This is a genomic window from Agromyces aerolatus (assembly GCF_031432255.1).
In the GTDB taxonomy this organism is placed as follows: domain Bacteria; phylum Actinomycetota; class Actinomycetes; order Actinomycetales; family Microbacteriaceae; genus Agromyces.
In genome coordinates, this window is sequence record NZ_JAVKGQ010000001.1 from 238,476 (window position 1) to 294,901 (window position 56,426).

Sequence of the window (56,426 nt, forward strand, 5' to 3'; positions counted from 1 at the left end):
CAGGCGCACTCGGCGCGTCTGCACCCGGACCCGACGGAGCATCCGTGCTCGGCGAACTCGGCGCACTCGGCGCGTCTGCACCAGGCGCACTCGGCGCGTCTGCACCCGGACCCGACGGAGCATCCGTGCTCGGCGAGCTCGGCGCACTCGGCGCCTCAGCACTCGGCGAGCTCGGCGCACTCGGCGCATCCCCACCCGGGGACGACGGGACCTCGACCGACGGAGCCGACGGAGCCGACGGCGCGTCCGTGCCCGACGGGATCTCGGGCGCGCTCGGTGCGTCACCCGGGGCGTCGAGCGTGACCGCGCTGCTGTCGGGGCTCGACGGGAGGTCGACCGACCCGCCGCCGTCGCCTGCCGACGATCCGCCGGCGTCGCCCGCTCCCGGCGTGGGGGCGTCGTTGGACACGTCGACCGCGCCGCCGCCGCCGGACTGGCTGGATCCGCCGCCGCCCGCACCCGGCGTCGGTGCGTCGTTGGCGACGGTGACGCCCGAGCCCGGGCCGGCGCCGTTGGCCGCGTTCGCGCCCGTGCCCGATGCGCCGGGAATGCCGCTCACGTCGGGCCGCGCTCCGGACCCGCCGGGGCCGCCGGCGCCACCGGGACCGCCCGCGCCCGACGGGCTGCCCGCACCGCCGCCGGGGCGTCCGGCGAGTGCACCGCCGAGCAGCGCCCCCGCGGCCATCGAGCTCAGCGGACTGAACGGCGTGCCGTTGAGCGACGACTCGGCGAAGCCGCTCGCGAGGCCGTCGACGGCCCCGCTGCCGGTCTCGACGCCGATGTGCGTGACCCGGCGGATCACATTGTTGCTCGCGCCGTTGGTGAGCAGTCGCCCGCCCGCACCCGACGCGACGCCCCCCGCGCCACCGCCGATGGCCGACGACAGGGCCGCGTTCAGCACGTTCTGCGGCTGGTAGCTCGGGTCGAGCGCGCCGCGGACCGTGTTGAACGAGACGGTCGTGATGCCGCTCGCGAGGCCCGCCGAGAGCGCCTCGCGGGCGACCCGGATGCCGCCGCGGATCGCGACGCGCGCCGCGCGCAGCGCCATCATGATCAGCGTGCGGAGCTTGCGGCAGAGCGCCGCGATCTTGAGCGCCCAGCGCGTGACCGTGAGCATGATCTTCGCCGCCATCGCGGCCGCGCCCGCGCCGAACGTCACCGCACCGAGCAGCGCACCGATGCCGATCTCGAGTGCGATCTCGACGGCCATCTGGGCGACGAACCAGCCGATCTCCTCCCAGGCCTTGTCGACGGCCTCGCGCATGCCGGTCGCGAAGCCCGCCATCGAGCCCGCGCTCTCGGAGACCCGGCCGAGCGACGTGCTGAGCGAGGTCTGGCAGGAGAGCATCTTGCCCTGCTGCGGCAGCGTCATCGCGGAGACGTTGGTGAACGCGGAGTCTATGCGGCCCTGCGCACGGCTCAACGCGCCGGACAGCTCGTTCCACGCCGACTCGGCTGAGGAGAGCTTGCCGCGGTCGGCCGACGGGAGCATGACGCCGAGCGTGGCGAGCGCATCCTTGAGGAAGTTGCCGAACTCCCCCAGCGGCCCCTCGGGCCCGGCGCCCAGCGAGCTCGGCACCGAGGCGCTCGGCGCGACGATCTTGGGATCCTCCTCGGGGATGGTCGAGGACGCCGCGGGCTTGAACGCGCCGACGAGCTGGGCCCCGTCGTAGGCGCGGCCCGTGTTGCCGAGCGCGGCGTCGACGATCCGCAGCGAGTTGGCGACGCCGAGTGCGGCCTTCAGCACGTCGACCGCGTAGGTGTCGTAGCCCGGCTCGCCGTCCTGGCCGTTCGCGAAGACCTCGGCCGACTCGTCGTCGCCGGCCATGCCGCCGGTTCCGCCGAGCGCCGACTCGCAGGCCCGCGCGGCCTGCGAGATCGTCTGCGCGATCGAGTGCAGGGCGACGCCATCGGCGGCGAGCCGTGCGGCATCGAGCTGGACCTGCGACATGAGTCGTCTCCCGGAGGGTCGTATCGGAAAGCTGAAGTGCGGTCGCGTGACCGTGTGGGTGCTGCGGCGAGGTGCGCTACGCGCTGAGGCCGCTCTGCAGGTCGGACCACGCGGTGTCGAGCGAGTCGATCGTCTCGCTGTACGCCTGGTGGGCGCCCTCGACCTGGTCCTGCAGGGCCTCGGCGGCCTGCGTCATCGCCTCGGCCCCGAGCTGCCACTTCTCGAACATGCTGAGGAAGTTCGCCATCGCGGGCCCCTGCCATTCGGCGGGGAGCATGTAGGCGAAGCCGCTCGCGCCCTGCTTGAGGGCCGAGCAGTACGTGACCAGCTCGCCCAGCATGTCGGCGAGGGCCTTGAGGTCGGCGGTGTCAGCCTGCTGCTCGGCCATCTCAGACCTCCCTGCTGATCACGGCCGGCTGGGCCTCGAACGTGGGCTGACCGAGCGTGGCCTGGTGGTCACCGGCCCCGCCGTCACCGGCCCCACCGTCACCGGCCCCACCGTCACCGGCCCCGCCGTCACCGGCGGCGGTCTCGCCGGAGCCGCCGTCGGCGCTGCCCGCCTCGGCGCCGTCGGTGCCCTCGGCGTCCGCGTCGTCACCGTCGGCCGGTCCCTTCGACTGCTGCCCGGCCGACGGCCGGCCGAGCGCGCCCCCGAGGAAAGCCGCGCTGCCGCCGCCCTCCTCGTCGCGCCCGAAGAACTCGGCGATGTCGTCGGCGCGTTCCTCACCGCGGCTCACCTTCGCCCCGAGGGAGCCCGACGTCGCCTTGATCGACGCGACCGACTGCACGCGACCCGTGAACGAGCGCTGGGTGCTCGACTCGTTGGTCGTGTACGACCCGTCGGCCGCGATCAGCCCCGCCTGCAACGACGCGAGCGACTGCCGGACGAAGCCCGCGGTCGACATGAACGTCGCCCAGCCCTCGGCGAAGCTGTCGGCGTCCTCGCCGCGCCAGGTCACGTCGACCGTGCCCTTGACCTGCGCATCGACCGTCGACAGGTTCGTGTCGAACGTCGACAGCACCGTGCCGAGCAGCGCCGAGACCTCGCTCAGCGCGGCGGCGCGGACCCTGAATGAGACCACGAGCTCCCCTTCTCACCGAGGTCGGCGGCCACGCGCCGCCGACCGTGTCGACTCGGCCGGAACGTCAGCCGTTGAACGTGCCGGCGATCGCGTTCTCGCTGTCCTCGTAGGAGAGCGCGGCCTGGTTGAGCAGGTCGCTGATGCCCTGCAGCGACTCCTTCAGCTGGAGACCGGCCTGGTCCCACTGGGAGTACAGCTCGTTGAAGCTCATCGAGGCGCTGCCCTGCCAGTCGCCCGAGATGAGGCCCTCGACGAGGGACTTGAGGTTGGACAGCTGGGACTCGATCGACTGCGAGCCGCTCGAGAGCTGTCCCGCGACGCCGGCGAGGGAGTCGGATGTGACGCGGATCTCCGCCATGGTTTCCTCCAGAGATGGATGCCGATTGCCGTGGGAAGTAGGGACTTCCCTCCGGATGGCTCACACGTTACCCGCTTCCCCATCCGGAGCCGATGGGGAGAACTCCCCGTCCTGTTCTGCTAATACGTGGCCGCGCCATCTCGTGCCGTCCGCGCCGGGTATGACCGTCTGCGCCCGGTACGACCGTCCTGGGTGGCGCGAACGACACGAGCCGGCGCGATTGCGCCCGGGTTCGGGTCCGGTGGGTCCTGCGGTCAGGCGGAGCGGAGCTCGAAGCTGAGGTCGCCGAGCCAGACCGTGTCGCCGACGCCGGCTGGCACGCGCGTGCCCGCGGCCTCGAGCGGGGTGACCACGCCGCCGCGTTCGAGGCGCGAGCCGTTCGCCGACCCGGCGTCGCCGATGAGCACGACCCCGTCGGCCACCTCGAGGAAGAGGTGCACGCGCGAGACCGAGCGCGTGTCGTCTTCGACCTCGACCGCACGCACTCCCATGGCCAGCGCGGTGTCCGCGGGCTTCCGGCCGATGACCGCGGCACCCGAGACGACCACCCGCTGCCCGGTCGAGAACGCGAGCTCGACGCGTTCGAGGGGCGGTGCCGTCTGCGTCGCCACGGGCGCGGGCGCGGGCTCGCTGCGTGCAGCCTGCTGCCAGGGCAGCGTGCGCGGCAGCGGGACGGGCTCGACCGAGGCCGGGCGTGCCGCTGCCGGGGCATCCGTTCGCGGCGCCGCCGCCTGCTCGCGCGGGCGCGCGAACTGCGCGGGCACGGGAGGTCGGAGCGGCTGCTGAGGGATCAGCTGGCCGCACTCGACGCAGTACATGCTGTTCGGCTGCAGCGTGGCGTCGCAGTAGGCGCAACGGGCAGATGCCACAGGGAGGTCCCTTCGGTTGTCATACGGCGCCGGGCGCTGGGCAGGGCGCCGGGCACGAGCGCGGGGCGCCGGGCCAGTCTAGTTCCGGAACCGGACGATGCTCGCCCGGGTTGCCGAGCGAGTCACTGCCGGATGTCGGGCACCCGCACCGGCAGCCAGCCCGACGACGTGGTGAGCACGGCGGAGCCCGGCGTGCCCCGCCCGAGCAGGAACTTCGGGATCGGCGTCCCGACCGCCTGCGTGCCCATGATCGACGACTCCGGGCGCAGCACGAGCGCGCGCCGCGCGCGCTTCGCCTCGACGACCGGCCCGCCGAAGAGCGTGGACAACGACTCCGAATCGGCCGACACGATGAACGCCGCACGATGCTTCACACCCGTGAGCGCGTGCTCGATGGGCGCGTTCTTGAACACCTCGGCGTCGTCGACCACGACCGTGACGAACTCGCCGGCGCCGTCGAGCACCTGCTCGAGGTCCGGCGGGGCGATGTCGCCCGCGGTGATCACGGGGATCCCGTGCCCGGCCGCGACCTCGGTCAGGATCGACTCGCGCGGCGAGACGACGACGAGCGGCGTCTTCCGCCACGCCAGCTGGTGCACGATCGCCGCGAGCGCCGACGAACGACCCGACTTGCGGCCGCCCGTCACCACGAAGCCGCCGTCCGCGGGCCAGTCGATCGTGAACCGCGAGAGCAGGTCGCCGCCCACCGCGACCACGGGCCCCTCGGGTGCTCCGGCCTCGCCCAGCGGCAGCTCGTACGACGCCGTGAGCGCGAAGTGCCCGGGCAGCGGGTCGACCCGGAACGGCCGCGGCAGCTCATCGAGCTGTGCGAACTGGTCGAAGTGGTCGCGCACCTGCTCGACGATCCGCCTGAGGGCCGCGGTCTGCGCCTCGCCGCTCGTGTCGCGCACGAGCACCGCGAGCTGCGCCTCGGTGCCCGCCGCACCGAACAGCACGCGCCCAGGGGGCAGGTCGGTCGGCACGTCCTTCGCGAGGATGCCGGCCGTGCGGTAGTCCGACAGGTCGCGCAGCGGCAGCACGTACTGCTCGTCCATGAATGACGTGATCTTGTCGCCCGAGATGCCGCGATCGCCCGTGAGCAGCACGCGCACGCCCACGGCGGGCCCCTCACGCAGCACGCGCATGAACTGGTCGCGGAACGTCACGAGCTGGTCGGCGTTCATGGTCGAGAGCATGCGCTCCCAGCCGTCGACCGTGACGACCGCGTACGGCAGGCGATCGGCCTCGGCGACCTGCGCGCGCTGCTCGGAGATGTGCCCGACCCCCGCGGCCGAGAGCACCGCCTGCCGCCGGCCGAGCTCCTCGAGCAGGCGCTGCACGAGCCGCGGCAGCCGGTCGGCGTCGAGCTGCGTGACCACCGCACCCGTGTGCGGCGCGTCGACGAGCGGGAGCAGCGCGCCGTTGCCGAAGTCGAGCACGTAGAGGTGCAGGTCGGCCGGCGAGTACACCTGGACCAGCTGCGCGAGCGTCGTGCGGAGCGCGGTCGTCCGGCCCGACATCGACCCGCCGATGAAGAGCAGGTGCGAACCGCTGCGCACGTCCCAGGTGAGGCTGCGCTGCGACTGCTCGCCCGGGACGTCCTCGAGCCCCAGCACGATCGCCTGATCGGGCACCTGCTGATCCTGGAAGCGCTCGAGCGGCAGCACCGTCGGCAGCGGCAGCAGCCACGGCGAGGGGTTCTTCTGGATGCCGAGCTGCTGCGTCGCGGCCGTGATCAGGTTGACGAGCGCGCGCAGGTCGGTGTCGTCGTGGTCGGTGTGCTGCGACGACGACGACGCGACCTTCGGGTACTGCACCGGGTAGCCGAGGCCCTCCCAGGTGAGCTCGGCCTTCCTCGGCAGGACGCGTACCGCGCGCTGGATGCCGGGCCGCACCCCCGCGACGCGTGCCGTCTGGAACGCGACCGGCGCCGCCGAGGGCCCCGTCCGCACGTACCCGCGACCGGGGGTCGAGGGGCTGATCAGCGCGGCCTCGCCCGACCCGAGGATGTCGGACGAGTCCGACCGGTCGGTGACGCGCAGCGCGACCCGCAGGTTGATGTTCGACTGCATCTCGGGCGTCACCACGCCCGCCGGCCGCTGGGTCGCGAGCACGAGGTTCACGCCCAGCGAGCGCCCGACGCGCGCGATGCGCACGAGCCCGTCGATGAACTCGGGCAGCTCGGTGCGCAGCTCGGCGAACTCGTCGATCACGATCATGAGCCGGGCGAGCCCGCGGCGGGCCGCGGTGTCGGCGTCCTTCGCCCACGCCGAGTCCACGTCCTTGGCGTTCATGTCGCGGAGCACCCGCTCACGCCGCTTCAGCTCGGCGTCGAGCGAGGCCAGCGCGCGCTCGGTCTCGCGCGCGTCGAGGTTCGTGACCATGCCGACCGTGTGCGGCAGCCGCTCGCAGTCGGCGAACGCCGAGCCGCCCTTGTAGTCGACGAGCACGAAGTTCAGCGCGTCGGGCCGGTTCGCCATCGCGAGGCTGATCACGAGCGCCTGCAGGAACTCGGACTTGCCCGAACCGGTCGTGCCGGCGACGAGCGCGTGGGGGCCGTCGCGGCTGATGTCGATCGCGAACTCGCCCTCGCCGGTCGCCCCGACGATGACGAACGTGTTGCGCGGATGGGTCGACCACCGCCGCACGATGGGCTCGGGGTCGTCGAGGTCGAGCTTCATGAGGTCGGCGTAGCGCACCGCGGTCGGGAGCATCGCGTCGTCGCCGACGCCGCTGACGTGCCGGATCGAGCAGAGGCTCCGCGCGATCTCCTCGCAGCGCGGCACCGACATGCCGTCGAGGAGGACGACGGGGTAGTAGTCCGTCCCGGTCTCGACACGCGCGACGGCGGGGTCGGCCGGGTCGATGACGACCACGCTCTTGGCCTCCTCGGGCAGGCGCGAGCGATCGCGGTCGAGCGCGACGAGGTGGATGCCGTGCGCCGCGCCGTGTTCGAGCAGCGGCACCATGCCGGGCAGCATCCGGTACTCGCGCGCGCCGTCGACGACGACGAGGATGTCGCTCGGCGGCTCCGCACCGCGGTGGCCCGCGACGCGCATGCGGTGCTCGAGCATGACGCCGAGCTCGCGCAGGCGCTCGCGCCGCGTGTCGTCGGAGTTGCCGATCGTCGCGGGCGTGCCGGCGATGGCCTGCGCGTGCGGCAGCCACGCCGTCCAGCCCCAGTCGGCCTCGGCGTCGTCGGGGCAGATCACCACGAGTTCGGCGTCGCGCGGCGAGCGCAGCGTCGCGAAGCCCGCGACGAGGCTCCGCGCGACGCTCCGGGCCGCGTCGGCCGGCCCGGCGATGCCGAGTGCGCCCGCGCGCAGGTCGGGTGCGACCGGGACCGGCGAGACGCCGACCCGCCGCGCCGACGTGCGGTCCTTGCCGCCGCCCTCGAAGCGGACGTCGAGCGAGACCTCGGCGACGCCGACCCGCACGGTCATGGCGTCCGCGTCGGTCCGGCGCCGCTCCCAGAGACGGCTGAGCGGACGCGTCGCGATGTCGGCGATCACCACGGGGTCGGGCAGCCGGAACCAGGTCTCGAGCCGCTGCAGCTTCGCGAGCTCGGCGATGCGCCGCCCCGCGGCGTGCACGTCGTCGATCCATTCCTGCTCGGTCTTCACGCCCTTCTTCTTGGCGAGGCGGCGGTTCGTGAGGAACGAGCCGATCACCATGATCGGGCTCGCCGCGGCCATGAGCAGCATGATCGCGCGGCCGAAGACCACGGCCATCGTCACGCCGAGCACGACCGGGATGATCGCGGAGAGCCACGGCATGGGCGATTCGTCGGGGTCCTGCGGCTTGTCGCCGGGCAGCGCGACGACCGGCTGCTCGGCCGCGGGCCGGATGCGCGACGGGCGGTTGAAGCCCCGGTCGCCGAGCGCGTCGGGGGTGAGGTCGGCGTCGGCCATGGGTGCGATGCCGAGCCGGATCACGCTCGACCCGAGTTGCACGAGGTCGGCGGGCACGATCGTCGCCGAGCCCGTGACGAGCTCGCCGTTGACCCAGACCTCGCCGCCCTCCTGCGGGACGATCGTCGCGGTGAGCGGGGCCGGGCGGCCGTCGGCCGCGGCGTCCGCGACGGTCACGGTCGCGTGGACGGGCGCGAGTGCCGGGTCGGCGATGCTGAGCGAGGCGGATGCTCCGCTGCCGATGCCGACCGCGACACCGCGCGCGATGGGCAGCACCTCGCCAGAGAACGGTCCGCCGACCAGCTCGAGCCGCAGGGTGCCCGGCGCGAGGTCGGCCGTCGGGCGTGGCGGCACGCTCACCCCGGACCGCAGCTCGCTCTCGGCCAGCGGCGCCTCGGGCGGTGCGGCGTCGAGCGACTCGGCGGGCACGCCGAGCGCGTCGGCCACCTCGCCGACGGTCGTCGCCTCGTCGGTGTCGAGCAGCCACGAGCCCGGGGCTCCCCCCGCGTGGTCGTCGAGCGTCAGCCGAAGGCTCATCGGTCCTGCCTCTCCTGGAACGTCATCGGGCCCCCACACGGTCGAGCGTCGCGATCAGTGGACGGAGGATCCCGGATGCCTCGTGGTGGTCGACGGGCGCCGGCGGCACGATCCACGTGGCCACGCCGTCGGTCTGGTCCGGCGGCGCGATCGGGACCGGTCCGGAGGCCGGGCGTCCGGGGCGGGCGGAGCCCTCGGCGGGCTCGCCCTCGGTCTCCGCGAGGTCCTCGGGCACGAGCGTCACCGAGGCGGTCGCCTGTTCGCCGCCCGCGGCGAACTGCACGGAGAACTGGTCGACGCGTCCCGGCACCGCCGTGTAGACGGCCTCGTCGCCATCGCACGCGACCCGGCCGTGCATCGCGGGGCCGCATCCGACCAGCACGACGTCGTCGCCCGCGACCGATACGGCCAGCGTCGAGAGATCGACCGAGGCCGTGCCGTCGGCGCCGACCGGCGCGATCAGGTCGAAGGTCACGAGCGGCTCGGCGGCCGGCCGGTACACGGCCGCGTGCACGGTCGCCCCGGCCGACCAGGTGCCGAAGTCGTCCGCGAAGCGGACGCCGACCTCGGCCGGACCGGTGTACCCGGCCGCCGCGCGGAAGACGAGATGCGTCGGGGTGGCCCAGACCGAGCCGGCCTCGGCCGGCTTCACGGCGATCGCCTCGAGACGGCCGCCATCGGCGCAGACCGCGCATTCGACGCCGAGCTCCGAGACCGGCAGCCGCAATAGGCTTCCGGCGGCCACCGGCCAGGTCGTCGCCGCCGGACGGGCCGTCGGGACCTCCGGACCCGCGAGCCGCACCCGGTAGCCGACCGTGGTCGAGACGGCGTCGTTCGTGAGCGCGACCTCGAGCACGACGGTGCCGGCCTCAGGGTCGTAGGCGCCGGCCGCGAGTGTGATGCGCGTCGGATCGCAGCCCCTCACGAGCGGGCTGGCCGCGGCGACGGCCGCGCAGTCCGCGATCCGCCACGGCGGCGCCGGCTCGATCGAGGTCTCGCCGAGGTAGGGGATCTCGACGTCGGCGGGGCTTGCGGGCTGCGGGATCGGCTCAGCCGACGCCGACCAGGCCGCCGACACGATCAGCGCGGCGAGCAGCACGAACGCACCGAACGCGATCGTCGCCGCGCGTCGGACCAGTCGTGCCACGTACCCACCTCGTCACCCGACCCACCCCGGGCCTCCGATATAGCATGGTACGCGGTCGATCTACCCGGCCGAGTGGGGTGCCAGCCCGTGGGTGCGAGAGGGGGCGTGCGATGACCGATCGCGTCGCGCCGTCCACCGTGCCGCCGGCGGCGCCTGCCCCCGCGACATCCGCCCCGCCCGCCGGCGTGCGCGCCGTCGTCGGCCGCGCAGCCGGCCAGCCCGAGCTCGGCACGCACGGCGGCTCCCGGAGCCTCGGCGCCGCGTCGTCCGTCCTGCCCGAGCTCGCCGAGGTCCCGCAGCGCGAACGCCCCTGGTGGAGACATCCGGCCTTCCTCGTCTCCATGATCACGACCGTGCTCGCCCTGCTCGGCGCACTCGCCTGGTGGATCGTGTCGATCGTGACCGACGACTCGGTGCGTGTCGACGGACTCTCGCTCACGATCGAGCGCGGCAACGCGCACCTCGACTGGGGCGGCCCCGATGCCGCGTACGCGCTGTACGCCGTGGACGCCGACGGCTCGGCGACCGACCTGACCCAGCTGGTGCGCGGAACCGAGGCCTGGGTGCCGAGCGCGACGGGGCTCTACGACGACGCCACGTGCTTCGTCGTGCGTCCCGCGTCGGTCGATGCCGAGGTGACGCTCGACGCGGCCTCGCTCGAGGGCCAGCGCGGCGGGGGCGTCTGCGTCGCCGACGCGGCCACCCCATGACCCGCGCTCCTCGCACGACCTCGCCGGCACGGGTTTCTCGCGCGTCGGCGATCGAACGGGCGCGGATGGCGGGTCCCGCTCGCTCGCACCCGCCATCCGCGACCGTTCGACGCGTGCGCGGTGGGCTCGGGCTCCGGATCGGGATTGCGATGCTCGGACTGGTCAGCGTCGGCGCGCTCACGGGCTGCGCGAGCGCGGTGCCGGCGCCCACCGCGCCGCCCGGCGTCGACCTCGAGAGCTTCGACGGCGTCGACGGCAACGGGCTGTGGCTGCTTCCGGGGGCCGAGGCCCGGACCGAGATCCTCGACGCGATGCGCGCCGGCGGACCCGTGAAGGTCACCGGGTCGTTCACGGAGCTCGTCCAGCCCGACCCCGAGAGCGATCCGGTGCGCGGGCGCACCATCACGGTCGACTTCCACGGCCGCGCCGACGCGTTCACGGCGAACGTCGTCGCCGGCGATCAGCAGCTGCACGTCGTGCTCGACGACGGCACGACCCACGTGCGCGGCAACGCCGCGTACGCGGAATCGATCGCCGCGCCCGACCTCGCCGACCGCGTCACCTGCACCGTGGGCTCGGACCCGACGCTCGAACGCTGGTCGCCGCTGTTCTCACCCGCCGCCCTGGTCGAGGACGTGCTCGCCCACGTCGAGCTCGGGGTCGCCCCGCCGGCCGGCGACGGCGAGACGCTCGAGGTCGTGGTCGGCACCGAGGGATCGCCGTTCGGCGTGCTCACCGTCGAGCGCTACGGCGCACCCCTGCCGCGCGGGTTCACGGCGGCGGATGCCTCGGGCGACGCCACGTTCGCCTTCGCCGAGTGGGGCGTGGCCCCCGACCTCGCCGCGGCCGCCGCCGCACTCCCCTGCCCCTAGCCGCCCCCGCTCCCCGCCGGTCGAGTAGCGCGCGAGGAACGAGCACGCGCCTCCCCGCTGGTCGAGTAGCGCGCGAGGGACGAGCACGCGTATCGAGACCCGGGCGACCCGGTCTCGAGACCGGCTCACCGGGTCTCGATACGCTCGCTGGCGCTCGCTACTCGACCAGCCCGCGGGTCGGCTCAGCGGGCGACGGGGCGCGGGCCCGCGGCGAGCTCGCGGTCGTAGGCCTCCATGGCGAGGCGGTTGCGTTCGGCGACGCCGCGGCCGCGCTTCGCGATCCAGCCGCCGAGCCAGATCGGCACCTCGCGCGCGATGACGCCCGCGGCGATCGCGAGCGGGTCGAGCCAGCGGCTGTTGACGAAGTCGATGGCCTGCTGCTGGGTGAGCTCCCACGCGTTCACGGTGAGCAGCGCGGCCCCGATGTACGAGAAGTACACGAGCGCGCCCACGAGCAGGCCGAACACCGCGTACATCCACCACGGGCCGCGGTTGATGATCACCACGAGCAGCGCGAACCCGACGAACGTCGCGATGATCGGGACCCAGAAGATCGGACGCGTGAGGAACTGCAGGAACAGGTCGGTCGCGTCGCCGCCCGCCTGGCCGAGGAACAGCACGTACGCCACCGCGGCGTAGAGCGCGGCGAACACCGCGGTGCCGATCAGCGCGACCAGCACCCCGAATCCTCGGTTGCTCTTCGTCTTGGGCGGGGTCGGTGCCTGCACGTACACGGTCTGCGGCGTGTGCGGCTCACCCGCGAGCGTCGCGGCGCCGGCCACGGCCGCGCCGGCGGCCGGCGGCACGTACGTCTCGCGGCGGACCGAGTCGGCGGCGACGGGATCGGGCGTCTCGTCACGTGCCGCGTCGGATGCCACGGGCACGGCGTTCGCCCGCTGCACGGCGGCGTCGAGTCGCGACTGCGTGTCGCGGGGTTCGTCTTCGACCGGTGCACCCGGGTCGGCCGACGCCGCGACGGTCGGGGACGCGTCCGCGGTGACCGTCTCGGCCCCGTCGTCGTCCCCGGAGTAGGGCGCACCGGGCACGTACCCGCTGCCGGACGGGTCGCGCCGCGTCTCCGCTTCCCCCGCGGCGGAGTCCGCCGCACCGGCACCCACCGGCGGCTCGACGGAGTCCGGGGCCTGGCGCGTCGGCTGGACGACGGGGTCGACGATCGCGGTGTCGCCGGGGCCGAGCGGCCCGGGCTCGGCCGGAGGCGTCGTGGTCGCGCCCTCGGGCGCGCTGAGCTGGGTGTCGGAGCGCGGTTCACCATCCGGCCGGTCGTCGGCGGGCTCGATGAGGTCCGAGTCGTACACCGCGGTGTCGCCGGCCCGTTCGGCGGCGCCGTCGGCCGGCGCTCCCCCCGAGGCATCCGTCACCGGCTCGCCCGGCGTCGAGCCCGAGGCATCCGTCACCGGCTCGCCCGGCGCGAGCGGCTCGCGGGCCGTCTCGGCCGCGGCATCCGCCGTGTCTCGCTGCTCGCCGTCTCGCCCGCCACCGGTGTTGCTCATGATCGCGCTCCTCTCGGGCGCAGCCTGCGCACCCACGATGCGCTCACTGTAGCAACGCGCGACAGCCCGTCCGGGGACCTCCCTCGGCGCTTCGCGAGCGCGTGCGCCGCACGAGTGCTTCCACGTTGGAAGTCGAAAAGTGGGTCGGAAGTCCGTCCGGCACGGCTTCCGACCCACTTTCCGACTTCCAACACAGCGCGGAACGCGAAACGGCGCCCGGAGCGGATGCTCCGGGCGCCGTCTCCTGGCTTACACGATCAGCTGTAGTTGCCGGGCGTGAAGTCGTCGCTCGAGAACGCGTCGAAGTCGACGAAGCTGAGGTCGCCCTCGTTGAACGCCGCGTCGTCGGAGAAGATGCGGTTCGGGTAACGCTCCGCCTTCGCCTCCTCCGTGGCCTCGACCGTGACGTTCCGGTACTTGTTCAGACCGGTGCCCGCGGGGATCAGCTTTCCGATGATCACGTTCTCCTTGAGGCCGACCAGCGGGTCCGACTTGCCCTCCATGGCGGCCTGCGTGAGCACGCGGGTCGTCTCCTGGAAGGACGCGGCCGACAGCCACGACTCGGTCGCGAGCGAGGCCTTGGTGATACCCATGACCTCCTGACGCGCCGAGGCGGTCTTGCGACCCTCGGTGAGCGCGGCCCGGTTGATCTCGTTGTACCGCGAACGGTCCACGAGCTCACCCGGCAGCAGGTCGGTGTCGCCGTGGTCGACGACGGTGACCTTGCGCAGCATCTGGCGCACGATGACCTCGATGTGCTTGTCGTGGATCGGCACACCCTGCGAGCGGTACACGTCCTGGACGCCGTTCACCAGGTGCTTCTGCACCTCGCGCACGCCCTTGACCCGGAGGACCTCCTTCGGGTCGATCGCGCCCACGATGATCTGCTGACCGAGGTCGACGTGCTGGCCGTCTTCCACGAGCAGCGTCGAACGCTTGAGCACGTTGTACGTGATCGGCTCGTCGCCGTTGTCGGGCGTGAGGATGACCTTGCGCTGCTTCTCGGTCTCGTCGATCGTGATGCGGCCAGCGGCCTCAGCGATCGGCGACGCACCCTTCGGGGTACGGGCCTCGAAGAGCTCCTGCACGCGGGGCAGACCCTGCGTGATGTCGTCGGCCGACGCGGAACCACCGGTGTGGAAGGTACGCATCGTCAGCTGCGTGCCGGGCTCACCGATCGACTGCGCCGCGATGATGCCGACGGCCTCACCGAGGTCGACGAGCTTGCCGGTCGCGAGCGAACGGCCGTAGCACGCCGCGCAGACGCCGACGCCCGACTCGCACGTGAGCACCGAGCGCACGCGGATCGACTCGACGCCGGCCGCGACCAGCTTGTCGATGAGCACGTCACCGACGTCGGCGCCCGCCTCGGCGACGACCTCGCCCTTGGCGTTCACCGCGTCAGCGGCGAGCGACCGGGCGAACACCGAGTTCTCGACGTTGGGGTCGCGGACGAGCTCGCCCGAGGCATCCGTCGTCGCGATCGGGAGCTCGAGGCCCTTCGACGTGCCGCAGTCGTCCTCGCGGATGATGACATCCTGCGAGACGTCGACCAGACGACGCGTGAGGTAGCCCGAGTCCGCGGTGCGGAGGGCGGTGTCGGCGAGACCCTTGCGGGCACCGTGCGTGGCGATGAAGTACTCCGCCACCGACAGCCCCTCGCGGTACGAGGAGATGATCGGGCGCGGGATGATCTCACCCTTCGGGTTGTTCACCAGGCCTCGCATGCCGGCGATGTTGCGCACCTGCAGCCAGTTACCACGGGCACCCGACGTGACCATCCGGTTGATGGTGTTCTCGGGGGCCGAGGCGAACTCCTCCTGCATGGCCTTGGCGACCTCGTCGGTGGCCTTGGTCCAGATCTGGATGAGCTCCTGACGACGCTCGAGGTCGGTCGTGAGACCCTTCTCGAACTGCGACTGCACCTTGGCGGCCTGCTTCTCGTACTTCGACACGATCTCGCGCTTCTGCGGGAGCTCGACGATGTCGGAGAGCGCGACGGTCACACCCGAGCGGGTCGCCCAGCGGAAGCCGGCGTCCTTGATGCGGTCGAGCGTCGCGGCCACCTCGGTCTTCGGGTAGCGCTCGGCGAGGTCGTTGACGATCGACGAGATCTGACCCTTGCCGGCCTGCTGGTTGAAGTACGGGTAGTCCACCGGCAGCGCCTCGTTGAAGAGCGCGCGACCGAGGGTCGTCTCCAGCAGGAACGGCTCGCCCGGCACGAAGCCCTCGGGCTCGGTGCCCTCGGCGAAGTGCAGCCCGTCGAGACGGATCTTGACCTTCGCACCGAGGTCGAGCGCGTGCGCGCCCGGACGGTTCTGGTCGAACGCGAGGATCGCCTCGGCGATCGACGAGAACGCGCGGCCCTCGCCGGCGCCGCCTTCCTTCTCGGTCGTCAGGTGGTGCAGACCGATGATCATGTCCTGGGAGGGCAGGGTCACTGGGCGGCCGTCGGACGGCTTGAGGATGTTGTTCGACGCCAGCATCAGGATGCGGGCCTCGGCCTGCGCCTCGACCGAAAGCGGCAGGTGCACCGCCATCTGGTCGCCGTCGAAGTCCGCGTTGAACGCCGCGCACACGAGCGGGTGGAGCTGGATGGCCTTGCCCTCGACGAGCTGCGGCTCGAACGCCTGGATGCCGAGACGGTGCAGCGTGGGCGCACGGTTCAGCAGCACGGGGCGCTCGCGGATGATCTCTTCCAGCACGTCCCACACCTGCGGGCGCGAACGCTCGACCATGCGCTTGGCGGCCTTGATGTTCTGCGCGTGGCTCAGGTCGATGAGGCGCTTGATGACGAACGGCTTGAACAGCTCGAGCGCCATCTGCTTCGGCAGACCGCACTGGTGCAGCTTCAGCTGCGGACCGACGACGATGACCGAACGGCCCGAGTAGTCGACGCGCTTGCCGAGCAGGTTCTGCCGGAACCGGCCCTGCTTGCCCTTCAGCATGTCGGACAGCGACTTGAGCGCACGGTTGCCGGTGCCCGTGACCGGGCGACCACGGCGGCCGTTGTCGAACAGCGCGTCGACGGCCTCCTGCAGCATCCGCTTCTCGTTGTTGACGATGATCTCGGGCGCACCGAGGTCGAGCAGACGACGAAGACGGTTGTTGCGGTTGATGACACGGCGGTACAGGTCGTTCAGGTCGGAGGTCGCGAAGCGGCCGCCGTCGAGCTGCACCATCGGACGCAGCTCCGGCGGGATCACCGGGACGACGTCGAGCACCATCGCGGCCGGCGAGTTGCCGGTCTGCAGGAACGAGTTGACCACCTTGAGGCGCTTGATGGCGCGGATCTTCTTCTGACCCTTGCCCTCGGCGATCTGCAGGTGCAGGTCTTCCGCCTCCGCGGTCAGGTCGAAGCCCTCGAGCCGCTTCTTGATGGCCTCGGCGCCCATGTAGGCCTCGAAATACATGCCGAAGCGGTCCTGCAGCTCCTGGAAGACCGAGTCCTCGGGCTTCAGGTCGCCGACCTTGAGGGTGCGGAAGTCCTCCCACACGCGCTCGAGGTGCGCGATCTGCTCGTCGGCCGACTTGCGGACGCCGGCCATCTCCTTGTCGGCCGCGGCCTCGGCACGCTTCTTCTGGTCGGACTTGGCGCCCTCGGCCTCGAGACCGGCGAGCTCCTCTTCCTTCCGTGCCATGAGCGTCGCGATGCGCGCGTCGCGCTGGTCGCCGATGGTCTTGATCTCGAGCCGGAGCTCGTTCTCGAGACCCGGCATGTCGGCGTGACGACCCTCGTCGTCGACGTCGATCACCATGTAGGCGGCGAAGTAGATGACCTTCTCGAGGTCTTTCGGCGCCATGTCGAGCAGGTAGCCGAGACGGCTCGGCACACCCTTGAAGTACCAGATGTGCGTGACCGGGGCGGCGAGCTCGATGTGGCCCATGCGCTCACGGCGCACGGAGGACTTGGTGACCTCCACGCCGCAGCGCTCGCACACGATGCCCTTGAACCGGACCCGCTTGTACTTGCCGCAGGCACACTCCCAGTCGCGGGAGGGCCCGAAGATCTGCTCGCCGAAGAGCCCGTCCTTCTCGGGCTTCAGCGTGCGGTAGTTGATCGTCTCGGGCTTCTTGACCTCACCGAAGGACCACTTGCGGATGTCCTCGGCAGTCGCCAGGCCGATACGAAGCTCGTCAAATGTCGTTGCGTCGAGCAATTTCTCTCCTTGAGAAGTTTCCTGAAGTTCTTCGTGCCTGGCTTAGATCTCGTCGATGTTCGACGACTCGAAGCGCGCGGAGATGTTGATGCCGAGCTCCTCCGCTGCGCGGAAGGCCTCGTCATCGGTGTCACGGAGCGAGACCGCGGTGCCGTCGGCCGAGAGGACCTCGACGTTCAGGCACAGGGACTGCATCTCCTTCATGAGCACCTTGAAGGACTCGGGGATGCCGGGCTCCTGGATGTTCTCGCCCTTGACGATCGCCTCGTACACCTTGACGCGGCCGAGGATGTCGTCGGACTTGATCGTGAGGAGCTCCTGGAGCGCGTAGGCCGCGCCGTATGCCTCGAGCGCCCACACCTCCATCTCACCGAAGCGCTGACCGCCGAACTGCGCCTTTCCACCGAGCGGCTGCTGGGTGATCATCGAGTACGGGCCGGTGCTGCGCGCGTGGATCTTGTCGTCCACGAGGTGGTGCAGCTTCAGGATGTACATGTAGCCGACCGAGACCGGGTACGGGAAGGGCTCGCCCGAGCGGCCGTCGAAGAGCTGCGTCTTGCCGCTCGAGTCGATGAGCCGCTCGCCGTCGCGGTTGGGGAGCGTCGAGTCGAGCAGACCCGCGATCTCCTCCTCGAGCGCACCGTCGAACACCGGGGTCGCGACCTTGGTGCCCGGGGCGGCCTCGTGCGCGGCCTCGGGGAGGCGCTTCGCCCAGGACGGCTTGCCCTCGACCTTCCAGCCCTGCTTGGCGACCCAGCCGAGGTGGGTCTCCAGCACCTGGCCGAAGTTCATGCGGCCGGGGATGCCGAGCGGGTTGAGGATGACGTCGACCGGCGTGCCGTCGGCGAGGAACGGCATGTCCTCGACCGGCAGGATCTTCGAGATGACGCCCTTGTTGCCGTGGCGGCCGGCGAGCTTGTCGCCCTCGGTGATCTTGCGCTTCTGGGCGATGTAGACGACCACGCGCTGGTTGACGCCCGAGCCGAGCTCGTCGTCGCCGTCCTGCGAGTCGAACACCTTGACGCCGATGATCGTGCCCTGCTCACCGTGCGGCACCTTGAGCGACGTGTCGCGCACCTCGCGGCTCTTCTCGTTGAAGATCGCGCGGAGCAGACGCTCTTCCGCCGACAGCTCGGTCTCGCCCTTCGGCGTGACCTTGCCGACGAGGATGTCGCCGGGGCGGACCTCGGCGCCGATGCGGATGATGCCGCGCTCGTCGAGGTCGGCCAGCAGGTCGGGGCTCACGTTCGGCAGGTCGCGCGTGATCTCTTCCTTGCCCAGCTTGGTGTCGCGGGCGTCGACCTCGTACTCCTCGATGTGGATCGAGGAGAGGACGTCGTCCTTCACCAGGTTCTGGCTGAGGATGATCGCGTCCTCGAAGTTGTGACCCTCCCAGGGCATGAATGCCACGAGCAGGTTCTTGCCGAGCGCGAGCTCGCCGTTGTCGGTCGCGGGACCGTCGGCGATGACCTCGCCGACCTCGATGCGCTCACCGGCCGAGACGACGACACGGTTGTTGTACGACGTGCCCTGGTTCGAGCGATCGAACTTGCGCAGGTAGTAGGTCTGCGTGCCGCCCTCGTCGAGCTGCACGGTCACGGCGTCGGCCGAGACCTCGGCGACGACACCCGCACGCTCCGCGGTGATCACGTCGCCCGCGTCGACCGCTGCGTAGCCCTCCATGCCCGTGCCCACGAACGGCGAGTCGCTGCGCAGCAGCGGCACGGCCTGACGCTGCATGTTCGCACCCATGAGGGCGCGGTTCGCGTCGTCGTGCTCGAGGAACGGGATGAGCGAGGTCGCGACCGACACCATCTGGCGCGGCGAGACGTCCATGTAGCCGATCTCCTCGGCCGGGAACAGGTCGACCTCGCCGCCCTTCTTGCGGGCGAGGACGCGCTCCTCCTGGAAGTGACCGTCGGCCTTCAGCGGCGCGTTGGCCTGAGCGACGATGAAGTCGTTCTCCTCCATCGCGGTGAGGTAGTCGATCCGGTCGGTGACCTTGCCGTTCTCGACGCGACGGTACGGCGTCTCGATGAAGCCGAACGAGTTGATGCGCGCGAACGACGCGAGCGAGCCGATGAGGCCGATGTTCGGGCCTTCCGGCGTCTCGATCGGGCACATGCGGCCGTAGTGCGAGGGGTGCACGTCGCGGACCTCGACGCCCGCGCGGTCACGCGAGAGACCACCGGGGCCGAGCGCCGAGAGGCGGCGCTTGTGGGTCAGGCCCGCGAGCGGGTTGTTCTGGTCCATGAACTGCGACAGCTGCGACGTGCCGAAGAACTCCTTGATCGCGGCGACGACGGGCCGCACGTTGATCAGGGTCTGCGGGGTGATCGCCTCGATGTCCTGCGTCGTCATGCGTTCGCGGACGACGCGCTCCATGCGGCTGAGGCCCGTGCGGACCTGGTTCTGGATCAGCTCGCCCACCGCGCGGATGCGACGGTTGCCGAAGTTGTCGATGTCGTCGACGTCGAGACGGATCTCGACGTTCTCACCGTTGCGGCGGCCGGGCAGCGTGGCCTTGCCCTCGTGCAGCGCGACGAGGTACTTGATCGTGGCGACGATGTCTTGCACCGTGAGCACGGAGTCCGTCAGCGGGGCCTCGAGGCCGAGCTTCTGGTTGATCTTGTACCGGCCGACCTTGGCGAGGTCGTAGCGCTTCGGGTTGAAGTAGAAGTTGTCGAGGAGCGCACGCGCGGCCTCGGCAGCAACCTGCTCGCCCGGACGGAGCTTGCGGTAGATGTCCTTGAGCGCCTCTTCCTTCGTGAGGATGTTGTCCTTCTCGAGGGTGAGGGCGATCGACTCGTAGCCGGCGAACTCCTCGAGGATCTCTTCGCTCGTGAGGCCGAGCGCCTTGAGGAACACCGTGACCGACTGCTTGCGCTTGCGGTCGATGCGGACGCCGACCTGGTCGCGCTTGTCGATCTCGAACTCGAGCCAGGCACCGCGGCTCGGGATGACGCGCGCCGAGTAGATGTCCTTGTCGGAGGTCTTGTCGGGCGTGCGCTCGAAGTAGACACCGGGCGAACGGACGAGCTGCGAGACGACGACGCGCTCGGTGCCGTTGATGACGAAGGTGCCCTTCGGGGTCATGAGCGGGAAGTCGCCCATGAAGACGGTCTGCGTCTTGATCTCACCCGTGAGGTGGTTCATGAACTCGGCGTTGACGTAGAGCGGCGCCGAGAAGGTCTTGCCCTTCTCCTTGCACTCGTCGATCGTGTACTTCGGCGGCTCGAGCTCGGGGTTCGTGAACGAGAGCTGCATGGTCTCGCCGAGGTCTTCGATCGGGGAGATCTCTTCGAAGATCTCTTCCAGGCCGGTGGCCTCGGGCAGATCGGTGCGGCCGGCCTCGACGGCCTCTTCGACGCGAGCGCGCCAGGCCTCGTTGCCGACGAGCCAGTCGAAGCTCTCGGTCTGCAGGGCCAGCAGGTCGGGTACGGTGAGGGTGTCGGTGACCTTCGCGAAGGAGAGGCGGCTCGCACCTCGTCCGTTCTTGGGGTTGGGCGTGGTTGCGTTGCGCGCAGCAGCCAAGGAAATGACCTCCGTGGCCCTTCAGGGCCGGTTCACTGTCGATGGTGGTGGAGTGGACCCCTCAGACGGGTTGCGGATGCCGGTGACCGAGGGGTTCCGAGCATCGCAATAGCCGACCGCAATATGAAGGCAGATTGGTCTGGGAGCGCAAAGGTCAACTATATGTCAAGCGACGCGCCATGTCCAGTCGGATTCTTGATTTGTTCCTGCGAGTCCGGTATAAAAGGCGCTCGCTCAGCCCAAATCCACGGATGACCCGCCAGAACCCGGCCGAATCGTGGCACCATTCCGCCATGCAGCCCTTCGAGTTCGCTCGCGATGTCTTCTCTCGTGACGGGTTCACGCTGCTCGTCGAGGGCCAGTCCCAGTCGCACATCGACCCGACCGACCCGGCCCGGCTCTTCTTCGAGTACGTGCGCAGGATCGGCAACGTCATCGACGCGTTCCGCATTCCCGGTGCGCCGATCCGCGCGCTGCACCTCGGGGGCGGCGCTGTCGCTGCCGCGGTACGTCGAGGCGACCCGGCCCGGCTCGGCGCAGGTGGTCGTCGAGCACGACGGGGCGATGCTCGACGCCGTGCTCGCCCGGGTCCCGCTCCCCCGCGACGCCGACGTCGAGCTCGTCATCGCCGACGCACGCGTGGCCGTGTCCGAGATGTCGGGCGCGCGCCACGAGACGGCGGTCCCCGGGCGCGAGCGGCCGCAGCCCGAGGCATCCGCCCGACCCTCCACCTTGCCGTTCGACCTCGTCGTCGTCGACCTCTACACGGGGCTCGAGCCGCCCGCGTTCGTGTCGAGCCCCGGGTTCGTGCGCGACGTGCTCGCGGTGGTCGCTGCCGACGGGCTCGTCATCGTGAACGTCGCCGACGCCGCTGGGCTGACGCGCCTCGGCGCGCAGGCCCGGGCATTCACACGCATCGCGCCGACGGCCGAGCTGCTCGTCGCGGGCGGATCCCCGGTGCTCGCGGGCGCCGAGGAGGGCAACGCCATCCTCGTGGTCGCGCCGGGCGGCGTGCCGGCCGACCTCGAACGGCGACTCCTCGCCGCGGGCCCGCACCCCGCGGGGGTGCTCACCGCCGACCGCCTCGACTTCGTGCTCTGGGGCGCCTGCTGACCGCCCGCCGCCCCGGCGGCACGCGTGGCCTCGCCGCCGCGGGTAGCCTTGCCGCCATGCCCGACCGCGAACCCGGATCCGACCTCGAACGCCGCCTCGGCGTCAGCGGGCACCTCGCCCGGCTCGAGGAGTCCCGCTCGGAGCGCGGCGCGTGGACGCTCTACGTCGACGACACCCCGCAGTCGCACGTCGAGCTCGAGCGGCCCGATTGGCTGGGGTTCGAGTACGTGCGCCGCATCGGCCACGCGGTCGACGTCGTCGCGCCCGAGGGCGCCCCGGTCACCGCGCTGCACCTCGGCGCGGGCGCCCTCACGCTCCCGCGCTACGTGGCCGCGACCCGGCCGGGTTCGAGGCAGCAGGTCGTCGAGCTCGAGGCCGACCTCGTCGAGCTCGTGCGCAGGCACCTGCCGCTGCCGCGCGGCGCGCAGATCCGGGTGCGCACGGGCGATGCGCGCGAGGTCCTCGCGAAGCTGCCGGCCGGACTCGACGGCGCCGTCGACGTCGCGATCGTCGACATCTTCTCGGGGGCGCGCACACCCGCGCACGTGACGAGCGCCGAGTTCTACGGACTGCTCGTGCCGCGGCTCGCGCCCGGCGGCCTCGTCGCCGTGAACGTCGCCGACGGCGCAGGGCTCGCGTTCGCGCGATCGCAGGCGGCGACCCTCGCGCACGTGTTCGCGCACGTCGCCATCGCCGCACCGCCGACCATGCTCAAGGGCCGCCGGGTCGGCAACGTCGTCATCTTCGCCTCGGCGGACCCGCTGCCGTTCGACACGATGCCGCGCCGGCTCGCCGCCGACCCGGCGCCGGCGAAGCTCGTCGAGGGCGACGAGCTGCACCGGTTCATCGCGGGCGCGCACGTCGCGACGGATGCCACGGCGGTGCCGAGCCCGCCCCCGAACCGCTCCGTCTTCCTCAGTCGCTGACCACCGCGTCTCGCTGAGACAGCACACGAACGTCCCTCGCGAACGGTCGCTGATGGCGGGTGTGCCCGACTCGGACCCACCATGAGCGCCCGTTCGATTCGCCGCGCGGCCCGGCACCCTCATTCGGACGGCCGCAGCCCCTCATCGAACGGTCGCTGATGGTGGGTGCATCCGGCTCGCACCCACCATCAGCGCCCGTTCGAGACCGCGCGCGCGTGGGCGCGCCGGTCACGCGTGCCGGAACCGCACGGCCTGGCCCGGCCGCAACTGCGCGATCCGGTCGAGCGAGGCCCTCGTCGCGATCGCGATGACGGGGTACCCGCCCGTGACCGGGCGGTCGGCGAGCAGGAGCGTCGGCAGCCCCGACGGCGGAAGCTGCATCGATCCCGGCACGGTCGGCTCGCTCACGAGCTCGCGTGAATGCCGGCGTTCGAGTGGCGTCCCGTCGAGCCGCGCGCCGATGCGGTCGGAGTTCGGCGACAACCGCCATTCGCGTTCGAACAGCGCCGCCAGGGAGGCATCCGTCACCCAGTCGGCGCGCGGCCCGGCCCGCAGCTCGACCGTCACCGCACCCGCCGGTGGCGGGTACGCCGCATCCTGATCGAGCGCGGGCACGGATGCCTCAGGCTCGGGCCCGATCGTGAGGTCGGCGCCTGCCGCGACGGGCTCCGGCCCGAGGCCCGCGAGCGTGTCGCGCGAGCGTGAGCCGAGCACGGCGGGCACGTCGAGTCCGCCGCGCACCGCGAGCAGATACCGGATGCCCCGCTCGGGAGCCCCGAGCTCGAGCACCGCGCCGTCCCGCGCGCGGGCGGCGGTGTACGGCGCAATGCGCCGGCCGTCGAGGTGCACGGGGCCCCACGCCCCGGTCACCGCGAACCAGTGCTCGCCCCGGAACACCGCACGGAACCCGCCCCCGACGAGCTCGAGGCCCGCGGCCCCGTCCGGGTTGCCGACCAGCCGGTTGCCGAGCTGCAGCGCACCGCGGTCGAGCGCACCCGACTCGGCGACCCCGAGATGGGCGAGGCCGGGCCGCCCGAGGTCCTCGACGAGCGCGAGCGCGCCCGGCCGCTCGACCTGCAGCGCGCTCATCGTCGGCCGCCCGCTGCGCATGCAATGCACACGCCCCGAGCGCGGTCTCGGCGAACGGGCGCTGGTGGCGAGTGGGGACGCCGCGCACCCACCACACGCGCCCGTTCGACGAATGAGCCGGAGCCGGCCCACCGGACCGTCCAACCCGTTTGCGAACGGTCGCTGGTGGTGGGTGCGAAGCTCGCACACCCACCACACGCGACCGTTCGGCGAGGTTGCGCGGACGAGCGGCACACGGGTGCGGGTGCGGGTGCGAGTGCGAGTGCGGGTGCGGGCGCGGACCCGAGCGCACGGACGCCGGCGCTCATCGCGGGCTCCGCGCGAAGCGCACGGTCGTCCCGGGGGCGAGGAGTGCGGGCGACACGGCGGCCGGATCCCAGAGCGTCGCGTCGGTGCGGCCGATGAGCTGCCAGCCGCCCGGGCTCTCGCGCGGGTATGCGCCGCTGAACGTGCCCGCGAGGCCGACCGCGCCCGCGGGCACGCGCGTCCTTGGGCTCGCGAGCCGCGGCACGTCGAACGTCCAGTCGTCGCTCACGAGATACGCGAACCCCGGCGAGAACCCGATGAACGCGACCCGCCAGATCGCCGCGACGTGCCGGTCGACGAGCTCGTCCGGGAGCACGCCGAGCGCGTCCGCCGCCGACGCGAGATCGGCGCCGTCGTAGACGACGGGCACCGTCACGGCGTCGGTCGCCGCGCTCGCGGGGTCGGTCCCCCTCGCCTCCGCGTGTGCGGCCGCGCGCCGCACCCAGCTCGCCGCGGTCTCGAGCGGGAGTCGGCCTGGGTCGACCGCGACGAGCAGCGTGCGTGCGGCGGGCACGAGCTCGACGAGCCCGTCGATCGGAGCCGCCGTCAGGGCGTCGTGCAGAGCGAGCACGCCGACGAGGTCGTCGCACTCGACGAGCACCGCGGCCTCGCCGCTCGGCAGGATGCGCACGTTCATGCGGTCGTCCGGCTGAGGCTGGGGGCGTGGTGGGTCTCGATACGCGTGCTCCTTCGTCGCTCGCTACTCGACCAACGGAGGGGGCCGCTCCCTCGTCGCTCGCTCCCCGACCAACGGAGGGGGCCGCTCCCCGACCAGCGGAGGGGCGTGTCCGGCCTCGTTGGTCGAGGTGCGCCCGACGGAGGAGGACGCGTATCGAGACCCGGCGACCCCGCCCCGCTCACGCGAACGCCCGGATCTCGACGCCGTCGGCCTCGAGCGCGCTCCGCACCGCGCGTGCGAGCGCGGCCGCGCCGAGGGTGTCGCCGTGCAGGCAGATCGAGTCCACGTCGCCCGACCGGGCGAGCTCCACGGCACGCCGGGCGACCGCGGCCGGCTCGGTGAGCACCGCGCCGGGCGCGCCGCGCGGGATGAGCCGCCCGTCGGTTCCGACCCCGCGATCGGCGAAGCCTTCGCGGGCGAACCGGAGCCCCGAGGCATCCGCCGCCGCCGCGATGGCCGTGCCCGCCCCGCCGAGCACCCACAGACCGGCATCGTAGGCGGCGATCGCCTCGGCGAACGCGGCCGCCGCGACCTGGTCGTCCGCGAGGCGGTGGTAGAGCGCGCCGTGCGCTTTGACGTAGCGGACGCGCGTGCCCGCGACGCGTGCCGCGCCGTCGAGCGCGCCGAGCTGGTAGACGAGCTCGGCCGCGAGTTCGTCGGCGCCGACGTCGAGCGCGCGCCGCCCGAACCCGGCGAGGTCGCGATACCCCGGGTGGGCGCCGACCGTGACGCCGTGCCGCACCGCGCGCGCGACGCTCTCCCGCACGGTGAGCGGATCGCCCGCGTGGAACCCGCAGGCCACGTTCGCGCTCGAGACCAGCTCGAACATGGCCGCGTCGTCACCCGAGCGCCATGCGCCGAACGATTCACCGAGGTCACTGTTCAGGTCGATCTTGGCCGCCACGCTCCCATTCTGCCGCCGCTCGGGCGAGACTGGACCGGGGAAGGGCGAAATGCGGAGTCAGATGAGCAGGATCGCGCACGTGGCATCCGCCGCCGCACTCTCGCTCGCCCTCGCCGCGTGCACCGCGGGTCCGGCCCCGACCCCGTCGGCGACGCCGACTCCCGAGCCTTCGGCCGGCACGACCGCGCCGGCGTCGCCGGCGCCCGAGCCGACACCGCCACCCGCGGCGGTGCTGCCCGACGGCCCGGTCACCACGATCGCGGGCGGGCTGGATGCCCCGTGGTCGGTGCTGCGCCTTCCCGACGGCGGCGTGCTCGTGAGCGAACGCGACACGGCGAACATCGTCGAGGTCGGCGCCGACGGCTCGGTGCGCACCGTGACGCACCTGACCGAGGTCGTGCCGGCCGGAGAGGGCGGCCTGCTCGGCCTCGCGTTCCGCGAGGGCGACGGCGCGGCTGGCCCGGACCAGGTCTACGCCATGTTCACCGCGGCGTCCGACAACCGCATCGTCCGGATGCCGCTGACCGGCGCACCCGGCTCGCTGACCCTCGGCGCACCCGAACCCGTCTTCGCGGGCATCCCGAAGGCCGCCAACCACAACGGCGGGCGGATCGCGTTCGGACCCGACGGCATGCTCTACGTCACCACGGGCGACGCGGGGCAGCGCGATGCGGCGCAGGATCCGGCCTCGCTCGCGGGAAAGATCCTGCGGCTGACGCCCGACGGCGGCGTGGCGCCGGGCAACCCGTTCGGGACCGCGGCGTGGTCGATCGGACATCGCAACCCGCAGGGCATCGCGTGGGATGCGGACGGCGGACTGTGGGCCGCCGAGTTCGGCCAGAACACGTGGGACGAGCTGAACCGCATCGAGCGCGGCGCGAACTTCGGCTGGCCCGTCGTCGAGGGGCAGGCGGGCGACGCCCGGTTCAGCGACCCGGTGGCGCAGTGGCCGACGTCCGAGGCCAGCCCGAGCGGCCTCGCCATCGTGGGCGACACGCTCGTGCTCGCGGCGCTGCGCGGCGAACGGGTCTGGACCGTCTACCCGGCGGCCGCCGAAGGCGGCCCGATCGTGCAACCGTGGTTCGCGGGCGAGTTCGGGCGGATCAGGGACGTGGTTCCGGGACCGGACGGCGAGCTGTGGTTCGTCACGAACAACACCGACGGACGGGGCTCGCCCGCCGACGGCGACGACCGGCTGCTGCGGGTGCCGGTCTCGCCGGTGCCGTGACGTCGGCGGCCGGGGCTATCCTTCATGCCATGGCGGATCTGGATCGCGTGCGGCGGTGGGCTGATGCGCTCATCGCGCTGCACCTCGACCCGTCGGTCTGGCGGTTCGAGTTCGATCACGCGAAGCGGCGTGCCGGTCTGTGCGACTACACCGCGAAACGCATCTCGGTCTCGCGCTATCTCGCCGCGCGGTACGACGACGACGAGATCCACCAGATCCTGCTGCACGAGGTGGCGCACGCCATGGCCGGGCCACGCGCCGGGCACGGTCCGAAGTGGCGCGCCACCGCGGCGTCCCTCGGGTACGTCGGGCGGCGCACGCACGACGGCGAGGTCGCCGACGAGCTCGCGCCGTGGGTCGGCCGGTGCCCGGCCGGGCACGAGCACTTCAGGTATCGTGAACCGGTGCGGCCGCTCAGTTGCGGCCTGTGCCGCCGGGGATTCGACACCGCGCACCTCATCGAGTGGCGTCGTCGTGAGATCACCGCGGCGATGCGCCGCCGGGCCGCGAGCTCGAGCGCGTTCGCGCGCTGAGTCCGGCCTCGCCGGCCGAATCCGCGCCGCCCGGGGCATCCGCCCACCGAATCAGTCCCGCCCACCGAAATGAGGATGGTCCCGTGCCCGTCTCGACCGTGTCGATCCCCGTGGGCCAGTGGCTCACGACACCCGACGACGGTCAGCAGTGGTGGTTCGACACGGGCTCGTTCGCGCTCGACTTCGCGTACACCGGGCCCATCCTCGACGGCGCAGCCGATCGCCTGCACGAGCCCGACGACCTCACCGCGTGGCTCCGCGAACGTTTCCCCATGCCCGTGGGCGCGGCTGCGCCGCGCGACCTCGCCGACGCGGGCGCGCTCCGCGCCGCGATCACCCGGCTCGCGCTCGCGGCCAGCCGTGACGAGGCGCTCGACAGCTCCGACATCGACGTCGTGAACCTGTACGCGGCGACGCCCGACATCCCGCCGGCGCTGCCCGGCGGCACCAGGCAGGCCGGGCGTTCGGTGCAGACCGTGGGTCAGACGCTCTCGACGATCGCGCGCGAGGCCGTCGACCTCGTGTCGCCCGGGAACCTGGAGCGCATCCGTGCGTGCAGCGCCGACGACTGCGGCATCATCTACCTCGACACGTCGCGCGCCGCGACCCGCCGCTGGTGCTCCATGCAGCGCTGCGGCAACCGGGCCAAGGTGCGCGCGCACCGCGCCAGGGCCCGCACCGCGACCTGACCCGCCCGCCCCGGCATGCGCCCGGGCCTCTGGCCGCGACATCCAATCCTTGCTCAGGAAATCCGAATACGACACGCCGTGCCGGGCCGCGCGGGTGCCCGCGTGTCGTCTCGAAGTTCCTGAGTAAGGAGGCGGGTCGGCGCGCGTCAGCGCGCGGCGCGCGTCAGCGCGCGGCGCGCAGCACGCGCACGTCGGTGCTCGAGTCGATCGCCGACAGCGCGTGCAGCCGCTCGGCCGAGACCCCGTCGGCCACGGCCTGCCGACCCTGCGCCGAGGCCGCCGTCAGGTGCCGGACGGCCCGCTTGAGCCCGCCGAACGCAGCACTCGCGACCGCGGCCTCGGGCGAGGTGTCGTCGAGGCCGAGCGTCATGAGGGCGTCGACGACGGCCCCCGAGGCGAGCACGTCGGGCACGGCGAAGGCCGAGCCGTCGCTCGCGGCGACGATCGCCACGTAGGCGCGGCGGCCGAGCCGCTCCTGCTCGGCGAGGATCCACGCGGCGACCGCCGAGGCATCCGTCAAGCCGGCTGCGACGATCGCGGCCGAATCGGGCACGACGCTGCTCGGCAGGGCGTGCGACGCGGCCGACGCGTCGGCGAGCGCGTCGACCCAGATCACGATGTCGACGCCGCCCGCGATGCGCGCGAGGCCCGCGTCGCCCTGATCGAACCGGATCTGGTACTTGCCTTGCGAGGCGGGCGGGTAGGGCGTCGATGCGGGCTCGGTCGTCATCCCCTCAGGCTATCCAGCACGCCGGTCAGCCGCCGAGCGAGCCGTCATATCGCGCAAGAGCCTCGGCGTCGTTGGCGCGTGCGGCCGCGCGGCGGGCCGCGTCGAGGGCCGCGACCGGGTCCGGTTCCTTACGTGCGATGACGAGCTGCCGTTCGGCTTCGGCCAGCCGCGTGCGCGCCGCCGGGCCGACCGATCCGCGCTCGATGAGGCCGCGCACGACGCCGAGCTGGCTCTCGGCGATCGCGATCGCGCCGCCGAGCGCGGTGCGCGCGCCGTCGAGCCGCCCCGACGCGCGGCGCGCATCGGCCCGTGCGGTGTCGAGCCGGTCGCGCGCGGCGCGGGCGCGGTCGCGTCGGATGAACGGGTCGTCCCGGTCGTCGGGGCGCGCCGCGACGAGGGCGGATGCCTCGCCCACCGCCTCCCCGAGCGTCGCCGCCGCGGCGGCGACGCCGGGCTCGGCCGCGTCGGGGCCGGCCGAGAGCGCGTCGCGTTCGCGCCGGGCTGCGGCGACCTCGTCGTCGAGCGCGGTCCGTTCGGCGCGTGCCTCGTCGACGGCCGCGGCGAGCCTGAGCTCGACGCGCTCGGCGACGTCGAGGTGCTTGACCGCCGCCTGCAGGCGGTCGGCGGCCCGGCCGAGGACGGGCGCGATGGGCACGCCGGCGCCCTGCGCCGTGGCCTCGTCGAGGTCGGCGGCGGCGGCGAGGATCGCGGCGTGCGCGCGTTCGGCGTCGGACCGCGCTGCGGCGAGCGCGGTGGGCGCGAATCGCTCGGCGAGCCGGTCGATGGCGTCGACCGCGTCGGCGCAGCGCCGTCCGAGGCCGGCGACCGCGTCCCGCAGTGCGGGCAGCCCTTCGGCGACGCCGCGTTCGGCGGCCCGTGCCGTGGCGAGCGAGCCCTGGGCCTCGTCGAGGACCACGAGCGCCGAACGGCATGCGTCGGTGATGCGGGCGCTCCAGGCGCGGCGGTCGGCGGCGGTGTCGGGCGTCGCGTCGTCGAGCCGCTGCTGCAGCAGGAGCGCCTCGCGCAGCAGCGCCTCGGCGCGTTCGACGGCACGTCGCAGCCGCGTCGCGGTCTGCGGTCCGAACTGGGCCTCGGCGAATCCGATCTCGGCGCGGGCCTCGCGTACCGCCTCGTCGGTCTCGACGATGAGCCCCTTGGCGCCGATCTCGAGCGTGCGTCCCGAGTCGAGCTCGGCGCGCGCCCGGCGCGCACCCAGACGGCGCAGGCCCACGACTCCCGCCACGGCGGCGACGCCGGCCGATCCGAACACGATCAGGGAGGGCACCCACCACCACGCGTCCATGCCGGGATTCTATGAGGTCGGCATGAGCCTCTCCCGTGAGCCGCGGGTTGGCCGGGGCATCCGTTCGTCCTACGCTCGGGACATGCGGGTGCTCCTGAAACTCACCCTGGACTGCCAGGCGGATGCCGCGTGGCGCGCGCTCGCCTCACCGGCGGTGCTGCGCGAGGTGGTCGCGCCGTGGCTCGACTTCGATACCCCGGACGGCGTGGCGCTGCCGACGACCTGGTCCGAGGGCGAGCATCGGGTGCGACCGCTCGCGTTCGGGCGGTGGCCGGCCGGCGAGGAGATCGTCGACATCAGCTTCCCGGGCGGGTTGCCTGCGGGGGTGCGGATGCTCCGCGACGGGGGCGGTGCGATCTCGGGGCCGTTCGCCGCGTTCGAGCGCTGGGACCACCGCATGGCCGTCTCCGCGCTGCCCGACGGCCGCACCCTGTACCGCGACCAGCTGCGTGCGAGCACGGGCAACCCGGTCGCGGACGCCGCGCTCTGGTATCCGACCTGGGCGTTCTGGCAGTGGCGCGGGGCGCGGTTGCGCGCCCTCGCCCCGACGTGGCGGTTCGACCCGCCGGGAACGGCGGACGCCGCATGACCGCCTCGCTCGGCGCCCTCCAGCTCGCCGACTGGCGGCGTCGCGTGTTCGGGCTCTACGCGGGCGTGCGGCAGCTGAGCGCGCACGATCCGGCCGCGGGCCACGAGCTGTGGAAGTCGGCACGTGACGAGCTGTTCGCGGGGCATCCGCAGTCGCCGTTGCTGCCCGACGACCGGGCGCGCTTCACGGGCCTCACCGTCGCGCGCTACGACCCCGACTGGCGGTTCGAGCTCGAGGTGCGCCGACCCGACGAGCCGGTCAAGCTCGTGATCGACTCGGCGACCGACGGGGCGATCCCGTTCAGCCTCGTGGGCACGGTGCGGCTGCCGTATCTGGGCACGCTCGACCTGTGGCGGGTCTCGGGCTACGCGGGCGGACTGTTCCTGCCCGTGAAGGACGGGCTCGCCGGGGCGCCTGGCGGCACGTACGGCGGCGGCCGGTACCTGCTCGACACCATGAAGGGCGCCGACCTCGGCAACGGGGCGGGCGACGACGCGATCGTCGTCGACTTCAACTTCGCCTACAACCCGTCGTGCGCGTACGACCCGTCGTGGTCGTGCCCGCTCGCGCAGGCGGGCAACACGATCGCGGCCGAGATCCCGGTCGGCGAGCGGATGCCTCGCTGAGATCTCGATCCGCGTGCTCCCCCGTCGCGCGCTCCTCGATCAACGGGGTTCGTCGGCCGAGTAGCGAGCGCCAGCGAGCGTATCGAGACCTCGCACGGCGCCTGCCCAGGAGCATCCGCTAAGCTACCGGAGGCGAGCGCACCGAATCGCGCCGCCTGCGTCGTAGAAACGCTTCCCGGCCCGGGCACTCGTGCACGGTCCGATGACTCTCATACGGCGAACGGATGCGCCGACCGGCGCCTTCGCCACCTCCCATCGTCGGGTCAGCTCCCGGCCGCCGTGCGGCCGGTCGATCCCCGCGATGCGCACTGCCCTGAAAGGCACCATGACCGACCAGACCTTCCGCACGCTCGGCGTGCCCGCACCCCTCGTCGCCGCCCTCGAGGCGGACGGCAAGAGCTCACCCTTCCCGATCCAGGTCGACACCCTGCCCGACACGCTCGCCGGACGCGACGTGCTCGGCCGCGGCAAGACCGGCTCGGGCAAGACGCTCGCGTTCTCCATCCCGATGGCCGCGCGCCTCGGCGGCTCGCTGTCGGGCGGCAAGCGGCGCCCCGGCCGCCCGCTCGGCCTCGTGCTCGCGCCGACGCGCGAGCTCGCGACCCAGATCGATGCCGTGCTCGCCCCGCTCGCGGCCGCCTACGGCATGACCACGACGACGATCTTCGGCGGCATCAACCAGAAGCGCCAGGTCGACGCGCTCCGCGCGGGCGTCGACATCGTCGTCGCCTGCCCCGGCCGCCTCGAGGACCTCATGAAGCAGGGCTTCGTCACGCTCGACGCCGTCGAGATCACGGTGCTCGACGAGGCCGACCACATGGCCGACCTCGGCTTCCTGCCGGTCGTCACGCGCATCATGGACAAGACCCCGCAGGGCGGCCAGCGCCTGCTGTTCTCGGCCACGCTCGACAACGGCGTGGACAAGCTCGTGAAGCGCTTCCTGCAGAACGAGGTGCTGCACTCGGTCGACGAGGCCACCTCGCACGTCGCCGCGATGACCCACCACGTGTTCGAGGTCGACGACGTCGACGCGAAGAACGAGCTCGTGAAGACGCTCGCGTCGGGCACCGGCCGCCGCATCCTGTTCATGCGAACCAAGCACCACGCGAAGAAGCTCGCCAAGAAGCTCACCGAGCAGGGCATCCCCGCGGTGGACCTGCACGGCAACCTCTCGCAGCCGCAGCGCGACCGCAACCTCGCGGCGTTCAGCGACGGCTCGGCCAAGGTGCTCGTCGCGACCGACGTCGCCGCACGCGGCGTGCACGTCGACCACGTCGAGCTCGTCATCCACGTCGACCCGCCCATGGAGCACAAGGCGTACCTGCACCGTTCGGGCCGCACCGCGCGTGCCGGCAGCGAGGGCGACGTCGTGACGATCTGCCTCCCCGGCCAGAAGCAGGACCTGAAGTCGCTGCTGCGCAAGGCCGCGATCACGGTGACGCCCGAGCGGGTCACCGCGTCGTCGCCGAGCGTGACCGCGCTCGTGGGCGAGGTCGCCGCGTACGTGAAGCCCGCGCCGAAGGCGGCCCAGCCGCAGGGCGGCGGCGGCCGGTCGCAGGGCGCCAATGCCCAGCGCAAGCGCGCGGCACGCGACGAGCGCGTCGGCGCAGGTGGTGGCGCAGGCGCCGGCGGTGGCGCCGGTGCCGGTGGTGGCGCGGGTGCCGGCGGCGGCCGTCGTCGGCGCGGACGCGGCGGAAGCGGCAGCGGCGACGTCGCGCCGAACACGCCCCGCCGTGACCGTTCGGGCCGTCCCGCCGAAGAGAAGGCGCACGCCCCGAAGCAGGGCGCCGGCCACAGCCGCGGCGCGCAGACCACGGGCGCGCAGCGCGGGGCATCCGGTCGCGGGGGCGCGAAGCAGCCGCTGCGCGTGGGCAGCCTGGTCTCGCCGAACCGCAACACGCGCACCAACCGCCGCGCCCAGGGCTGAGGGAACTCATTCCGGCGAGAGTGCGATCCTGGCGGCGAACCCCGGTTCCACCAGCCAAGATCGCACTCTCGTCGGAATGCGGCGCGTGACATCCCGCCGGCACCCGGGACGAATCCGTCGATTTCGTCTCGCAGGTGCCCTGGCTTAGTCTCAGTCGCATGAGCACCGATGTTGTTGCCACCGAGGTCGTCGTCCGCCCCATCCGCGACTCCGATGTCGAGGCCCTCGGTCGCGTGCACGCGACCTGCTGGCACGAGACCTACGACCACCTGATCAGCGCCGCCGCGTTCGAGCACCTGTCGCCGCGCCGCATGGCCGAGCTCTGGACCCACCTCGCCTCACGCGGCGAGGAGTACTGCCAGTACGCCGCACTCGTCGACGGTGAGATCGTCGGCTTCGTCGGCGCGGGCCCTGCCCGCGACGAGAACCCGCCGCGCGAGCGCGAGCTCTACTTCATCTACCTGCTCGACGCCTACCACGGCACGGGCATCGGGCAGAAGCTGTTCGACGCCGCCGTCGGCGCCGAACCCGTGTACCTCTGGGTCGCGAGCGACAACCCGCGTGCGCACCGGTTCTACGCGCGCAACGGCTTCACGGCCGACGGCGCCGAGCAGGTGCAGCCCTTCCTCGGCGAGGAGATCCACGAGGTCCGCCTGGTGCGCTGACGCTCGCACGGCTGCCGTCCGGGCGGCCATCGCGATCGCGCACCCTCGAACGGTCGCGCATGGCGGGTGTCGCGCCCTCGCACCCACCATCTGCGACCGCTCGACGGCCCGTCTCGCGGGCACCCACACAGCCGCCTCGCCGTGCGCGACAGCATCGAACGGGCGCGAGTGGCGGGTGATCCGCAAGAACACCCGCCATCAGCGACCGCTCGGGATCGGCGGGGTCTCGGGACGCATGAGCGCGCGCATCGGCGCGGGTCAGGTCGGCGCGGGTCAGGTCAGCGCGCCCACCGAGGCCAACGCCTGACGGACGAGCACGCCACGGCCGCCCTCGAGCTCGCTCGTGACGGTGTCGCTCGCAGCCTCCGCGGGCGGCATCCAGGTGACCTCGAGCGCGTCCTGGCGCGGCTCGCAGGTCCCGGTCACTGGCACCACGTAGACGAGCGACACCGCGTGCTGCCGCTCATCGGTGAACGGCGAGATGCCCGGCAGCGGGAAGTACTCGGCGACCGTCGCCGGCGTCGGGCTCGCGGGCAGCAGCGGGAACGCCATGGGCCCGAGATCCTTCTCGAGGTGCCTGAACAGTGCGTCGCGCACGGTCTCGCCGTACATCACCCGGCCCGACACGATCGTGCGGGTCATCTCGCCGACCGCGTTCGCGCGGATCAGCATGCCGACCTCGGTGACCTGCCCGAGCCCGTCGACGCGCACCGGCACGGCCTCGACGTAGAGCAGCGGCAGTCGGCCGCGGATCTCGGCCAGCTCGAGCTCGCTCAGCCAGCCCGGGTTCGTGGGGGGACCGGGCTCGGGTTCGTCGCCCTGCCAGTCGGGGTCAGGTGTGCGCACGCTCATGCACCGATTCTGCCCCACCGCCCTCGGATCACCAGCGGATCGCCGACGGATCGCTCCGCCCGAACCGCGTAGCGTACGATGCCCGGATGCGCATCGACGACGACGCCGTCCTCTGGTCGGCCTCCCCGGCCGACCGGCGGAACCGCCCGCTGCTCGTGCTGCTGCACGGGTTCAACTCGCACGAGGGCGACCTCTTCGGGTTGAGTCCGTACCTGCCGTTGCGCCCCGCGATCGCGTCGCTCCGCGCGCCGCTCGCCGCGAGCGCGGGCTATGCCTGGTTCCCGTTGACGGCCGACGGTATACAGGCGGCCGTCGACGCGGCGGATGCTTCGACCACCGCGGTGCTCGACTGGCTCGACCGCGAGGCGCCGGAGGCGCCCTCCGTCGGGGTGCTCGGGTTCTCGCAGGGCGGCGCGATGGCGATCGAGCTGCTTCGGCGCGACCCGGCACGCTTCGCGTTCGCCGCGAGCCTCGCCGGGTTCGCCCTGCCGGGCGAGCGCGACGGCGACGCCGAGCTCGCGCGTGTGCGGCCGCCCGTGTTCTGGGGGCGCGGCACCGACGACACCGTCATCCCCGACGAGGCGGTGGCCCGCACGCAGACCTGGCTTCCCGAGCACGCCGCCGTCGACGCACGCATCTACGAGGGGCTCGGCCACTCGGTCTCCGAACGCGAGCTCGGCGACCTGGTCGCCTGGCTCACGGCACGCTACGCCTGACCGCCATCCGTCGGTCGAGGTGCGAGCGACGAAGGAGCACGCGTATCGACACCGCAGCCGATCGCGGATGCCGGGTCTCGATACGCTCGCTGGCGCTCCCCACTCGACCAGCGGAAGCGCCACAGGCGCTCCCTACTCGACCAGCGGAAGCGCCACTGGCGCTCCGTACTCGGCCGGCGGCGGTCAGTCCTGGTCGGCGGCCGCGCGGCGCGCGCGCTCGGCGTCGCGCTCGGCGACACGGACCTTCTCGGCGCGCACCTCGGCCTGGGTCGCACGCTCCGCGACGAGCCACTCGGGCGGCGACGCGAGCAGCGCCTTGATCTCGGTGGTCGTGAGCGATTCGGTGATACCGGCGCGCGCGAGGCCGGAGTTCGAGATGCCGAGCTTCTCGGCCACGACACGTTTGGGGTGCGGGCCCTCGCGGCGCAGCACCTGAAGCCACTCGGGCGGGTCGGCCTGCAGCGCGGCGAACTCCTCGCGCGTGACGGCGCCCTCGCGGAACGACTCGGGCGCGGCTTCGAGCAGGATGCCGAGCTTCTTCGCCGCGGTCTCGGGCTTCATGGACTGACTCACCCTCACACGCTAGCCGATAGCCTGATCAGCATGACCCTGAGGCTCGGCTACGTCGCGGGCGTGAGCCCCGGGCGGTGGCTGCGCACCTGGGCCGAGCGGCGGCCCGACCAGCCGCTCGAGGCGACCCGGGTCGACGAGGCCGAGCAGTTCGCGGCGCTGCTCGCGGGCGAGCACGATCTCGCGTTCGTCCGGCTGCCCGTGCCGCACGACGGGCTGCACGCGATCCCCCTCTGGGAGGAGGTCGCGGTCGCCGTGCTGGCGAAGGAGCATCCGCTCGCCGCGGCCGACACCCTCGAGCTGGCCGATCTCGCGAACGAGCCGGCCGCCCCGGAGCAGCCCGACGCGGCGATGACGGTCGAGCTCGTCGCGGCCGGAACCGGTTTCGCGATCCTGCCGCACGGCGTCGCGAGGCTCCATCACCGCCGCGACGTGGTCGCGATCCCGGTGACGGATGCCCCGCCCACCCGCATCGCGCTCGTCTGGCGGGTCGAACGCGACGACGCCGACATCCAGGAGTTCGTCGGCGTCGTGCGCGGGCGCACCGCGCAGAGCTCGCGCGGCGCCGAGCCCGACCCGGCCGGGGCCGGCAGCGACGCGACCCGGACGCGCACCCCGCGCGAGAACGAATCCGGTCGCGGCGGATCGAGCGGCGCAGGCGCCGGCGGGAAGCACGCGCGCGGCGCAGCCGGCACGCGCTCGAGCCGCCGGTCCACGGGCAAGCGCACGGGCGGGTCTGGCAAGCACTCGGGCAAGGGACGTCGCCGGTGAGACCGTTCCTGCTGATCTCCGTACGCCCCGAGGTCGAGGCCGTCGGGCCCGAGTACACGTCGTTCCAGCGCGCGACGGGGCTCGACGCGGGCCGGCTCGAGCACCTGCGGCTCGACGTCGACGCGCTCGGCGACACCGACCTCTCGCGGTACGCGGGCGTGCTGGTCGGCGGCAGCCCGTTCAACGTCTCGACGCGCGAGTCCGGCAAGCATCCGGTGCAGCGTCGGGTCGAGGCCGATCTCGCACGCCTCGCCGAGCACGGAGTCGGCACGGACTCGGCCGTGCTCTTCACGTGCTACGGCATCGGCGTGCTCACGCGCGTGCTCGGCGGCGAGGTCGGCGTCGAGCACGGCGAGGAGGCCGCCGCGGTCGAGTTGACTCTGACCGCGTCCGGCCGCGAGGACCCGCTGACGCGTGGGCTCCCACCGCGGTTCGACGCGCTCGCCGCGCACAAGGAGTCGACGTCCCGGCTTCCGGGCGGAGCGGTGCTGCTCGCCGAATCGGCGGCGTGCCCCGTGCAGCTGTACCGCGCGGGCGCTCGCGTGTACGCGACGCAGTTCCACCCCGAGGTCACGCCGGCGGACTTCGTCGCGCGGGCGCGGATCTACCGGCACCACGGCTACTTCCCGGCGAGCGAGCTCGTCGCCGTGAGCGAGCGGCTCGCCGGGGCATCCGTCACAGAACCGGCCCGGATGCTCCGCCGATTCGTGGAGCTCGCGGACGCCGAGCCGGCGGCGTAGCGCCGACACAACCCCGCTGGTCGAGGAGCGCCGACACGGAGTGGCGACGCGTATCGAGACCCCGGCGAGCCGATTACGAGATCGGTCACGAGGTCTCGATACGCGTCCTCCTTCGTCGGGCGCTACTCGACCAACGGGGGGGCGTCTCCTTCGTCGGGCGCTCCTCGACCGACGGGTAGGGCGGACGGGTCAGGCCGTCTTGCGGCGGCCGACGATGAGTCCGTAGATGAGCAGCACGACGATCGCGCCGCCGATGGCGAGCAGCCACGTGCTGAGGTCCCAGAACTCCTCGAGTCCGACACCGAACAGCACGCTGCCGAGCCAGCCGCCGAGCAGCGCTCCGACGACGCCCAGGAGCAGCGTCACGAACCAGCCGCCGCCCTGCCTCCCCGGAAGGATCAGCTTGGCGATGGCGCCGGCGATGAGGCCGAGAATCAAGAAGGCGATGAAGCTCATGCGATCTCCTCGTGTCATGGCGCCCGCGTTCGGGCGCACCTCACCACACCACTCCGCCACCCCCGCTGCGAACCCCTTGCGCGCGAGGTCGATCGAGCGCTATGAGCCTCACGCGGGTGCCGCGGGCGGCACCGGAAGCGGGTAGCGGCGGCGCAGGAGCATCCGCTGGCCCAACGTCCAGACGACCGTCGTCGTGAGGTAGATGCCGGCCGCGAGCGGCACGAACAGGGCGATCACGGCCGTCGCGAACTGCAGGAAGCCGAGCGCGCGGACGAGCCCCGGGCCGCCCAGCGGCGCGGCCGCACCCGGCCCGGCGGCGCCGGTCGGCACGGGCGCCGGCGGCGTCACCGGCCGGAACACGCGGCGGGTGACCTCCGCGACGGCGGCGATGAGCAGGACGAGCACCGCGAACACCCCGACCGTCGCGCCGGTCAGCTCGCCGTGTGCGATCGATCCGACGAAGCTCGTGCCGAGCGGCACGCCCGCGACGGTCTCAGTCAACAGCGCGTTGTCGTGCCCGTTGATGGTCGGCAGGATGAACAGCGCGTAGATCACGCCCACGACGGGCGCCTGCACGAGCATCGGCAGGCATCCCGCGAGCGGCGAGGTGCCCTCATCGGAGTACAGCTTCATCATCTCGCGCTGCAGGCGTTCGGGGTTCTGCTTGTGCTTCTGCTGGAGCGCCTGGATCTTCGGCGCGAGGCGGGCCCGCGTCTGCTCGCCCTTCGCCATCGAGACGGCGGTCGGGATGAGCACGGCGCGCACGATGAGCGTCACGAGCACGATCGCGGCCGCGGCGCTCGTGACACCGATGAGCGGTTCGAGCAGCTCGGCGAGCCACATGAGCACGGTGTAGGCGCCGTCGAGGACGGCGGCGATGGGCGGGAAGGCGTACAGGTCCATGGTCGGGAGATTCCTTGCGGTGAGAGCGGACGAGGCATCCGTCTGGCCGCGAGGGCAGGCCGAACCGTCGCGCAGTGCGCTGACCGGCTGGCGTGGTTACGCGGCCACGAGGCCGCGCCCGGGCGCCCTCGGACGCGCCCGACCCGGCGCGTCGGGGTCGCTCTGCGAGAGCAGGCGCCAGGGATCCGCGGTCTGTCGGAGCCGCAGCGACGCGCGACTCGCGTCGGCCGCGACGAGCACGGGCAGCGCCCGCGCGATCAGCACGACCGCGACCGCGACCGCAGTGGCGCCGAACAGGAGCAGGCCGAGCCCGTGGTCGGAGCCCGCGGCGAGCGCGAGGACGCTCTGGAGCAGGCGGAACAGCTCGGTGATCAGCTCGATCATCGCTCCGCCTCCCTCCGCATCGGTCTCTCGAGTCTACGCGGCCGGGTGAGCGGGTCGCTGCGCCGGCGGCCGGTATCCGGTCAACACCCGGCGCGCTCAGCGCGGGACGTTCTCGGCGATCGCGCGGAGCGCGGCGATCACCACGGCGATCTGCGTCCGGTCGAGCCCCTCGAGCAGGCCGGCCTCGGCGCGGACGAGCTCGCGCATCGCGGCGTCGACGCGTTCGCGCCCCTCGGGCAGGAGCACGATGAGGCGGCTGCGCTGGTCGTCGGGGTGCTCGTTGCGCTCGACCAGTCCGCGCGCGATCAGCCGGTCCACGCGGTAGGTCGCGGTCGCGGTCGCGGTCTTGGTCGCCGACGAGAGCTGCGACGGCGTCATGGTGCCGCTCCCCCGCGCCCGGCGCAGCTGCGACAGCATGTCGAACTCCCATGCGCGGAGGCCCGCCGACGCGAAGGCCGCCTCGCGCACGCGGTGCAGCTCGCGCGCCACGCGGCGCATGCGCGACATGACGTCGAGCGGGGTGAGGTCGAGGTCGGGCAGGAACTCCGACCACGCATCGATGACCTCATCGACGTCATCGTCGTCGGACCTCGTCACGTGGCATCCCCTCTCACCCCTGGGCGGCGACGGCCGCCCGTAGGACAGCATGCCACTGGTCGGCGGTGCGTCAGCGACTCCAGGCGAACGTGGTCGAGCCGACCCGGGCGATGACGAGCTCCTCGCACTCGAAAGCCTCGAACGCGGCCTCGCCCACGCGCACGATGCGCGAGGCGAAGTCGGGCCGCTCGGGTGAGGCGACGACCGGGCAGTCCGCGTACGCCGCGGGGTCGAAGTCGCCGTGCCACGCGCCGGCGAACTCGTCGGTGGCGGGTCGCCAGACGATGCGCACGTCGCGCGCGGTCTCGGGGATCTGCTCGGCGATGAGGGACTGACGGATCGTCGGGTGCCGCTCACCGAGCTCGGCCGCGGTCGAGGTCGCGACGAGCACCTGCGTGGGCGGCGTGCTCGCGAACGCGGCGTACGCGAGCACGATCAGCCCGCCGAACGTGACGACGACGAGCAGGAACCACAGGAATGCGTCGCGCCCGCGGGCGCGGGAAGCGGTCTGAGTCATGGTCGGGATCCGGAGGGTGAGTGCGGGACGGGATGCTCCGCGGAGGGGTGCACGGGGGTGCGGGCCGCTGCGGAGTGGTGCTGGTGCTGGTGCTGTGGTGCTGAGCGCCCTGATCGGATTGGACCCTCCGGATCCATCCTAGGCCCGAGTCCGTCAGGCCTGCACGGTCCTCGACGGCACCCGTGCTGGGCGAACGTCGTCAGTGGAACGGGCAGCGCGGCGCCGGAGCATCCGTCGCCCGCACCCGGCCGCCGGACGCGGGCTTGGTCGGAAGCCGGCGCCGGTTCACCTCGAGCCCAGACCCGAGGATCGTGACCCGCGGGTCGCTGAGCGTCGCGACCGCGGCCGCGAGGCCCGCGATCGCGAGCTTCTCGCCCGGGCATCGGTGCCCGGTCGGAACCTCGGCCCCACCGTGCGGCACGAACGCCGGCCGTGCCTCGTAATCGTCGACGCCCACGAACCGTTCGGGATCGAACTCCTCCGCCCGCTCCCACGAGCGTTCGTCGGTGTTCGTGCCGAGGATATCGAGCACGACTCGGCCGCCCGCACCGAGCCGCTGACCGTCGAGCTCGACGTCCGCGATCGCCCGCCCGGGCAGCATGGGCACGAACGGCGCCGTGCGCCGGATCTCCTGCGCGAATGCCGTCGCGAGCGGTCCGCCGACGAGCGAGCTGCGCTCGTCGGTCTCGGCCGCGATGCGCCGACGCCACTCGGGCCGGTCGTGCAGCTCCTTCGCGGCGAAGGCCACGAACCTCGCGACCGCGATCATCGGCCGCATGCTGTTCTGCAGCTCGATCCCCGCGAGGCGCGACGGCAGGAGCGCACCCGATCGATCCCGGTGCGCCGCCCACTCGGCGAGCGCCGTGCCCTCGTCGGCGCGGATCGACCCCGCGCGCGCCGCCTCGATCAGCCGTTGCGCGTGCCGGTCCGACCAGCGCCGGTTCCCATAGGCGAGCAGGTACTCCGGCGAGTACGGCGCCCCGAACCCGTCGACGATCTGCGCGAGGCGCGCCGCCCAGCGGGTCTTCGCGGCCGCGGTGCCGGGCAGCCCGGCCCAGCTCATGATCGACCGTCCGAACGCCCCAACGGCGGCGTCGTAGGCCGTGCACCCGCCGCCGGCCAGCCAGTCGTCGAGCTCGGCCCGCCACTCGCGGTCCAGCAGCGGCGAGAGCCGCTCGACCTGTGCGTCCTCGTACGCGACGTCCACGAACGTCGCCTTGCGGTGCCGATGCTCGTCGCCGTCGAGGCTGTGCACCGAGCCGTGGCCGAAGAGCGTCTCCTGGATGAGGCCGGGCATGGCGCCGTGCCGCGCGATCCGCCGCTCGTCGTAGAAGAGGGCGACGCCCTCGGCGCCGCGGACGAACATCGCCTCGCGACCGAGCAGCCCCATGGGCGCGGACCGCGCCCCGTCGCGGACCCGGTGCCAGACGTGCGATCCGAAGTCGTATCCGCGGGTGAGCACCGAGAGGGAGTCGTCGTGCATACGACCACGCTGCCACGCGGCCGCGCACCTTCGAGGGGGTTGCGTCAGCACTGGAAGTGCGAGAGCGCGAGACATCCGCCGGGCGACGCGACGCACGCCGTCGCGCCGCCCGACGACCTCAGAGGAACCGCAGGATCTCGTCGACCGCGCCGCGCGCGTCGCCGAACAGCATCTTCGCGTTGTCCCTGAAGAACAGCGGGTTCTGCACGCCCGCGTACCCCGACGCCATCGACCGCTTGAAGACGATCACGTTGCGCGCCTCCCACACCCGCAGCACGGGCATGCCGGCGATCGGGCTTCCCGGATCCTCGGCCGCGGCCGGGTTGACGGTGTCGTTGGCGCCGATCACGAGCACCACGTCGGTCTCGGCCAGCTCGTCGTTGATCTCGTCCATCTCGAGCACGATGTCGTAGGGCACGCGCGCCTCCGCGAGCAGCACGTTCATGTGCCCCGGCAGGCGACCGGCCACGGGGTGGATGCCGAACCGGACGTCGACGCCGCGATCCCGGAGCTTCTGCACGAGCTCGGCCACGGGGTACTGCGCCTGCGCCACGGCCATGCCGTAGCCGGGCGTGATGACCACCGACGAGGCATCCTTCACCATCTCGGCCACCTGCTCGGCGGTGGCCTCCTGGTGCTCGCCCTGCTCCTCGTCGCCCGAGGACTTCGGCGCCTCGATGCCGAAGCCGCCCGCGATCACCGAGAGGAACGACCGGTTCATCGCCTTGCACATGATGTACGACAGGTACGCACCCGACGAGCCCACGAGCGCACCCGTGACGATGAGGAGGTCGTTGCTGAGCAGGAAGCCGGCCGCCGCGGCCGCCCAGCCCGAGTAGCTGTTCAGCATCGAGACCACGACGGGCATGTCGCCGCCGCCGATCGAGGCGACGAGGTGCCATCCGAGCGCGAGCGCGAGCACCGTCACGATCACGAGCAGCCAGAGCTCGGGCGTGATGACGTACCAGATCGTCAGGGCGACGAAGCCCACGAGGGCGCCCACGTTCAGGTAGTTCTTGCCGGGCAGCACGAGGGGCTTCGACGAGATCCGCGCCGACAGCTTGAGGTACGCGACGATCGAGCCGGTGAAGGTCACCGCACCGATGAAGACGCCGATGAACACCTCGGCACTGTGCACGTCCTGCAGCGCACCGGGCAGCTCGGGGTGCGTCAGATGGCCGTTCCAGCCGACGAGCACGGCCGCGAGGCCGACGAAGCTGTGCAGCAGGGCGATGAGCTCGGGCATGCCGGTCATCTGCACGACGCGCGCACGCCACAGGCCGATGGCCGCACCCACGATGACCGCGATGACCATGAGCACGAGACCGAACGGTGCGCCGCCGGCCCAGGCGCTCTGCACCGTCATCCAGATCGTCGCGGCGAGCGCGATCGCCATGCCGGCGATGCCGTACGTCACGCCGTTGCGGGCGGTCTCGTGCTTGGAGAGCCCCGCGAGGGACATGATGAAGAGCACCGCGGCGACCAGGTAGGCCGCATTGGCGATGGCGAGCGCGACGGACAGGTCGGTGAAGGAGTTCATCGCTGTGACCCTCTCGAGAACATCGCGAGCATGCGTCGCGTGACCGCGAACCCGCCGAAGATATTGATGGATGCCACGAGCACGGCGATTGCGGCGAGGACCTGGACGACGGGGTCAGGCGTCGTGATCTGCACGATGGCGCCGACCACGATGATGCCCGAGATGGCGTTGGTGACGCTCATGAGCGGCGTGTGCAGGGCGTGGTGCACCTTCCCGATGACGTAGAAGCCGATGACGGTCGACAGCACGAGCACCGTGAAGTGCTGCGGGAGCGGGGCCGGGGCGACCGCGTTCACGAAGAACAGCGCCGCGAGCCCGATCGCCGTGAGGATGACCTTGCGCACGGGCGTGAGCCACGGGGTCTTCGGTGCGGGCGGCTCGGTGGGCTGCGCCGCGGCCTTCGCCGGCGGGGCCGCGGACACCTGCACCGGTGGCGGCGGCCACGTGGTGACTCCATCGCGCACGACCGTGACGGAGCGCTGCACCACGTCGTCGAAGTCGAGCGTGAGCGCCCCGTCCTTGCCGGGGGTGAGCAGCGCCAGCAGGTTCACGAGGTTGGTGCCGTACAGCTGGGAGGACTGCGCGGGCAGGCGCGAGGGCAGGTCGGTGTAGCCGAGGATGGTCACGCCGTTGGGCGTGACGACACGTTCGCCCGCCACGGAGCCCGCGACGTTCCCGCCCTGCGCCGCGGCCATGTCGACGATCACGCTGCCGGGCTTCATGCTCGCGACATCCGCCTCGGTGAGCAGCTTGGGCGCGGGACGACCCGGGATGAGCGCGGTCGTGATGACGATGTCGACGTCGCGCGCCTGTTCGGAGTAGATCTCCGCGGCACGGCGGTCGTACGCCTCACTGGTCGCCTTGGCGTAGCCGTCGGACGACTCCATCTGCTCGGCGACCTCGACGGCGAGGTACTCGCCGCCGATCGAGCGCACCTGGTCGGCGACCTCGGGTCGCGGGTCGGTCGCGCGGACGATCGCGCCCATGCTGGATGCCGCGCCGACGGCGGCGAGGCCCGCGACTCCCGCGCCGGCGACGAGCACCTTCGCGGGCGGCACCTTGCCCGCCGCCGTGACCTGCCCGGTGAAGAAGCGACCGAACTCGTGCGCGGCCTCGACCACGGCGCGGTAGCCGGCGATGTTGGCCATCGAGCTGAGCACGTCCATCGACTGTGCGCGCGAGATCCGCGGCACCGCGTCGAGCGCGAGCGCGGTGATCCCCCGCTGCGACAGCGCGGCCAGCAGCTCGGGCCGCAGCGCCGGGCTGAGCGTGGCGATGACGACCGAGTCGTCGGCAAGGAGCGCGATCTCGTCATCGAGCGGCGACGCGACCTTGAGCACCACGTCGCTCGCCCACGCCTCGACCCGGTCGGCGACGCGTGCGCCGGCCTCGCGGTAGGCGTCGTCGGTGAACGAGGCCCGCTCGCCCGCGCCCGCTTCGACGACCACGTCGTAGCCGAGCTTCATGATGCGTTGGACGGTTGCGGGCGTCGCGGCGACCCGCCTCTCGCCGTCCGGCTCGCGGACGACTCCCACTGTGGTCATTGCTGCTCCTCCAGGGATACCAGAACGCCCGTCAGGGCGTTGTGCAGATGCACGTGTGTGGCGTGCGCGGCGAGGTCGCCGTCACCGGCGGCGATCGCGGCGGCGATGATCCGGTGCTCGGCGACCGACTCCGCGAGACGGTCGGGCTTGTCGCGCGCCATGCGCCGCACCCGCACGAGGTGTGCGCGCACGGTGTCGAGCGCCGTCGCGAGGTACGCATTGCCGACGGCGGCGTCGAGCGCGTCGTCGAATCGGGCGATCAGCCGGAAGTAGTCGTCGCGGCCGTGTTCGGCCGCGAGGTCGGCTGCGCTGAACTCGGCCGCCAGCGCGCTGAAGACGACCGGGTCGCCGCGCTCGGCGGCGAGACGTGCGGCGCTCTCCTCCAGAGCCCGGCGCACCTCGAACAGGGCGCGGATGTCATTGGCGTCGATGCCGGCGACGGCCGTCACGCGGGGCGAGTGCTGCACGACCAGGCCGGTCGCGGCGAGCCGGCCGATCGCCTCTCGCAGCGGCGTCCGGCTCACGCCGAGGCGTGCGGCCTGCTCGACCTCGCCGATCACGGAACCGGGGGGAAGGAGGCCGGATTGGATATCCTCGAGGAGCGCGGCATATGCGCGATCGCTGGCCTTCATCCGGGTTCCTTCCGCGGTCGGGCCAACTCCGCCCCTTCGCGGTCCCTAGTGTATACATACACGCGGCGAGGTGGCCAATTCTGCGCGCTTTTCGGGCCGTGCGCATACATTCGGGCGGCACGCCGACCCCCTGACCTGGAGGCGGTTTACCTCTCTCGCACCGGGGATGATGAGATCATTCGACAGAGCAAGTAATCCAGGCTGCGCTGACCACCGAACACATTCTGAACGAGTGCAACGTCAACATGTGCCTTGTTCGCCACGCTTTCGACACTACTGCCGCTCGCGCTGAGCTCGAGAAGCGCTGCGTCGAGGTCGGCACCGAGCCGAGCCGCGATCAGCAGGTGCTCCTGGAGCGAGCTGCCGATCTCGAATATGCGACGAGCAACGTCAGGATCGGGCACGTTGACCGACGCCTCGTCAGACGAGATCGCCGAGCGAAACATGCGTCGTTCGGACTCTTCGCTCATCGTGCCAATATACTCGTGATTGCCTCTTCCCAAACGTCTGCACGAGATTGACACGCCCGAGTCACACGCTCTGGTTGGCAGGCAACCCTCTTCTTGAGCTGTAACCCAGAAACCACGAAAGCCCCTCCGGAAACGGAGAGGCTTTCGTAATTCAGATGGCGGTACCGGTGGGATTTGAACCCACGGTGGGCTTTCACCCACACAACTTTTCGAGAGTTGCACCTTAGGCCGCTCGGACACGGTACCGGGATCGATAGTAGGCGATGGGCCCGCATTGACCAAAACGGGGCGGGCGGATGCCTCGCCCGAGGCATCCTTCTCAGCCGGCGCCGCGCACCCAGCCGGCACGCAGCCGCCCTCCAGCCGCCGCGCAGCGCGCGGGCGTAGCGTCGCACAGTCATGAACACGCTGCCCCCTGTTCCGGCCGTCCGCCTGATCGACGGCATCCGCCACACGATCGCGACCGTGCTCGGCCACCTGGGTGTGCCGCGCTTCCGGGCGTTCGTGGCCGAGAACGCCGCGACCCTCAACGACACGCTGCCCGTGCACTCGAAGTGGTGGCGCGACCGCGCCGCCGCGGGCGGCGACCTCGTGTACGCGGCGATCGGCGACAGCACGGCGCAGGGCATCGGCGCGAGCCGCCCGGGCCTCAGCTACGTCGGGCTCATCGCCGAGCAGATCGCCGAGCGGACCGGCCGCGCGGTGCACGTCGCGAACCTCAGCGTCTCAGGCGCGACGACCGCGCTCGCGGTGCGCGACCAGCTGCCGAAGTTCGCGCGTCTCGACGCCGACGTCGTCACGGTCTCGATCGGCGCGAACGACATCGCGGCGTGGGACGCGGACGAGTTCGACGGGAACATCCGCACCATCTTCGCCGCGCTGCCGCGGCATGCGATCGTCGCCGACGTGCCCTGCTTCTATCTTCCGCGCAACGAGCGCAAGGTCGCCGAGGCGAACCGGATGCTCCGGGCGGCGGCCCGCGAGCACGGCCTCCGCGTCGTCCCGCTGCACGAGCACACGCGACGTCAGGGCCTGCGCGGCATCCTCACCGAGTTCGCACGCGACATGTTCCACCCGAACGACGCCGGTTACCGCGTCTGGGCCGGCGCGTTCCGGCCCGCGGTCGCGGCTCGGCTCGCCCGGATCCGGCCCGAGCGCGCGCAACGCGCCAGCCCGACGTCGCGCACCGCGGCGAGCCGCGAGGTCGCGGCCGGCGGCCGGCGCGCGGCGGCATGACGGGCCCGCTCACGGCGGACGCTCACGCGGCCAGGGCTGCGGCGACGCTCGACGCATCCTCGCCGACGCCCATGAGCAGCGGTGACCTGCGCGAGGTCATCCACGGCATGCCGACGAAGTACAGGCCGGCGATCCGGATGCTCCGCCCACCGTCCTGCACCGGCAACCCGAGCTCGTCGACGAGGTCGGGCACCCGGATCCACGCGTACGCAGGCCGGAAGCCGCACGCGACGACCACCGCGCCGAGCGCCGAGAGCGGTGGCGGCAAGGTAGGGGTGAGCGGCGACTCGTCGCGTTCGAGCGGCTCGGGCACCCTCAGGCCGCGCTCGGCGGCGATCGTCGCTGCCGTGTTCCAGATCTGGAGGTAGGCCGCGTCCCCGGCCTCGACCGAGGTGGCGAGGTCGTCGACGGCCTCAGCACACGGTCCCCGTCGACCCCGGTCACGCGGCCGCTGAGGGCGACCCCGGCGCTGGCGAGCGTGCGCAACGTGAGATCGTGGCCGCCGCGCGCGCCCGTGGCGAGCGGGTTCGGGGCGAGCCGGACCGCCGAGGAGGGCATGTCGGCGAGCGTGTGCGCGAAGAACCCGGCGTCGATCAGCCAGTCGACGCCGTCGCGACCGGCGATGCGGCGCGCCATCGCCGGCGCGGCCCCGGCCGCGAGCGCGACCTCGCGGCCGGCACCGGCGAGCTCTTCGCTGATCTGCGCGGCGCTCTGGCCGCCGCCGACGACCAGCACCGGACCGTCGGGCACGGCGTCGGGCGATCGGTACTCCCCCGACCCGACCACCGAGACGCGCGTCGACAGCGCTTCGGCCCAGGGCGGGAAGTACTCGCGTGGGTAGGCGCCCGTGCAGACAACCACGCGACGCGCGTGCACCGGCCCCTGGGGTGTGTCCGCCCGGAAGCCCGAATCGTCGGGCGCGAGCTCGGTCACCTCACGCGAGGTCTCGACCGGAGCGCCGAACGAGTCGGCGTACGCGTGCAGATGCGCGACGAGGTCATCGCGCGGCAGATACCCCGAGGCATCCGGGCCCGTGTACTCGCCGCCCGGCAACCGGATCGTGTGGTTCGGGGTCACGAGGCACAGCGAGTCCCACCGATGCGCCCACGCCGAGCCGACGCGATCCGACTCGAACACGACGTGATCGACCCCCTTCGCGATCAGCTCGTGGCTGACCGCGAGGCCGGCCTGGCCGGCACCGATCACGAGGACGTCGACGTCCGCGGACATGCCGCCAGGGTATGCCTCCCCGGCGTGCGCGGCCAGCGCCTTCGAGCCGCGCGTACCGCCCCGCGAGCTGCAGACGCCCGGTGTCGGTGGCACCGATTAGTCTCACCACATGGCCAAACCCGCGTCGTCCTTCCGCTGCAGCGAGTGCGGGTGGAGCACCGTCAAATGGGTCGGCCGGTGCGCCGAATGCCAGCAATGGGGCACCGTCGCCGACCTGGGCGAGGCCACGGGCATCGTGCGGGCACTGAAGCCCGTCACACCGGTCGGCGAGCGTCGCGCCCGGCCGATCGCCGAGGTCGAGGCCGGCCACACGGCGCACCGGCCGAGCGGCATCGGCGAGTTCGACCGTGTGCTCGGCGGCGGGCTCGTGGCGGGCGCCGCGATCCTGCTCTCCGGCGAGCCGGGGGTGGGCAAGTCGACCCTCCTGCTCGAGGTCGCGGCGCGCGTGGCCGCGGGCGGTCGGCGCGTGCTGTACGTGAGCGCCGAGGAGTCGGCCGCGCAGGTGCGCCTTCGGGCGGGGCGGACGGGTGCGCTCGCGCCCGAGCTGTATCTCGCCTCCGAGACAGATCTCGCGACCGTGCTCGGTCAGATCGACGCGGTCGAGCCCGACCTCCTCATCGTCGACTCGGTGCAGACCGTCTCGAGCTCGCTCTCCGACGGGCTTCCGGGGCAGCCGAGCCAGGTGCGAGAAGTCGCCTCGACACTGATCCGCGTCGCGAAAGAGCGGCAGCTGCCCGTCCTGATCGTCGGGCACGTCACGAAAGACGGCACCATCGCCGGCCCGCGACTGCTCGAACACCTCGTCGACGTGGTGTGCCAGTTCGAGGGCGACCGGCAGACCTCGCTGCGGTTCGTGCGTGCGCTCAAGAACCGGTTCGGGCCCACCGACGAGGTCGGGTGCTTCGAGATGACCGGCGACGGCATCGCCGAGGTTCCCGACCCGTCGGGCCTGTTCCTCAGCCGCTCGCGGGCCGCGGTCAGCGGCACGTGCGTCACGGTCGCGCTCGAAGGCCGACGAGCGCTGCCGGTCGAGGTCCAAGCGCTCGTCGTCGAGTCGAAGGCACCGCAGCCACGTCGCGTCGTGAACGGCGTCGACCCGTCGCGGGTGGCGATGATCCTCGCGGTGCTCGAGCGACGGGCGGGGCTGCGCCGCATCGGCGAGCACGACGTCTACGTCTCGACCGTCGGCGGCGTCCGGCTGATCGAGCCCGCCGCCGACCTCGCGATCGCGGTCGCCATCGCCTCGGCGGTCCGAGACCGCGCCGTGCCGCATCAGCTCGCGGCGTTCGGCGAGATCAGTCTCGCGGGTGAGGTGCGCCCGGTCTCGGCGGCCAAGCAGCGCACGTCCGAGGCATCCCGGCTCGGCTATTCGACGATCCTCGATGTCGAGGCCGGCAGTGTGCGCGCCGCCGTCGAACGCGCGATGGTCGCCGCGACCGACCCCCGCGAACGCGAGCTCGACCGCGCCTTCTGACCGGCGCGCGCACGCGGCCGACGCGACAGCGTGCGGCGTCGGCTCACGGGAACCGCGCCAATCCCCGCCGAACGCGCCATCCTCCGCCGACTGCGCCACCCCCTTCCTAGGGCGCCGACCCCTGCCGACCGCGCCACCCCCGCCGACGGCGCCAACCCCTGCCGACCGCGCCACCCCCGCCGACCGCGCCAACCCCTGCCCACCGCGCCAATTCCCGCCGACGGCGCCAACCCCGACCGACCGCGCCGGCTATGACGGTCGCCGCTGGCGCAGTCTGCCAGACGTGGCGCAGCCGGCGAGACATGGCGCAGGCAGCCAACCAGGCAGGGCCGGCCAACGATGGCGCAGCCGGTCAGACATGGCGCAGTCAGCGAGACATGGCGCAACCGGCCAGACCTGGCGCAGCCGACCCGCCACCCTCTGAGCCGCGACGCTACGCGTCGAGCGCCTTCAGCAGCTCAGCCGGTGCGGCCTGCATGGGGTGCGGGCCGGCGATGTCGAGGAACACCGTCGTGATGGTGGACTCGTACCGTCTGAGGAACGCGCGCAGCCACGCGGGGCTCTGCAGCCCGACCGCGGGCGGCAGGTTCGCGGGCTTGTTCGCCGCGTCGCTGAACAGCAGCAGCGCGACCTCGCCCGTCTTGGGGTCGCGGTAGGTCCAGACCTCGCCGCTGTCGAGCGGCTTGTCGCGCGGTCCGGGCTTGATCAGCGGCACCACGGTGTTGCCGTGCCGGAGCGCGAGCGCCACCGCCGCGACATCCTGCTTCTCGAGTGCCTCGGCGAGCGCCTGCGATCGGAACTCGATCGGGTCCACGGACTTCGCGCTGCGCTTCTTCCCGGCCATCCCTCCAGCGTATCCGGCTCCCATGTCGCACCGAGTGATACCGGAACGCGTCGAGCGTCTGCAGGAATCGCCGTCGCTCGACGCCTTTCGGTATCACTCGGCGGAACTCGGGCCGGGGCGCGGCCTACGTCAGTAGAGCAGGAACTGCTTCGACGCCGTCGACGCCATGCCGTCGACCGTCACGTCGAGGTGGAACGAGGCGCCACCGGCAGGCACCGCTTCGCGCGGGCCGTCGCAGGTGTCGGGACTCGACCGGGTGCGATCCCAGATGATCGGCACGCCCGAGCTGATCGGGTCGCCCGGCTCGAGCGTGATCTCGGCGTCGCTCGGTGAGGTCTGGCAGTCGGTCGACGTCCAGTACGTCTCGGTGCCGCTCGTGATCGTGAACACCTGCACGCTCGTCCCGGCGTTCATCGTGCACGGCGCGTCGCCGGTGTTCCTGATCGTGGTCGACAGCTCGGGCTGCTCACCCTCCGCGTACTCGGTCTTGTCGGTGATGGCCTCGATGATGACCTGTTCGGGCGCGCACGGGGCGCCCGTGGCCGGGTCGTCAGCCGGCGGCGATGACGTCGGGTCGGCGGATGCCTCGGGCGAGGTCGCGGCCCCACCCCCGGTCTCGCCGGTCTCGCCCTGGCTTGCGCCCGGGCGGACGACGATCAGCACGATCGCCGCGATCACGGCGACGAGGCCGAGCAGCACCACGATTCGTCGACGCCGGTACACCGCGGGTGAATGCCGCCTGGCCGGAGGCTGGTTCGTCGACATGTGCACAGAGTACGGCGGCAGCAGGCCGAAGCGGCGGCGACGCTCCGGCGCGCCGGTCGGCACTCAGAGGAGCTTCAGCATCCGGGTGTTGCCGAGCGTGTTCTGCTTGACGCGCGCGAGGTCGAGAAACTCCGCGACGCCCTCGTCGCGTGAGCGCAGCAGCTCGGCGTAGAGCGTGGGATCGACGGTCTCGGCGCCCATGTCCTCGAACCCGTGCCGCCCGAAGAACCCCACCTCGAACGTGAGGCAGAACAGTCGCGACAGCCCGAGCTCGCGCGCGTCGGTCTCGAGGGCGTCGAGCAGGGCATGGCCCACTCCGGCGCCGAGCCACTCGTCGGCGACGGCGAGCGTGCGGACCTCGCCGAGGTCTTCCCACATCACGTGCAGCGCACCGCACCCGATGACGGCACCGTCGTCGGACTCGGCGACGCGGAACTCCTGCAGCGATCCGTACAGGTCGACGCGCTCCTTGCCGAGCAGGATGCGTCGTTGCACCAGCGGCTCCACGAGGTCGACGATCTTCACCACGTCGCTCGTGCGCGCCCGCCGCACCGTGTACCCACTCATCCGCCCATCGTATGCCCGCCGAGGCATCCGCTCGCCGCACTCAGTCCGCGCCGAGCCATCCGCATCGTCGAGCCGCCAGCCGTCACAATCGCGCCACCCCCGACCGTCTGCGCCGGGTACGACGGTCCCAACCGGCGCAATTCGCACGGCCTGGCGCGGACCGCGCCAGGTGGCGCGGGCCGCGCGGCGGTGCGCCGGCCTGCGGCCTCGGCCAGACACGCACGAGGGGCGGATGCCTCGTGGCATCCGCCCCTCGTGAGCGAACCGGTGACCCGGCGAGCGTCAGTCGCCCGACGCGGCGGCCAGGTCGGGCGTCGCCGAGCCGGTGCCGAGCGCGGCGCCGGCGTTCACGCCGATGCCGACCGGCAGCGCGCGCTGCGTGGTCGTGAACACGAACTCGCCGTCCTTGAAGTCGGCGTGCACGTGGTCGCCCGAGTTGAGCTCGCCGTGCAGGATCTTCTCCGACAGCCGGTCCTCGATCTCGTGCTGCACCGCGCGACGCAGCGGCCGGGCGCCGAGCGCCGGGTCGAAGCCGACCTCGATGAGGCGCTCCTTGGCCGCCTGCGTGAGTTCGACGGTCATGTCGCGGTCGAGCATGCGCTCGCTGAGCCGCTTGATGAACAGGTCCACGATCTGCAGCAGCTCGGCCTTCGACAGCTGCGGGAACACGATGATCTCGTCGACGCGGTTCAGGAACTCGGGCTTGAAGTGCTTCTTCAGCTCCTCGTTGACCTTCGCGCGCATGAGATCGTACCCGGTGCGCGAGTCGCCCTCCATCTGGAAGCCGACGGGCCCGCCCGAGATGTCCTTCGTGCCGAGGTTCGTCGTCATGATGATGACGGTGTTCTTGAAGTCGACGACGCGGCCCTGACCGTCGGTGAGACGGCCCTCTTCGAGGATCTGCAGCAGCGAGTTGAAGATGTCGGGGTGCGCCTTCTCGATCTCGTCGAAGAGCACGACGCTGAACGGCTTGCGGCGCACCTTCTCGGTGAGCTGCCCACCCTCTTCGAAGCCGACGAACCCGGGAGGGGCACCGAACAGCCGCGAGACGGTGTGCTTCTCGCCGTACTCCGACATGTCGAGCGAGATCATGGCGGCCTCGTCGTCGAAGAGGAACTCGGCGAGCGCCTTGGCGAGCTCGGTCTTGCCGACGCCGGTGGGGCCGGCGAAGATGAACGACCCCGACGGACGCTTCGGGTCCTTGAGGCCCGCGCGCGTCCGGCGGATGGTCTTCGACAGCGCCGAGATGGCCTCTTCTTGACCGATGACCCGCTCGTGCAGCGCCTTCTCCATGAAGACGAGCCGCGAGCTCTCCTCCTCGGTGAGCTTGAACACCGGGATGCCGGTCGCCTGTGCGAGCACCTCGGCGATCAGGCCCTCGTCGACGACCGCGGTGGTCTTGACGTCGCCCGACTTCCACTGCTTCTCGAGGCGCAGACGCTCGCCGAGCAGCTGCTTCTCTTCGTCGCGCAGCGACGCGGCCTTCTCGAAGTCCTGCTCCTCGATCGCGGTCTCTTTCGCGGCGCGCACGACCGAGATCTTCTCGTCGAACTCGCGCAGCTCGGGCGGCGACGACAGGATCGACAGCCGCAGGCGGGCGCCGGCCTCGTCGATCAGGTCGATGGCCTTGTCGGGCAGGAAGCGGTCGCTGATGTAGCGGTCGGCGAGGTTCGCGGCGGCCACGATCGCGCCGTCGGTGATGGACACCTTGTGGTGCGCCTCGTACCGGTCGCGCAGCCCCTTGAGGATGTTGATCGCGTGGGGCAGGCTCGGCTCGGCGACCTGGATCGGCTGGAATCGACGCTCGAGCGCCGCGTCCTTCTCGAAGTGCTTGCGGTACTCGTCGAGCGTGGTCGCGCCGATGGTCTGCAGCTCACCGCGGGCGAGCAGCGGCTTGAGGATCGAGGCGGCGTCTATCGCCCCCTCGGCCGCACCCGCACCCACGAGCGTGTGGATCTCGTCGATGAAGACGATGATGTCGCCGCGCGTGCGGATCTCTTTCGTGACCTTCTTCAGGCGCTCTTCGAAGTCGCCGCGGTAGCGGGACCCGGCGATGAGCGAGCCGAGGTCGAGCGAGTAGAGCTGCTTGTCCTTCAGCGTCTCGGGCACCTCGCCCTTGACGATGGCCTGGGCGAGCCCCTCGACGACGGCGGTCTTGCCGACGCCGGGCTCACCGATGAGGACGGGGTTGTTCTTGGAACGACGCGAGAGGATCTGCATGACCCGCTCGATCTCCTTCTCGCGGCCGATCACCGGATCGAGCTTGGCCTCGCGGGCGGCCTGTGTGAGGTTGCGCCCGAACTGGTCGAGAATCTGCGATCCGCCCTGAGCCTGCTGCTGCTCGTTGGCGCCCACCTGGACCTGCTCCTTGCCCTGGTAGCCGGAGAGGAGCTGGATGACCTGCTGACGGACGCGGTTGAGGTCGGCGCCGAGCTTGACGAGGACCTGTGCCGCGACCCCCTCACCCTCGCGGATGAGGCCGAGCAGGATGTGCTCCGTCCCGATGTAGTTGTGACCGAGCTGGAGCGCTTCACGAAGCGACAGCTCGAGGACCTTCTTCGCCCGAGGCGTGAAGGGGATGTGCCCGGTCGGCGGCTGCTGGCCCTGGCCGATGATGTCCTGAACCTGCTCGCGCACCGCGTCGAGCGAGATTCCCAGGGACTCGAGCGCCTTGGCCGCCACGCCCTCACCCTCGTGGATGAGGCCGAGCAGGATGTGCTCGGTGCCGATGTAGTTGTGGTTCAGCATCTTGGCTTCTTCTTGCGCCAAGACGACGACCCGACGGGCTCGGTCGGTGAATCTCTCGAACATGCTCTCTCCTTGCGCGCGGTGCGTGCGTCGCGATACATCGAGCGTAAACAGATCGGATGCCTCGTGGGCCCCTGTTCGCCCTCGGCGCAGCGTGCCTTGACTTCGGCGGCCGCCTGTGCCTAGCGTATCGTTTATCGATGGTATCGAGATTCGATATGAAACGAGGGCAAGGAGCATCCCATGGTCACCTCGACCGATCCGAAGCGACTGACCCGTGGCGACCGGCTCGCGATGTATTTCACGATGACCGTCGGCGCGGTGGGCATCGGCGCCGTCGCGTGGTCCGCGTTCGCGCGGCTCATCGAGGTCGCGCCCGGGCGCGACGTCCCCGTGCTCGTGCCGTTCGCCGACGAGACCGCCGAGCTGCCCATCGGCCCCGAGGGCGCGCTCGTCGAGGTCGACGTGAGCCAGGCCGTCGTGACCGTGCCCGAGCCGGCCGCCGCGACCCAGTTCGCGCTCGTCGCCGAGCCGATCGTGCAGGCGGCGGCCTCGATCGCGGGCATCGCGCTGCTCGGCCTGCTCGCGTGGAACCTCGCGCGCGGTCACGCGTTCGCGGGCAGCACCGTCCGGTTGATCTGGTGGGGCGCGGGGGTGCTGGCCGTCGGCTGGTTCGCGGGCACGATGCTCACGAACATGACCGTGAACGGCGCGCTCTCGGCGATCAGCGAGTACACGTACGACGGAATCAGGTTCTCCGCGAGCTGGCTGCCCTTCTTCGCCTTCCTCGCCCTGGGCGCGATCGGCGGTGCGTTCCAGATCGGCGAGAAGCTGCAGCGTGAGACCGAGGGGCTCGTCTGATGGCGCCGGCCGAGGCCGCCGACGCACACGACATCCACTGCCGGCTCGACGAGCTGCTCGCCGAGCGCGGTCTCACGCTCGCCCGGCTCGCGGAGCTCGTGGGCGTCACGGTCGTGAACCTCAGCGTGCTGAAGAACGACCGCGCTCGCGCGATCAGGTTCTCGACACTCCAGGCGATCTGCGAGGCGCTCGACTGCGAGGTCGGCGACCTGCTGGTCAGGCGCCCGCGAGCGGATGCCCCACAGGCTACTTGACCGGGACCTCGATCTCCTCGCCCTCGATGAGGACGGTGAGCGGCTCGGTGGTGGTCACGTCGAGCGGGGTCCAGAAGACGGTCGTGAAGGGCACGAAGTCCATGGTGCAGATCTGGTCTTCGGGGTATTCCTTGGTCACGATCTCGACCGTGTTGCCCTCGCCGCGCGGCTCGATCACCTTGATGTCGGTGCCGACGATCGGGCAGCCCGACGAGCCCCAGGTCGTGATCGCGAGCTGGCCGCCCTGCTGCAGCCAGACGGCCGACGTCTCGCCCTCGACCGCGTGCGTGTCCTCTTCGGCCGCGCCCTCCTCGTCTTCGGCG

51 protein-coding genes, 1 tRNA gene and 1 pseudogene (1 of these 53 only partly in view) are annotated in these 56,426 nt (G+C 72.1%); 18 read left to right on the forward strand and 35 right to left on the reverse strand.

The features are described 5' to 3' along the window. The 7 genes and pseudogenes from RH864_RS01120 to RH864_RS01150 all read right to left on the reverse strand — a co-directional run. Positions 1-1,951, reverse strand: a pseudogene (locus tag RH864_RS01120) (hypothetical protein); the annotation flags it as partial. Between the two features lie 76 nt (positions 1,952-2,027). Next, entirely contained in the window at positions 2,028-2,339 is a 312-nt protein-coding gene (locus tag RH864_RS01125) for a WXG100 family type VII secretion target (RefSeq protein WP_310515656.1), read from the reverse strand. 1 nt (position 2,340) lies between these two features. After that, complete coding sequence (locus tag RH864_RS01130) at positions 2,341-3,033, reverse strand: WXG100 family type VII secretion target (RefSeq protein WP_310515657.1); 693 nt, start codon at positions 3,031-3,033, stop codon at positions 2,341-2,343. Between the two features lie 64 nt (positions 3,034-3,097). Beyond that, positions 3,098-3,391, reverse strand: a complete 294-nt coding sequence (locus RH864_RS01135) for a WXG100 family type VII secretion target (protein ID WP_308797163.1) — start codon at positions 3,389-3,391, stop codon at positions 3,098-3,100. Between the two features lie 254 nt (positions 3,392-3,645). Next, positions 3,646-4,260, reverse strand: a complete 615-nt coding sequence (locus RH864_RS01140; RefSeq protein ID WP_310515658.1) for an FHA domain-containing protein — start codon at positions 4,258-4,260, stop codon at positions 3,646-3,648. Between the two features lie 122 nt (positions 4,261-4,382). Continuing rightward, a complete protein-coding gene (locus RH864_RS01145) occupies positions 4,383-8,708 on the reverse strand; it encodes an FtsK/SpoIIIE domain-containing protein (protein WP_310515659.1) in 4,326 nt (1,441 codons plus the stop codon). 22 nt (positions 8,709-8,730) lie between these two features. Further along, complete coding sequence (locus RH864_RS01150; RefSeq protein WP_310515660.1) at positions 8,731-9,855, reverse strand: hypothetical protein; 1,125 nt, start codon at positions 9,853-9,855, stop codon at positions 8,731-8,733. 110 nt (positions 9,856-9,965) lie between these two features. Here RH864_RS01150 and RH864_RS01155 point away from each other — a divergent pair, with 110 nt between their 5' ends. Continuing rightward, the gene (locus RH864_RS01155) at positions 9,966-10,565 is read left to right on the forward strand and encodes a hypothetical protein (RefSeq protein WP_310515661.1); all 600 of its coding nucleotides are present in this window, start codon (positions 9,966-9,968) and stop codon (positions 10,563-10,565) included. A 149-nt stretch (positions 10,566-10,714) separates the two neighbouring features. After that, positions 10,715-11,437 (forward strand): hypothetical protein, encoded by a 723-nt coding sequence (locus RH864_RS01160; protein WP_310515662.1) that lies wholly within the window; start codon positions 10,715-10,717, stop codon positions 11,435-11,437. Between the two features lie 182 nt (positions 11,438-11,619). On the opposite strand, the gene RH864_RS01165 is transcribed toward RH864_RS01160, so the two are convergent. The 3 genes from RH864_RS01165 to rpoB form a co-directional block, all read right to left on the reverse strand. After that, positions 11,620-12,948, reverse strand: a complete 1,329-nt coding sequence (locus RH864_RS01165) for a hypothetical protein (RefSeq protein ID WP_310515663.1) — start codon at positions 12,946-12,948, stop codon at positions 11,620-11,622. Between the two features lie 257 nt (positions 12,949-13,205). Further along, a complete protein-coding gene (rpoC, locus tag RH864_RS01170) occupies positions 13,206-17,108 on the reverse strand; it encodes a DNA-directed RNA polymerase subunit beta' (RefSeq protein ID WP_310515664.1) in 3,903 nt (1,300 codons plus the stop codon). 42 nt (positions 17,109-17,150) lie between these two features. Beyond that, positions 17,151-20,642, reverse strand: a complete 3,492-nt coding sequence (rpoB, locus tag RH864_RS01175) for a DNA-directed RNA polymerase subunit beta (protein ID WP_310515665.1) — start codon at positions 20,640-20,642, stop codon at positions 17,151-17,153. Between the two features lie 456 nt (positions 20,643-21,098). On the opposite strand from rpoB, the gene RH864_RS01180 reads away from it, so the two are divergent. Both RH864_RS01180 and RH864_RS01185 read left to right on the forward strand, forming a co-directional pair. Then, positions 21,099-21,755, forward strand: coding sequence for a polyamine aminopropyltransferase (locus RH864_RS01180; RefSeq protein WP_310515666.1), 657 nt, complete (start codon positions 21,099-21,101; stop codon positions 21,753-21,755). A 56-nt stretch (positions 21,756-21,811) separates the two neighbouring features. Beyond that, positions 21,812-22,681 (forward strand): spermidine synthase, encoded by an 870-nt coding sequence (locus RH864_RS01185; protein ID WP_310515667.1) that lies wholly within the window; start codon positions 21,812-21,814, stop codon positions 22,679-22,681. Positions 22,682-22,909: 228 nt separating this feature from the next. Here RH864_RS01185 and RH864_RS01190 read toward each other — a convergent pair whose 3' ends face one another. The 3 genes from RH864_RS01190 to RH864_RS01200 all read right to left on the reverse strand — a co-directional run bounded on the left by RH864_RS01190 (position 22,910) and on the right by RH864_RS01200 (position 25,659). Next, entirely contained in the window at positions 22,910-23,770 is an 861-nt protein-coding gene (locus RH864_RS01190; RefSeq protein ID WP_310515668.1) for a 5-oxoprolinase subunit C family protein, read from the reverse strand. A gap of 304 nt (positions 23,771-24,074) precedes the next feature. Next, complete coding sequence (locus RH864_RS01195) at positions 24,075-24,713, reverse strand: 5-oxoprolinase subunit B family protein (RefSeq protein WP_310515669.1); 639 nt, start codon at positions 24,711-24,713, stop codon at positions 24,075-24,077. Between the two features lie 220 nt (positions 24,714-24,933). Then, positions 24,934-25,659, reverse strand: coding sequence for a LamB/YcsF family protein (locus RH864_RS01200; RefSeq protein WP_310515670.1), 726 nt, complete (start codon positions 25,657-25,659; stop codon positions 24,934-24,936). Between the two features lie 61 nt (positions 25,660-25,720). Between RH864_RS01200 and RH864_RS01205 the strand changes: the two genes are divergently transcribed. The 3 genes from RH864_RS01205 to RH864_RS01215 all read left to right on the forward strand — a co-directional run bounded on the left by RH864_RS01205 (position 25,721) and on the right by RH864_RS01215 (position 28,109). After that, a complete protein-coding gene (locus RH864_RS01205) occupies positions 25,721-26,887 on the forward strand; it encodes a PQQ-dependent sugar dehydrogenase (RefSeq protein WP_310515671.1) in 1,167 nt (388 codons plus the stop codon). 29 nt (positions 26,888-26,916) lie between these two features. Next, on the forward strand, positions 26,917-27,420 hold the full coding sequence (locus tag RH864_RS01210) for a SprT-like domain-containing protein (protein ID WP_310515672.1): 504 nt from the start codon (positions 26,917-26,919) through the stop codon (positions 27,418-27,420). 83 nt (positions 27,421-27,503) lie between these two features. Beyond that, complete coding sequence (locus tag RH864_RS01215; protein ID WP_310515673.1) at positions 27,504-28,109, forward strand: CGNR zinc finger domain-containing protein; 606 nt, start codon at positions 27,504-27,506, stop codon at positions 28,107-28,109. A gap of 163 nt (positions 28,110-28,272) precedes the next feature. Here RH864_RS01215 and RH864_RS01220 read toward each other — a convergent pair whose 3' ends face one another. Both RH864_RS01220 and RH864_RS01225 read right to left on the reverse strand, forming a co-directional pair. After that, a complete protein-coding gene (locus RH864_RS01220) occupies positions 28,273-28,839 on the reverse strand; it encodes a hypothetical protein (protein ID WP_310515674.1) in 567 nt (188 codons plus the stop codon). Between the two features lie 25 nt (positions 28,840-28,864). Next, positions 28,865-30,142 (reverse strand): hypothetical protein, encoded by a 1,278-nt coding sequence (locus RH864_RS01225; RefSeq protein WP_310515675.1) that lies wholly within the window; start codon positions 30,140-30,142, stop codon positions 28,865-28,867. Between the two features lie 82 nt (positions 30,143-30,224). Between RH864_RS01225 and RH864_RS01230 the strand changes: the two genes are divergently transcribed. The 4 genes from RH864_RS01230 (at position 30,225) to RH864_RS01245 (ending at position 33,949) form a co-directional block, all read left to right on the forward strand. Next, a complete protein-coding gene (locus RH864_RS01230) occupies positions 30,225-30,731 on the forward strand; it encodes a hypothetical protein (RefSeq protein ID WP_310515676.1) in 507 nt (168 codons plus the stop codon). After that, positions 30,728-31,357 (forward strand): DUF1684 domain-containing protein, encoded by a 630-nt coding sequence (locus RH864_RS01235; RefSeq protein WP_310515677.1) that lies wholly within the window; start codon positions 30,728-30,730, stop codon positions 31,355-31,357. Before RH864_RS01230 ends, RH864_RS01235 begins: the two co-directional genes overlap by 4 nt. Positions 31,358-31,682: 325 nt before the next feature. Continuing rightward, positions 31,683-33,284 carry a DEAD/DEAH box helicase gene (locus tag RH864_RS01240; RefSeq protein ID WP_310515678.1) on the forward strand — a complete coding sequence of 534 codons (1,602 nt, stop codon included), beginning with the start codon at positions 31,683-31,685 and terminating at the stop codon, positions 33,282-33,284. Positions 33,285-33,442: 158 nt separating this feature from the next. Further along, positions 33,443-33,949: a GNAT family N-acetyltransferase gene (locus RH864_RS01245; protein ID WP_310515679.1), complete on the forward strand. Its 507-nt coding sequence runs from the start codon at positions 33,443-33,445 to the stop codon at positions 33,947-33,949. A gap of 273 nt (positions 33,950-34,222) precedes the next feature. On the opposite strand, the gene RH864_RS01250 is transcribed toward RH864_RS01245, so the two are convergent. Further along, entirely contained in the window at positions 34,223-34,801 is a 579-nt protein-coding gene (locus RH864_RS01250) for an NUDIX hydrolase family protein (RefSeq protein ID WP_310515680.1), read from the reverse strand. Positions 34,802-34,887: 86 nt separating this feature from the next. On the opposite strand from RH864_RS01250, the gene RH864_RS01255 reads away from it, so the two are divergent. After that, complete coding sequence (locus tag RH864_RS01255) at positions 34,888-35,517, forward strand: alpha/beta hydrolase (RefSeq protein WP_310515681.1); 630 nt, start codon at positions 34,888-34,890, stop codon at positions 35,515-35,517. 183 nt (positions 35,518-35,700) lie between these two features. On the opposite strand, the gene RH864_RS01260 is transcribed toward RH864_RS01255, so the two are convergent. Continuing rightward, positions 35,701-36,078 carry a DUF5997 family protein gene (locus RH864_RS01260; protein ID WP_310516007.1) on the reverse strand — a complete coding sequence of 126 codons (378 nt, stop codon included), beginning with the start codon at positions 36,076-36,078 and terminating at the stop codon, positions 35,701-35,703. Between the two features lie 42 nt (positions 36,079-36,120). On the opposite strand from RH864_RS01260, the gene RH864_RS01265 reads away from it, so the two are divergent. Both RH864_RS01265 and RH864_RS01270 read left to right on the forward strand, forming a co-directional pair. Continuing rightward, positions 36,121-36,858, forward strand: coding sequence for a LysR family substrate-binding domain-containing protein (locus tag RH864_RS01265; RefSeq protein ID WP_310515682.1), 738 nt, complete (start codon positions 36,121-36,123; stop codon positions 36,856-36,858). Beyond that, positions 36,855-37,598 carry a glutamine amidotransferase gene (locus RH864_RS01270; protein WP_310515683.1) on the forward strand — a complete coding sequence of 248 codons (744 nt, stop codon included), beginning with the start codon at positions 36,855-36,857 and terminating at the stop codon, positions 37,596-37,598. The genes RH864_RS01265 and RH864_RS01270 overlap by 4 nt, the downstream gene beginning before the upstream one ends. A 189-nt stretch (positions 37,599-37,787) precedes the next feature. On the opposite strand, the gene RH864_RS01275 is transcribed toward RH864_RS01270, so the two are convergent. From RH864_RS01275 to RH864_RS01325, 11 genes are all read right to left on the reverse strand, one after another. Continuing rightward, positions 37,788-38,054: a GlsB/YeaQ/YmgE family stress response membrane protein gene (locus RH864_RS01275; protein ID WP_310515684.1), complete on the reverse strand. Its 267-nt coding sequence runs from the start codon at positions 38,052-38,054 to the stop codon at positions 37,788-37,790. A 108-nt stretch (positions 38,055-38,162) separates the two neighbouring features. Continuing rightward, on the reverse strand, positions 38,163-38,957 hold the full coding sequence (locus RH864_RS01280; RefSeq protein ID WP_310515685.1) for a YidC/Oxa1 family membrane protein insertase: 795 nt from the start codon (positions 38,955-38,957) through the stop codon (positions 38,163-38,165). A 96-nt stretch (positions 38,958-39,053) separates the two neighbouring features. After that, positions 39,054-39,341: a DUF6412 domain-containing protein gene (locus tag RH864_RS01285; protein ID WP_310515686.1), complete on the reverse strand. Its 288-nt coding sequence runs from the start codon at positions 39,339-39,341 to the stop codon at positions 39,054-39,056. A gap of 96 nt (positions 39,342-39,437) precedes the next feature. Next, entirely contained in the window at positions 39,438-39,938 is a 501-nt protein-coding gene (locus RH864_RS01290; protein WP_310515687.1) for a MarR family winged helix-turn-helix transcriptional regulator, read from the reverse strand. Positions 39,939-40,008: 70 nt separating this feature from the next. Beyond that, positions 40,009-40,455 (reverse strand): hypothetical protein, encoded by a 447-nt coding sequence (locus RH864_RS01295; protein WP_310515688.1) that lies wholly within the window; start codon positions 40,453-40,455, stop codon positions 40,009-40,011. A 199-nt stretch (positions 40,456-40,654) separates the two neighbouring features. Then, positions 40,655-41,938, reverse strand: a complete 1,284-nt coding sequence (locus RH864_RS01300; protein WP_310515689.1) for a cytochrome P450 — start codon at positions 41,936-41,938, stop codon at positions 40,655-40,657. Between the two features lie 118 nt (positions 41,939-42,056). Further along, entirely contained in the window at positions 42,057-43,478 is a 1,422-nt protein-coding gene (gene pntB, locus RH864_RS01305; protein ID WP_310515690.1) for a Re/Si-specific NAD(P)(+) transhydrogenase subunit beta, read from the reverse strand. Then, positions 43,475-45,022 (reverse strand): Re/Si-specific NAD(P)(+) transhydrogenase subunit alpha, encoded by a 1,548-nt coding sequence (locus tag RH864_RS01310; RefSeq protein ID WP_310515691.1) that lies wholly within the window; start codon positions 45,020-45,022, stop codon positions 43,475-43,477. The genes pntB and RH864_RS01310 overlap by 4 nt, the downstream gene beginning before the upstream one ends. Next, positions 45,019-45,654, reverse strand: coding sequence for a GntR family transcriptional regulator (locus RH864_RS01315; RefSeq protein WP_310515692.1), 636 nt, complete (start codon positions 45,652-45,654; stop codon positions 45,019-45,021). The genes RH864_RS01310 and RH864_RS01315 overlap by 4 nt, the downstream gene beginning before the upstream one ends. A gap of 146 nt (positions 45,655-45,800) precedes the next feature. Then, positions 45,801-46,124 carry a hypothetical protein gene (locus tag RH864_RS01320; RefSeq protein WP_310515693.1) on the reverse strand — a complete coding sequence of 108 codons (324 nt, stop codon included), beginning with the start codon at positions 46,122-46,124 and terminating at the stop codon, positions 45,801-45,803. Between the two features lie 156 nt (positions 46,125-46,280). Then, positions 46,281-46,370 (reverse strand) — tRNA-Ser (locus RH864_RS01325). A gap of 153 nt (positions 46,371-46,523) precedes the next feature. On the opposite strand from RH864_RS01325, the gene RH864_RS01330 reads away from it, so the two are divergent. Next, positions 46,524-47,360, forward strand: coding sequence for an SGNH/GDSL hydrolase family protein (locus RH864_RS01330; protein ID WP_310515694.1), 837 nt, complete (start codon positions 46,524-46,526; stop codon positions 47,358-47,360). A 22-nt stretch (positions 47,361-47,382) separates the two neighbouring features. On the opposite strand, the gene RH864_RS01335 is transcribed toward RH864_RS01330, so the two are convergent. Both RH864_RS01335 and RH864_RS01340 read right to left on the reverse strand, forming a co-directional pair. Beyond that, a complete protein-coding gene (locus RH864_RS01335; protein ID WP_310515695.1) occupies positions 47,383-47,673 on the reverse strand; it encodes a hypothetical protein in 291 nt (96 codons plus the stop codon). A 2-nt stretch (positions 47,674-47,675) separates the two neighbouring features. Further along, positions 47,676-48,590, reverse strand: a complete 915-nt coding sequence (locus tag RH864_RS01340) for an NAD(P)/FAD-dependent oxidoreductase (RefSeq protein WP_310515696.1) — start codon at positions 48,588-48,590, stop codon at positions 47,676-47,678. A gap of 109 nt (positions 48,591-48,699) precedes the next feature. Here RH864_RS01340 and radA point away from each other — a divergent pair, with 109 nt between their 5' ends. After that, complete coding sequence (gene radA, locus RH864_RS01345) at positions 48,700-50,064, forward strand: DNA repair protein RadA (RefSeq protein ID WP_310515697.1); 1,365 nt, start codon at positions 48,700-48,702, stop codon at positions 50,062-50,064. A gap of 433 nt (positions 50,065-50,497) precedes the next feature. Here radA and RH864_RS01350 read toward each other — a convergent pair whose 3' ends face one another. The 4 genes from RH864_RS01350 to RH864_RS01365 form a co-directional block, all read right to left on the reverse strand. Beyond that, on the reverse strand, positions 50,498-50,908 hold the full coding sequence (locus tag RH864_RS01350; RefSeq protein ID WP_310515698.1) for a dehydrogenase: 411 nt from the start codon (positions 50,906-50,908) through the stop codon (positions 50,498-50,500). 129 nt (positions 50,909-51,037) lie between these two features. Beyond that, on the reverse strand, positions 51,038-51,673 hold the full coding sequence (locus RH864_RS01355) for a hypothetical protein (protein WP_310515699.1): 636 nt from the start codon (positions 51,671-51,673) through the stop codon (positions 51,038-51,040). 63 nt (positions 51,674-51,736) lie between these two features. After that, positions 51,737-52,240 carry an amino-acid N-acetyltransferase gene (locus RH864_RS01360; protein ID WP_310515700.1) on the reverse strand — a complete coding sequence of 168 codons (504 nt, stop codon included), beginning with the start codon at positions 52,238-52,240 and terminating at the stop codon, positions 51,737-51,739. Between the two features lie 282 nt (positions 52,241-52,522). Continuing rightward, positions 52,523-55,051: an ATP-dependent Clp protease ATP-binding subunit gene (locus RH864_RS01365; RefSeq protein ID WP_310515701.1), complete on the reverse strand. Its 2,529-nt coding sequence runs from the start codon at positions 55,049-55,051 to the stop codon at positions 52,523-52,525. Between the two features lie 180 nt (positions 55,052-55,231). On the opposite strand from RH864_RS01365, the gene RH864_RS01370 reads away from it, so the two are divergent. Continuing rightward, the gene (locus tag RH864_RS01370; RefSeq protein ID WP_310515702.1) at positions 55,232-55,849 is read left to right on the forward strand and encodes a hypothetical protein; all 618 of its coding nucleotides are present in this window, start codon (positions 55,232-55,234) and stop codon (positions 55,847-55,849) included. Then, complete coding sequence (locus RH864_RS01375) at positions 55,849-56,103, forward strand: helix-turn-helix domain-containing protein (protein ID WP_310515703.1); 255 nt, start codon at positions 55,849-55,851, stop codon at positions 56,101-56,103. Before RH864_RS01370 ends, RH864_RS01375 begins: the two co-directional genes overlap by 1 nt. On the opposite strand, the gene RH864_RS01380 is transcribed toward RH864_RS01375, so the two are convergent. Beyond that, a protein-coding gene (locus RH864_RS01380) for a hypothetical protein (RefSeq protein WP_310515704.1) crosses the window boundary here: on the reverse strand, positions 56,096-56,426 show its 3' portion. 134 nt of this gene lie beyond the right edge of the window; the window shows 331 of its 465 coding nt (coding positions 135-465); its start codon lies beyond the right edge, outside the window — the gene reads right to left on this strand; it ends in the stop codon at positions 56,096-56,098. The genes RH864_RS01375 and RH864_RS01380 overlap by 8 nt on opposite strands.

Excerpts from the sequence above, each read along its gene's own strand:
- RH864_RS01125 (WP_310515656.1), bottom strand. The coding sequence starts at position 2,339 with ATGGCCGAGCAGCAGGCTGACACCGCCGACCTCAAGGCCCTCGCCGAC.
- RH864_RS01135 (WP_308797163.1), bottom strand. The coding sequence starts at position 3,391 with ATGGCGGAGATCCGCGTCACATCCGACTCCCTCGCCGGCGTCGCGGGA.
- RH864_RS01145 (WP_310515659.1), bottom strand. The coding sequence starts at position 8,708 with ATGAGCCTTCGGCTGACGCTCGACGACCACGCGGGGGGAGCCCCGGGC.
- RH864_RS01155 (WP_310515661.1), top strand. The coding sequence starts at position 9,966 with ATGACCGATCGCGTCGCGCCGTCCACCGTGCCGCCGGCGGCGCCTGCC.
- RH864_RS01160 (WP_310515662.1), top strand. The coding sequence starts at position 10,715 with ATGCTCGGACTGGTCAGCGTCGGCGCGCTCACGGGCTGCGCGAGCGCG.
- RH864_RS01165 (WP_310515663.1), bottom strand. The coding sequence starts at position 12,948 with ATGAGCAACACCGGTGGCGGGCGAGACGGCGAGCAGCGAGACACGGCG.
- RH864_RS01185 (WP_310515667.1), top strand. The coding sequence starts at position 21,812 with ATGCCCGACCGCGAACCCGGATCCGACCTCGAACGCCGCCTCGGCGTC.
- RH864_RS01190 (WP_310515668.1), bottom strand. The coding sequence starts at position 23,770 with ATGAGCGCGCTGCAGGTCGAGCGGCCGGGCGCGCTCGCGCTCGTCGAG.
- RH864_RS01195 (WP_310515669.1), bottom strand. The coding sequence starts at position 24,713 with ATGAACGTGCGCATCCTGCCGAGCGGCGAGGCCGCGGTGCTCGTCGAG.
- RH864_RS01205 (WP_310515671.1), top strand. The coding sequence starts at position 25,721 with ATGAGCAGGATCGCGCACGTGGCATCCGCCGCCGCACTCTCGCTCGCC.
- RH864_RS01210 (WP_310515672.1), top strand. The coding sequence starts at position 26,917 with ATGGCGGATCTGGATCGCGTGCGGCGGTGGGCTGATGCGCTCATCGCG.
- RH864_RS01220 (WP_310515674.1), bottom strand. The coding sequence starts at position 28,839 with ATGACGACCGAGCCCGCATCGACGCCCTACCCGCCCGCCTCGCAAGGC.
- RH864_RS01225 (WP_310515675.1), bottom strand. The coding sequence starts at position 30,142 with ATGGACGCGTGGTGGTGGGTGCCCTCCCTGATCGTGTTCGGATCGGCC.
- RH864_RS01230 (WP_310515676.1), top strand. The coding sequence starts at position 30,225 with ATGCGGGTGCTCCTGAAACTCACCCTGGACTGCCAGGCGGATGCCGCG.
- RH864_RS01235 (WP_310515677.1), top strand. The coding sequence starts at position 30,728 with ATGACCGCCTCGCTCGGCGCCCTCCAGCTCGCCGACTGGCGGCGTCGC.
- RH864_RS01240 (WP_310515678.1), top strand. The coding sequence starts at position 31,683 with ATGACCGACCAGACCTTCCGCACGCTCGGCGTGCCCGCACCCCTCGTC.
- RH864_RS01245 (WP_310515679.1), top strand. The coding sequence starts at position 33,443 with ATGAGCACCGATGTTGTTGCCACCGAGGTCGTCGTCCGCCCCATCCGC.
- RH864_RS01250 (WP_310515680.1), bottom strand. The coding sequence starts at position 34,801 with ATGAGCGTGCGCACACCTGACCCCGACTGGCAGGGCGACGAACCCGAG.
- RH864_RS01255 (WP_310515681.1), top strand. The coding sequence starts at position 34,888 with ATGCGCATCGACGACGACGCCGTCCTCTGGTCGGCCTCCCCGGCCGAC.
- RH864_RS01260 (WP_310516007.1), bottom strand. The coding sequence starts at position 36,078 with ATGAAGCCCGAGACCGCGGCGAAGAAGCTCGGCATCCTGCTCGAAGCC.
- RH864_RS01265 (WP_310515682.1), top strand. The coding sequence starts at position 36,121 with ATGACCCTGAGGCTCGGCTACGTCGCGGGCGTGAGCCCCGGGCGGTGG.
- RH864_RS01275 (WP_310515684.1), bottom strand. The coding sequence starts at position 38,054 with ATGAGCTTCATCGCCTTCTTGATTCTCGGCCTCATCGCCGGCGCCATC.
- RH864_RS01280 (WP_310515685.1), bottom strand. The coding sequence starts at position 38,957 with ATGGACCTGTACGCCTTCCCGCCCATCGCCGCCGTCCTCGACGGCGCC.
- RH864_RS01285 (WP_310515686.1), bottom strand. The coding sequence starts at position 39,341 with ATGATCGAGCTGATCACCGAGCTGTTCCGCCTGCTCCAGAGCGTCCTC.
- RH864_RS01295 (WP_310515688.1), bottom strand. The coding sequence starts at position 40,455 with ATGACTCAGACCGCTTCCCGCGCCCGCGGGCGCGACGCATTCCTGTGG.
- RH864_RS01300 (WP_310515689.1), bottom strand. The coding sequence starts at position 41,938 with ATGCACGACGACTCCCTCTCGGTGCTCACCCGCGGATACGACTTCGGA.
- pntB (WP_310515690.1), bottom strand. The coding sequence starts at position 43,478 with ATGAACTCCTTCACCGACCTGTCCGTCGCGCTCGCCATCGCCAATGCG.
- RH864_RS01310 (WP_310515691.1), bottom strand. The coding sequence starts at position 45,022 with ATGACCACAGTGGGAGTCGTCCGCGAGCCGGACGGCGAGAGGCGGGTC.
- RH864_RS01315 (WP_310515692.1), bottom strand. The coding sequence starts at position 45,654 with ATGAAGGCCAGCGATCGCGCATATGCCGCGCTCCTCGAGGATATCCAA.
- RH864_RS01320 (WP_310515693.1), bottom strand. The coding sequence starts at position 46,124 with ATGAGCGAAGAGTCCGAACGACGCATGTTTCGCTCGGCGATCTCGTCT.
- RH864_RS01330 (WP_310515694.1), top strand. The coding sequence starts at position 46,524 with ATGAACACGCTGCCCCCTGTTCCGGCCGTCCGCCTGATCGACGGCATC.
- RH864_RS01340 (WP_310515696.1), bottom strand. The coding sequence starts at position 48,590 with ATGTCCGCGGACGTCGACGTCCTCGTGATCGGTGCCGGCCAGGCCGGC.
- radA (WP_310515697.1), top strand. The coding sequence starts at position 48,700 with ATGGCCAAACCCGCGTCGTCCTTCCGCTGCAGCGAGTGCGGGTGGAGC.
- RH864_RS01350 (WP_310515698.1), bottom strand. The coding sequence starts at position 50,908 with ATGGCCGGGAAGAAGCGCAGCGCGAAGTCCGTGGACCCGATCGAGTTC.
- RH864_RS01355 (WP_310515699.1), bottom strand. The coding sequence starts at position 51,673 with ATGTCGACGAACCAGCCTCCGGCCAGGCGGCATTCACCCGCGGTGTAC.
- RH864_RS01360 (WP_310515700.1), bottom strand. The coding sequence starts at position 52,240 with ATGAGTGGGTACACGGTGCGGCGGGCGCGCACGAGCGACGTGGTGAAG.
- RH864_RS01365 (WP_310515701.1), bottom strand. The coding sequence starts at position 55,051 with ATGTTCGAGAGATTCACCGACCGAGCCCGTCGGGTCGTCGTCTTGGCG.
- RH864_RS01370 (WP_310515702.1), top strand. The coding sequence starts at position 55,232 with ATGGTCACCTCGACCGATCCGAAGCGACTGACCCGTGGCGACCGGCTC.
- RH864_RS01375 (WP_310515703.1), top strand. The coding sequence starts at position 55,849 with ATGGCGCCGGCCGAGGCCGCCGACGCACACGACATCCACTGCCGGCTC.